Annotated in this window: 59 protein-coding genes (2 of these 59 cut by a window edge); 51 read left to right on the top strand and 8 right to left on the bottom strand. The window is 57.9% G+C overall.

Translation table 11 applies throughout. The annotated features are described in order from the left end of the window. The 33 genes from rplX to NT179_09930 form a co-directional block, all read left to right on the top strand. Positions 1–335, top strand: partial view of a 50S ribosomal protein L24 gene (gene rplX / locus NT179_10090; GenBank protein MCX5722362.1) — the 3' portion only. Its footprint begins 1 nt before the window's first position; 335 of the gene's 336 nt are visible here — the last part of the coding sequence; the start codon is cut by the window's left edge — 2 of its three bases fall inside, at positions 1–2; the stop codon is at positions 333–335. Positions 336–476: 141 nt separating this feature from the next. Further along, complete coding sequence (gene rplE, locus NT179_10085; protein ID MCX5722361.1) at positions 477–1010, top strand: 50S ribosomal protein L5; 534 nt, start codon at positions 477–479, stop codon at positions 1008–1010. A 21-nt stretch (positions 1011–1031) separates the two neighbouring features. Then, entirely contained in the window at positions 1032–1217 is a 186-nt protein-coding gene (locus tag NT179_10080; GenBank protein MCX5722360.1) for a type Z 30S ribosomal protein S14, read from the top strand. A gap of 73 nt (positions 1218–1290) precedes the next feature. Further along, complete coding sequence (gene rpsH / locus NT179_10075; GenBank protein ID MCX5722359.1) at positions 1291–1686, top strand: 30S ribosomal protein S8; 396 nt, start codon at positions 1291–1293, stop codon at positions 1684–1686. A gap of 56 nt (positions 1687–1742) precedes the next feature. Continuing rightward, positions 1743–2279 (top strand): 50S ribosomal protein L6, encoded by a 537-nt coding sequence (gene rplF / locus NT179_10070; GenBank protein MCX5722358.1) that lies wholly within the window; start codon positions 1743–1745, stop codon positions 2277–2279. Between the two features lie 8 nt (positions 2280–2287). Then, positions 2288–2653 carry a 50S ribosomal protein L18 gene (gene rplR / locus NT179_10065; GenBank protein ID MCX5722357.1) on the top strand — a complete coding sequence of 122 codons (366 nt, stop codon included), beginning with the start codon at positions 2288–2290 and terminating at the stop codon, positions 2651–2653. Positions 2654–2712: 59 nt separating this feature from the next. Beyond that, positions 2713–3222 carry a 30S ribosomal protein S5 gene (rpsE, locus tag NT179_10060; protein ID MCX5722356.1) on the top strand — a complete coding sequence of 170 codons (510 nt, stop codon included), beginning with the start codon at positions 2713–2715 and terminating at the stop codon, positions 3220–3222. Continuing rightward, the gene (rpmD, locus tag NT179_10055; GenBank protein ID MCX5722355.1) at positions 3222–3431 is read left to right on the top strand and encodes a 50S ribosomal protein L30; all 210 of its coding nucleotides are present in this window, start codon (positions 3222–3224) and stop codon (positions 3429–3431) included. Before rpsE ends, rpmD begins: the two co-directional genes overlap by 1 nt. Beyond that, positions 3428–3883 (top strand): 50S ribosomal protein L15, encoded by a 456-nt coding sequence (gene rplO, locus NT179_10050; protein ID MCX5722354.1) that lies wholly within the window; start codon positions 3428–3430, stop codon positions 3881–3883. The genes rpmD and rplO overlap by 4 nt, the downstream gene beginning before the upstream one ends. Then, the gene (secY, locus tag NT179_10045; GenBank protein MCX5722353.1) at positions 3876–5195 is read left to right on the top strand and encodes a preprotein translocase subunit SecY; all 1320 of its coding nucleotides are present in this window, start codon (positions 3876–3878) and stop codon (positions 5193–5195) included. Before rplO ends, secY begins: the two co-directional genes overlap by 8 nt. 8 nt (positions 5196–5203) lie before the next feature. Then, positions 5204–5860 carry an adenylate kinase gene (locus tag NT179_10040; protein ID MCX5722352.1) on the top strand — a complete coding sequence of 219 codons (657 nt, stop codon included), beginning with the start codon at positions 5204–5206 and terminating at the stop codon, positions 5858–5860. Further along, positions 5857–6606 carry a type I methionyl aminopeptidase gene (map, locus tag NT179_10035; protein ID MCX5722351.1) on the top strand — a complete coding sequence of 250 codons (750 nt, stop codon included), beginning with the start codon at positions 5857–5859 and terminating at the stop codon, positions 6604–6606. The genes NT179_10040 and map overlap by 4 nt, the downstream gene beginning before the upstream one ends. Before the next feature lie 36 nt (positions 6607–6642). Then, the gene (gene infA, locus NT179_10030; GenBank protein MCX5722350.1) at positions 6643–6861 is read left to right on the top strand and encodes a translation initiation factor IF-1; all 219 of its coding nucleotides are present in this window, start codon (positions 6643–6645) and stop codon (positions 6859–6861) included. A gap of 15 nt (positions 6862–6876) precedes the next feature. After that, positions 6877–6990 (top strand): 50S ribosomal protein L36, encoded by a 114-nt coding sequence (gene rpmJ, locus NT179_10025; protein ID MCX5722349.1) that lies wholly within the window; start codon positions 6877–6879, stop codon positions 6988–6990. Between the two features lie 133 nt (positions 6991–7123). Then, positions 7124–7504: a 30S ribosomal protein S13 gene (gene rpsM, locus NT179_10020; protein MCX5722348.1), complete on the top strand. Its 381-nt coding sequence runs from the start codon at positions 7124–7126 to the stop codon at positions 7502–7504. Between the two features lie 37 nt (positions 7505–7541). Beyond that, positions 7542–7925 (top strand): 30S ribosomal protein S11, encoded by a 384-nt coding sequence (rpsK, locus tag NT179_10015; GenBank protein MCX5722347.1) that lies wholly within the window; start codon positions 7542–7544, stop codon positions 7923–7925. An 80-nt stretch (positions 7926–8005) separates the two neighbouring features. Next, positions 8006–8632 carry a 30S ribosomal protein S4 gene (gene rpsD / locus NT179_10010; protein ID MCX5722346.1) on the top strand — a complete coding sequence of 209 codons (627 nt, stop codon included), beginning with the start codon at positions 8006–8008 and terminating at the stop codon, positions 8630–8632. Positions 8633–8732: 100 nt separating this feature from the next. Next, positions 8733–9722 carry a DNA-directed RNA polymerase subunit alpha gene (locus NT179_10005; protein ID MCX5722345.1) on the top strand — a complete coding sequence of 330 codons (990 nt, stop codon included), beginning with the start codon at positions 8733–8735 and terminating at the stop codon, positions 9720–9722. 18 nt (positions 9723–9740) lie between these two features. Beyond that, on the top strand, positions 9741–10163 hold the full coding sequence (rplQ, locus tag NT179_10000; GenBank protein MCX5722344.1) for a 50S ribosomal protein L17: 423 nt from the start codon (positions 9741–9743) through the stop codon (positions 10161–10163). A gap of 192 nt (positions 10164–10355) precedes the next feature. Further along, positions 10356–10928, top strand: coding sequence for an LPS export ABC transporter periplasmic protein LptC (gene lptC, locus NT179_09995; GenBank protein ID MCX5722343.1), 573 nt, complete (start codon positions 10356–10358; stop codon positions 10926–10928). Next, on the top strand, positions 10903–11484 hold the full coding sequence (locus tag NT179_09990; GenBank protein ID MCX5722342.1) for a hypothetical protein: 582 nt from the start codon (positions 10903–10905) through the stop codon (positions 11482–11484). The genes lptC and NT179_09990 overlap by 26 nt, the downstream gene beginning before the upstream one ends. A 41-nt stretch (positions 11485–11525) precedes the next feature. Continuing rightward, the gene (gene lptB, locus NT179_09985; protein ID MCX5722341.1) at positions 11526–12263 is read left to right on the top strand and encodes an LPS export ABC transporter ATP-binding protein; all 738 of its coding nucleotides are present in this window, start codon (positions 11526–11528) and stop codon (positions 12261–12263) included. A 19-nt stretch (positions 12264–12282) separates the two neighbouring features. After that, entirely contained in the window at positions 12283–13794 is a 1512-nt protein-coding gene (gene rpoN, locus NT179_09980) for an RNA polymerase factor sigma-54 (GenBank protein MCX5722340.1), read from the top strand. A 115-nt stretch (positions 13795–13909) separates the two neighbouring features. Then, complete coding sequence (raiA, locus tag NT179_09975) at positions 13910–14446, top strand: ribosome-associated translation inhibitor RaiA (GenBank protein MCX5722339.1); 537 nt, start codon at positions 13910–13912, stop codon at positions 14444–14446. Between the two features lie 13 nt (positions 14447–14459). After that, the gene (gene rapZ / locus NT179_09970) at positions 14460–15323 is read left to right on the top strand and encodes an RNase adapter RapZ (protein ID MCX5722338.1); all 864 of its coding nucleotides are present in this window, start codon (positions 14460–14462) and stop codon (positions 15321–15323) included. Between the two features lie 261 nt (positions 15324–15584). Next, a complete protein-coding gene (pilM, locus tag NT179_09965) occupies positions 15585–16703 on the top strand; it encodes a type IV pilus assembly protein PilM (protein MCX5722337.1) in 1119 nt (372 codons plus the stop codon). Further along, on the top strand, positions 16700–17251 hold the full coding sequence (locus tag NT179_09960; protein MCX5722336.1) for a PilN domain-containing protein: 552 nt from the start codon (positions 16700–16702) through the stop codon (positions 17249–17251). The genes pilM and NT179_09960 overlap by 4 nt, the downstream gene beginning before the upstream one ends. Positions 17252–17253: 2 nt before the next feature. Continuing rightward, positions 17254–17892, top strand: coding sequence for a type 4a pilus biogenesis protein PilO (pilO, locus tag NT179_09955; protein ID MCX5722335.1), 639 nt, complete (start codon positions 17254–17256; stop codon positions 17890–17892). 69 nt (positions 17893–17961) lie between these two features. Further along, a complete protein-coding gene (locus NT179_09950; GenBank protein ID MCX5722334.1) occupies positions 17962–18555 on the top strand; it encodes a pilus assembly protein PilP in 594 nt (197 codons plus the stop codon). Further along, positions 18552–20498, top strand: a complete 1947-nt coding sequence (gene pilQ, locus NT179_09945) for a type IV pilus secretin PilQ (protein MCX5722333.1) — start codon at positions 18552–18554, stop codon at positions 20496–20498. The genes NT179_09950 and pilQ overlap by 4 nt, the downstream gene beginning before the upstream one ends. Positions 20499–20786: 288 nt before the next feature. Further along, the gene (aroB, locus tag NT179_09940; GenBank protein ID MCX5722332.1) at positions 20787–21956 is read left to right on the top strand and encodes a 3-dehydroquinate synthase; all 1170 of its coding nucleotides are present in this window, start codon (positions 20787–20789) and stop codon (positions 21954–21956) included. Continuing rightward, on the top strand, positions 21953–23218 hold the full coding sequence (locus NT179_09935; GenBank protein ID MCX5722331.1) for a GAF domain-containing protein: 1266 nt from the start codon (positions 21953–21955) through the stop codon (positions 23216–23218). The genes aroB and NT179_09935 overlap by 4 nt, the downstream gene beginning before the upstream one ends. Before the next feature lie 7 nt (positions 23219–23225). Next, on the top strand, positions 23226–25004 hold the full coding sequence (locus tag NT179_09930; protein ID MCX5722330.1) for an NAD+ synthase: 1779 nt from the start codon (positions 23226–23228) through the stop codon (positions 25002–25004). A gap of 174 nt (positions 25005–25178) precedes the next feature. Here the strand turns inward: NT179_09930 and NT179_09925 are convergent, their stop codons facing one another. Next, a complete protein-coding gene (locus tag NT179_09925) occupies positions 25179–26117 on the bottom strand; it encodes a hypothetical protein (GenBank protein ID MCX5722329.1) in 939 nt (312 codons plus the stop codon). Positions 26118–26546: 429 nt separating this feature from the next. On the opposite strand from NT179_09925, the gene NT179_09920 reads away from it, so the two are divergent. The 15 genes from NT179_09920 to NT179_09850 all read left to right on the top strand — a co-directional run bounded on the left by NT179_09920 (position 26547) and on the right by NT179_09850 (position 42820). Further along, entirely contained in the window at positions 26547–27851 is a 1305-nt protein-coding gene (locus NT179_09920; GenBank protein ID MCX5722328.1) for an outer membrane beta-barrel protein, read from the top strand. 23 nt (positions 27852–27874) lie between these two features. Next, positions 27875–29263: an ammonium transporter gene (locus NT179_09915; GenBank protein MCX5722327.1), complete on the top strand. Its 1389-nt coding sequence runs from the start codon at positions 27875–27877 to the stop codon at positions 29261–29263. A 27-nt stretch (positions 29264–29290) separates the two neighbouring features. Beyond that, entirely contained in the window at positions 29291–30697 is a 1407-nt protein-coding gene (locus tag NT179_09910; protein MCX5722326.1) for an ammonium transporter, read from the top strand. 97 nt (positions 30698–30794) lie between these two features. Beyond that, positions 30795–31133, top strand: a complete 339-nt coding sequence (locus tag NT179_09905; protein ID MCX5722325.1) for a P-II family nitrogen regulator — start codon at positions 30795–30797, stop codon at positions 31131–31133. A gap of 2 nt (positions 31134–31135) precedes the next feature. Then, positions 31136–33820, top strand: coding sequence for a [protein-PII] uridylyltransferase (glnD, locus tag NT179_09900; protein ID MCX5722324.1), 2685 nt, complete (start codon positions 31136–31138; stop codon positions 33818–33820). A 46-nt stretch (positions 33821–33866) separates the two neighbouring features. After that, a complete protein-coding gene (gene glnA / locus NT179_09895; protein MCX5722323.1) occupies positions 33867–35276 on the top strand; it encodes a type I glutamate--ammonia ligase in 1410 nt (469 codons plus the stop codon). 383 nt (positions 35277–35659) lie between these two features. Then, the gene (locus NT179_09890) at positions 35660–36961 is read left to right on the top strand and encodes a CmpA/NrtA family ABC transporter substrate-binding protein (protein ID MCX5722322.1); all 1302 of its coding nucleotides are present in this window, start codon (positions 35660–35662) and stop codon (positions 36959–36961) included. A gap of 21 nt (positions 36962–36982) precedes the next feature. Then, a complete protein-coding gene (locus NT179_09885; GenBank protein ID MCX5722321.1) occupies positions 36983–37864 on the top strand; it encodes an ABC transporter permease subunit in 882 nt (293 codons plus the stop codon). A 3-nt stretch (positions 37865–37867) separates the two neighbouring features. Beyond that, positions 37868–38716, top strand: a complete 849-nt coding sequence (locus tag NT179_09880; protein MCX5722320.1) for an ABC transporter ATP-binding protein — start codon at positions 37868–37870, stop codon at positions 38714–38716. A gap of 42 nt (positions 38717–38758) precedes the next feature. Further along, positions 38759–39199, top strand: coding sequence for a cyanase (gene cynS, locus NT179_09875; protein ID MCX5722319.1), 441 nt, complete (start codon positions 38759–38761; stop codon positions 39197–39199). Positions 39200–39348: 149 nt separating this feature from the next. Further along, positions 39349–40176, top strand: coding sequence for a formate/nitrite transporter family protein (locus NT179_09870; GenBank protein MCX5722318.1), 828 nt, complete (start codon positions 39349–39351; stop codon positions 40174–40176). 30 nt (positions 40177–40206) lie between these two features. Then, positions 40207–40425, top strand: coding sequence for a hypothetical protein (locus NT179_09865; protein MCX5722317.1), 219 nt, complete (start codon positions 40207–40209; stop codon positions 40423–40425). Then, positions 40422–41981 carry a ferredoxin--nitrite reductase gene (locus NT179_09860; protein ID MCX5722316.1) on the top strand — a complete coding sequence of 520 codons (1560 nt, stop codon included), beginning with the start codon at positions 40422–40424 and terminating at the stop codon, positions 41979–41981. The genes NT179_09865 and NT179_09860 overlap by 4 nt, the downstream gene beginning before the upstream one ends. A 400-nt stretch (positions 41982–42381) precedes the next feature. Then, a complete protein-coding gene (locus tag NT179_09855) occupies positions 42382–42606 on the top strand; it encodes a type II toxin-antitoxin system HicB family antitoxin (GenBank protein ID MCX5722315.1) in 225 nt (74 codons plus the stop codon). Beyond that, positions 42599–42820, top strand: a complete 222-nt coding sequence (locus NT179_09850) for a type II toxin-antitoxin system HicA family toxin (GenBank protein MCX5722314.1) — start codon at positions 42599–42601, stop codon at positions 42818–42820. The genes NT179_09855 and NT179_09850 overlap by 8 nt, the downstream gene beginning before the upstream one ends. A gap of 86 nt (positions 42821–42906) precedes the next feature. Here the strand turns inward: NT179_09850 and rnhA are convergent, their stop codons facing one another. The 5 genes from rnhA to NT179_09825 form a co-directional block, all read right to left on the bottom strand. Beyond that, positions 42907–43398, bottom strand: coding sequence for a ribonuclease HI (gene rnhA, locus NT179_09845; protein MCX5722313.1), 492 nt, complete (start codon positions 43396–43398; stop codon positions 42907–42909). Between the two features lie 178 nt (positions 43399–43576). Continuing rightward, positions 43577–45127: a hypothetical protein gene (locus NT179_09840; protein ID MCX5722312.1), complete on the bottom strand. Its 1551-nt coding sequence runs from the start codon at positions 45125–45127 to the stop codon at positions 43577–43579. A gap of 65 nt (positions 45128–45192) precedes the next feature. Then, complete coding sequence (locus NT179_09835) at positions 45193–45393, bottom strand: hypothetical protein (protein ID MCX5722311.1); 201 nt, start codon at positions 45391–45393, stop codon at positions 45193–45195. Next, on the bottom strand, positions 45393–46514 hold the full coding sequence (locus NT179_09830) for a Fic family protein (GenBank protein MCX5722310.1): 1122 nt from the start codon (positions 46512–46514) through the stop codon (positions 45393–45395). Before NT179_09830 ends, NT179_09835 begins: the two co-directional genes overlap by 1 nt. A 101-nt stretch (positions 46515–46615) precedes the next feature. Continuing rightward, the gene (locus NT179_09825) at positions 46616–48904 is read right to left on the bottom strand and encodes a hypothetical protein (GenBank protein ID MCX5722309.1); all 2289 of its coding nucleotides are present in this window, start codon (positions 48902–48904) and stop codon (positions 46616–46618) included. A gap of 47 nt (positions 48905–48951) precedes the next feature. Here NT179_09825 and NT179_09820 point away from each other — a divergent pair, with 47 nt between their 5' ends. The 3 genes from NT179_09820 (at position 48952) to NT179_09810 (ending at position 54315) form a co-directional block, all read left to right on the top strand. After that, on the top strand, positions 48952–50661 hold the full coding sequence (locus NT179_09820) for a hypothetical protein (GenBank protein ID MCX5722308.1): 1710 nt from the start codon (positions 48952–48954) through the stop codon (positions 50659–50661). Between the two features lie 151 nt (positions 50662–50812). Next, positions 50813–52996, top strand: a complete 2184-nt coding sequence (locus NT179_09815; protein ID MCX5722307.1) for a CHASE2 domain-containing protein — start codon at positions 50813–50815, stop codon at positions 52994–52996. Between the two features lie 83 nt (positions 52997–53079). Continuing rightward, on the top strand, positions 53080–54315 hold the full coding sequence (locus NT179_09810; GenBank protein MCX5722306.1) for a FecR domain-containing protein: 1236 nt from the start codon (positions 53080–53082) through the stop codon (positions 54313–54315). 172 nt (positions 54316–54487) lie between these two features. Here NT179_09810 and NT179_09805 read toward each other — a convergent pair whose 3' ends face one another. Next, entirely contained in the window at positions 54488–56110 is a 1623-nt protein-coding gene (locus tag NT179_09805) for a tetratricopeptide repeat protein (protein ID MCX5722305.1), read from the bottom strand. A 94-nt stretch (positions 56111–56204) separates the two neighbouring features. Then, positions 56205–56288: the end of a GAF domain-containing protein gene (locus NT179_09800; protein ID MCX5722304.1), read on the bottom strand. It continues 477 nt past the right edge of the window; only the last 84 of its 561 coding nucleotides appear in the window; the start codon falls outside the window, past its right edge; the stop codon is at positions 56205–56207.

Raw genomic sequence — 56288 nt, 5'->3', positions numbered from 1 at the left:
TGAATAAGCAGGCATTAGCAAAAAGTCGAATTCGTAAGGGCGATACGGTGGTCGTGATCTCCGGGCGTGATCGCGGCAAGTCCGGGAAAGTGCTCTCGGTTGACCCGGCAGTGGGTAAGGTTGTGGTTGAAAAGCTGAATATGATCAAGCGCCACACCAAGCCGAATCAGAAAGTCAAGCAAGGTGGCATTCTCGAACGGGAAGCGCCGCTTGCGATCTCCAATGTGATGTATCTGTGTCCCGTGACGCAGAAGCCAACCCGCCTGGGCGTGCGAACGCTCGATGATGGCCGGCGGGTCCGGTTCAGCAAAAAATCGAACGACTCAGTCGAGTAGGAGTGAGGACGCCAGATGGCGAAGGTTGAATCAGGAAAAGGTAGCAAGACGTCTGAGAAGCGACCGCCCAAGAAGAAAGAGGCGTCATCGGTTCCGCAGGCGAAGGACGAGGGCAGCGAAGAGTCTAAGTTTAACCCTCGGATGCGCGAGACGTATCTGCAGAAGGTTGTGCCCGCGCTCATGAAAGAGTTCGGTTACAAGAACGTCATGCAGGTGCCGAAGGTCGAGCGGATTGTGCTGAACGTGGGAATGGGTGAAGCCATTCAAAACGTGAAGCTGCTCGAGAGCGCGGCGAACGAGTTGGGCTTGATCACGGGCCAGAAGGCGCTGATCACGAAGGCGAAGAAAGCCATCGCGACGTTCAAGCTGCGCCAAGGGATGCCGATCGGCACTAAGGTGACGCTCCGGAGCCGGCGCATGTGGGAGTTTCTTGATCGTCTCGTGACGTTGTCCTTGCCGCGCATCAGAGACTTCCGTGGCGTGTCGCCGAAGTCCTTCGATGGACGGGGCAATTATACGCTGGGCCTTAAAGAACAGCTTATCTTCCCTGAGATTCAGTACGATGAGGTCGCGTCGATCCATGGGATGGACATCACGATCGTCACGACTGCCAAGACGAACGACGAGGGCAGGGCGCTGTTGAAGCATTTAGGGATGCCATTCCGGACGACGTAACGTCAAACGAAGGAGCTGTAGGTGTCGAGATTAGCGCTGAGAAATAAATCGTCCGTCAAGGCGAAATTCCCGGTTCGGGACTATCACCGGTGTGGGCTCTGTGGGCGCGTGCGAGGGTTCTTGCGCCGGTTTCGTATGTGTAGAATTTGTTTTCGGTTACTGAGCCTGAAGGGTGAGATCCCTGGGGTTCGGAAGTCGAGTTGGTAGATTATCCGCCTTCCGTGTCACTGGGCTGTCATACACGTCTGGTTACGCGAAGCGTGTTGGTGAAAGGGTTAGCATGGTTACAGATCCGATTAGCGATCTCTTGGTGAGAATACAAAATGCGCTGCGGCGACGTCACGATGTTGTGAGCATTCCGGCATCCCGTCTGAAGCGCGAGCTGCTTCGCATCCTCCAGAACGAAGGCTATATTCAGGGCGTCCAGGCGGACCTTGCGGATGGGCATCCCGTGCTGAAAGTGCAGTTGCGGTATGTGTCCGAAGGAAAGCCTGTGCTCACGGGTGCGCTACGGGTGAGCAAGCCGGGTCGTCGTGTGTATGTCGGGATTAAGGATATTCCGCGAGTCAAGAACGGCATTGGCGTGGCGATCTTGTCGACCTCCAAAGGGTTGATGACGGATCAGGAGTCGCGCCGAGCCGGGTTAGGCGGAGAAGTGCTGTGTTCGGTCTGGTAAGAGTCCAAGCGAACCAGATTGTTATTGTGTCAGCTTGCTAGAGGAACGAGGAATCGATGTCACGCATAGGAAAGAAACCAATCCAGATTCCAGCAGGAGTGGATGTCAAGGTCGCCGGCCCGATCGTTTCCGTGAAGGGCCCGCTCGGGAAGCTCGATTGGTCCTTGTCTCCCGGCCTTGGAGTCGCGATTGCTGATGGAGTGCTTGTGGTCAATCGGCTGACCGAGGACCGTCACGTTCGTGCATTGCACGGATTAACTCGCGCAGAGCTCAGCAACATCGTGCAGGGTGTGACCAAGGGCTATGAGCGTAACTTGGAGCTCACCGGGGTCGGCTACAAAGTCGCCCTGCAGGGACGGACGATGAGCTTTAACGTGGGCTATATCAATCCGGTCCTGTACCCGGTCCCCGTCGGGATCGACGTGAAGGTGGATAAGCAGACGCTGATCAATGTGAAGGGAACCGATAAGCGATTGGTGGGGCAGGTCGCCGCAAACTTGCGCGCGATCAAGCCGCCTGACGTCTATAAGCAAAAGGGCGTTCGCTATGTCGGGGAAGTGTTGCGTAAGAAGGCTGGAAAGACAGGGAAGTAAGGTGATCCATGAATAGTGCAGATAAAGCAGAACAGTTAACACGCCGGAAGCAGCGGGTGCGGAAGCGGGTCGTAGGAACGGCCGAGCGTCCACGTCTCAACGTGTTTCGCAGCAGCTCTCACATCTATGCCCAGATCATTGACGATCTCAAGGGGGCGACGCTGGCAGCGGCGTCCTCCCTGGACAAGTCTCTGCGCACATCGGTGAAGTCCACGGGCAGCATCGAAGGTGCAAAGGCAGTTGGAAAATTATTGGCCGAGCGGGCCAAGGCCGCGAAGGTTCAGACCGTGGTGTTCGACCGTGGTGGTCGGATGTATCATGGGCGCGTGAAAGCGTTGGCCGAGGCATCGCGTGAAGGCGGTCTGCAGTTCTAGGTCGCACCTCGATTCCGTGACGGTAGTGGAGCGAGGGGAACAAAGAGGAGAGACGTTACGTGCGAGTTAATCCAGATGAATTAAGCCTGAAAGACAAAGTCGTCTTTATCAATCGCGTCGCGAAGGTCGTCAAGGGCGGAAAGCGGTTCAACTTCTGCGCGCTGGTTGTTGTCGGAGATGGACAGGGGTGGGTTGGCATCGGGAAAGGCAAGGCGGCTGAAGTGCCCGTCGCGATTGCGAAGGCGGTTGAGCAGGCGAAGAAGAACCTGGTCCATGTCGCCCTCACGTCTGGAACGATCGCGCACGAGGTTGACGGGCTGTTCGGCGCCGAGCATGTCCTCTTGAAGCCCGCGAAAAAGGGTACGGGTATTATTGCCGGTGGCGCTGTCCGTGCGGTCGTTGAGGTCGTGGGCGTGCATAACGTCATCGCCAAGACCCTGGGCCGTGGCAATCCATTCAATGTCGTGCGGGCGACGCTCAACGGCCTCTGTCAGCTCAGAAATGCCGAAGACGTGCTGAAGATGCGCCGGAGCGCAGTGGGCGACGCGCAGAACAGGGTGAGTGCCTAATGCCTACACCGAAGATTCCCAAGGTCACCAAAAAAGGGTTTGTGATTACGTTGCGGCGGAGCCCGATTGGGACGCCGCAAAAGCATCGCCTGGTGTTGAGTGGCCTCGGTTTGAGAAAGATTAGACAGACTGTTACTCGTCCCAATACTCCGCAAGTACGAGGGATGATTGACAAAGTTGGATATCTATTGGAAGTGCAGCCACAATGAACTTACATGAGCTCGGTCCTGCAAAAGGATCCAGAAAAAAGCGTAAGCGTATCGGCCGTGGACCTGGTTCAGGCCATGGTAAAACAGCGGGTAAGGGTCACAAGGGTCTGTTAGCCAGGTCCGGTGGTCGCAGCCGGCAGGCTGGTGGATTCGAGGGCGGCCAGATGTCGCTGATCCGTCGCGTGCCGAAGCATGGCTTTACGAACATATTCCGCAAGGAATACTCGATCGTCAACCTGAGCAGCTTGGGTGAGATGACGGTCTCTGGCACCATTACGCCGCAAGCGCTGGTCGATGCAGGCTTAGTCAAGCGCAAGACATTGCCGATCAAGATCCTCGGAAACGGAGATCTGACCAAGGCGATCGTGGTGCAGGCGCACAAATTCAGCAAGTCCGCAGAGGCAAAGATTCAAGCAGCTGGAGGGAGAGTCGAGGTCATCCCCGGTGTTTGAGAGGCTCCTGACCAGTTTTCAGAATATTTTCAAAATTCCTGAGCTGCGCACGCGCATCCTCTTCACCATGGGGATGCTGGTGGTGTATCGGATCGGGGCCCATATCCCTACGCCTGGAATCAACGGCGAGGCCCTCTCCGAGTTTCTCCAAAAGCAGGGCGGCGCGCTGCTCGGATTTTTAGATATTTTCTCGGGCGGATCACTCTCGCGGCTGACGATCTTAGCCTTGGGCATTATGCCCTACATCAGCGCGTCGATTATTCTTCAGCTTCTGACCGTGGTCGTTCCGCACCTCTCGAAGTTGGCCAAAGAGGGCGAGCGCGGCCGAAAAAAGATTATTCAATATACTCGGTTCGGGACGATCGGTATTGCGGTGATTCAGGGGTTCGGAATCGCCGTGGGTCTCGAACAGATGAATCAAGGCGCCTTCGTGATGAGCGCAGGGTGGGGCTTCCGTCTGATGACGGTCATCACCTTGACCGCCGGTACGGGCTTCTTGATGTGGCTGGGTGAGCAGATCACCGAGCGAGGTATCGGGAACGGAATTTCGTTGATTATTTTCGCGGGAATCGTCGCGCGCTTGCCCGCTGCCGTCGCCCAGACATTTGATTTGTACAAGGTCGGGCAGTTAAGCTTCGTCCTGCTGATGGCGCTTGCGCTCCTCATGGTCGTCGTCGTGGCGGCCATTGTCTTTCTGGAGAGCGGACGCAGGAAAGTGCCGGTGCAGTATGCGAAACGGGTCATTGGGCGACGTGTCTTCGGCGGGCAGAGTACCCATATCCCGTTGAAGATCAATACGGCTGGAGTGATTCCGCCGATTTTCGCGTCCTCGATTATTGCGTTCCCGGCGACGATCGCCGGTTTTTTTGAAACGCCGTGGGTGAAAGCCTTTGGTGCGCAGCTCGCGCCAGGCTCGCTGCTGTACACCTTGATGTATGTCGGCCTGATTCTGTTTTTCTGCTTTTTTTATACGGCCGTGGTCTTGAACCCGGTGGACATGGCCGACAACATGAAGAAGTACGGAGGATTTATCCCCGGGATTCGGCCTGGAGTCAGGACGTCCGACTATATTTACAAAGTGCTGACGCGCATTACGTTTGCCGGATCGATTTACCTCGCGATCGTTTGCGTGATCCCGGAGTTTTTGATCTATAAGCTGAATGTGCCATTCTATTTCGGCGGGACCTCGCTGCTGATCGTGATCGGGGTCGGTTTGGATACGGCTCAGCAGATTGAGTCGCATATGTTGATGCGGAATTACGAAGGATTTCTCGGCAAGGGCATGGCTCCCCTCCGTGGGCGGAACGGGTAGGAGGATCCATGCGCGTGGTATTTCTCGGCGCACCAGGCGTCGGCAAGGGCACCCAGGCTGAGCGGATTGCGGCGCAGTATCGGGTGGCGAAGATTTCAACCGGTGATCTTCTCCGCGAGGCGGTTCGTACGCGGACGCCGTTGGGACTCGAAGCGAAGAGCTACATGGATCAGGGGAAGCTGGTTCCTGATGCCGTGGTGATCGGGCTAGTGCGGGAGAAGTTAGCTGATCCCAGCTGCGCTGCCGGATTCGTTCTGGATGGATTTCCCAGGACCGTTCCGCAGGCGGAAGAGTTGGGGAAGGCGCTTGCGTCGAAAGCCATGGCCCTCGATCGGGTCGTGAACTTTCAGGTGTCACGGGAAGACGTGGTGCGGCGTTTGAGTGGGCGGAGGAGCTGCCCGAAGTGCCAAGCGACGTTCCATGTGGATTTTGCCAAGCCCAAGGCCGACGGGATTTGCGATCGTTGCGGCGAATCGCTCGTGCAGCGCAGCGACGACCAGCGCACGGCGATCGAGACGCGGTTGAAAGTGTACGACGAGCAAACGGCCCCGCTGGTGCGCTATTATGACGAGCGGCAGTTATTGTCGTCACTGGATGCGTCTGGCGCAGTGGATGTGGTCTTGCAGCATCTCTCCCAGGTGTTGGCGCCGTATCAGATGAGATGATCATTCTCAAGACGGTGGATGAGATTGCGGTGATGGCCCAGGCGTCACGGGTGGTCGCTGAGACGTTAGAAGTGCTGAAGAAAGCTGTTCAGCCCGGGATTACGACCGATGAGCTGGACCGTTTGGCGGAGCAAGAGATTCGGGCTCGTGGTGCGCGACCGGCCTTTAAGGGGTATCGCAGTTATCCCAAGACCCTGTGCGCATCGGTGAATGAGCAGGTCGTGCACGGAATTCCCTCCAAGCGAGTGCTGAAGGAGGGGGATATTATCGGGCTCGATCTTGGCGCGATCGTGGAGGGGTTTTACGGAGACTCGGCGGTCACGGTGGTGGTGGGGCAGGGGAGCGAACGCAATGCCCGCCTGGTTCGAGTGACCGAAGAGGCGATGTACCTCGGGATCAAGCAGGCGGTGGTGGGGCATCGGCTTTCAGATATTTCGCATGCGGTTCAGCAGCATGTGGAATCGGCTGGCTACTCGGTCGTGACAGAGTTCGTCGGTCACGGCATCGGTCGTCAGTTGCATGAAGAGCCGCAGGTGCCGAACTACGGGAAGCCTGGACAGGGCCCTCGGTTGCAGGCAGGGATGGTCCTGGCGATCGAACCGATGGTCAATGTGGGGAAGGCGGCCGTCAAGGTTCTTGAGGATCGGTGGACCGCCGTGACGGTCGACGGAAGTCTCTCGGCGCATTTTGAGCATACGATTGCGATTCAGCCGAGTGGGCCTCCGCGTATTTTGAGTCAGCTGTAAGTGATCGTGGGGTTGGGGCAGAAAGGATAGAGGTACGTGCCGAAAGAAGACGTCATTGAAATACAAGGCACGGTAAACGAAACGTTACCGAATGCGATGTTCCGAGTGTCGCTGGACAATGGCCATAAAATCCTTGCACACATTTCAGGAAAAATGCGCATGCATTTTATCCGTATTCTTCCTGGCGATAAGGTGACCGTTGAGCTCTCGCCGTACGATTTGACTCGCGGGCGCATCACCTATCGGTTTAAGTAGGAGCGCGAAACAGACATGAAAGTGAAATCATCCGTCAAGCCGATCTGTGCCAAATGTAAAGTGGTTCGCCGCAAGGGCGTGGTGCGAATTCTCTGTGAGAATCCACGTCACAAGCAGCGCCAAGGATAGAGGGCGGCCGGGGGTTATGTGGCCTCCGTGCTCGCCGAACGCGCGCGATGAAACGGCGCTCGTTCGATGCGCGCAATTGAGGCTCGCCAAGCCACGGCCTGTGAGAACGTAGAGGGAGAGGGTAGGAGGAACTATGGCTCGTATTTCTGGAGTGGACTTACCGAAGGACAAGCGGGCGGATATCGGCCTGACCTATGTCTATGGCATTGGGCGCGCAGCCGCACTCAAGATCCTGGGCAAGGCGGGGATCGATGGCGCCATTCGCGTCAAGGATTTAACCGAAGATCATATCGTCAAGATCAGAGAAATCATTCAGGAGAGCTATCAGGTCGAAGGCGACCTGAGAAAAACCTTCTCGATGAACATTAAGCGGTTGATTGATAGCGGCACCTACCGCGGTCTGCGCCATCGGAAAGGGTTGCCGGTTCGTGGCCAGCGGACCAAGACGAATGCGCGGACGAGAAAAGGCCGTCGCTCCGGGGTGGGAAGCAAACCGAAACCGCCTACACGTTAAACGTAGTGCGTGACCGTTACTTGAGTAGGGAGCCTGTATGAGCGTCAAAAAAGGGAAGAAAAAAGAGCGCCGGATCGTGCAAAGCGGGGTGGCCCATGTTCAGGCCTCCTTCAATAACACGATTGTCACCATCACCGACATGAGCGGCAACACGATCGTGTGGGCCAGCTCAGGGAACCAAGGGTTCAAGGGGTCGCGCAAGAGCACGCCCTTTGCGGCGCAGCGGGCGGGCGAGGCTGCCGCGCGCAAGGCGATGGAGAGCGGGATGCGCCAAGTGGATGTCTATGTGAATGGGCCGGGGTCCGGTCGTGAATCGGCGATTCGGTCTATCCAGGCCGCTGGCATGCGGATCAATATGATTCGTGATGTAACCCCGATTCCGCACAACGGATGCCGTCCTCCTAAGCGGCGGCGCGTCTAGGGGCGCACGTCGGAGCGTTGAATACACGAGAATTGTTGGGCGCACCCCTGTGGTGATGTCCGGTAACCGGAGGTAGAGCAGTGGCAAAGTATCGCGGTCCCGTCTGTCGGTTGTGTCGACGAGAGGGTGAAAAGTTATTTCTGAAAGGCTCGCGCTGTATGACGGCGAAGTGCGCCATCGAGCGGCGAAGCTATCCTCCTGGACAGCACGGACAAAAGCGCCCGAGAAACTCAGAATACAGCACTCAGCTCAGAGAGAAGCAGAAGCTGCGCAGAATCTACGGTTTGATGGAGTGCCAGTTCCGCGGCCTGTTCGAGCGCGCGGAAAGCCAATCCGGTATCACCGGCGAAGTGCTCTTGCGGTTGCTGGAATGCCGGTTGGACAATGTGGCCTACCGGTTAGGCTTTGGCGCCTCACGGAAAGAAGCCAGGCAGCTGGTGAGCCACGGGCATTTGACCATGAACGGCAGAAAGATTAATGTGCCGGGTGCACAGGTCAAAGCAGGCGATATCATCAGCATTCGTGAACGGAGCCGCAATTTGATCTCGATCCAGGCAGCCTTAGAGGCGGTGGATGGGCGAGGCATTCCTGAGTGGCTGGAGCTGGACAAGACGGCCTTCAAAGGTGTGGTCCGTGCCTTGCCGACGAAGGATCAGATTTCGTTGCCGGTGAATGAGCAGATGGTGGTGGAGTTGTATTCCAGGTAGTACGTGTGGATTTGGGCGCGGGGGTTGGTCTCTGTGGCGCGCGGGTGCCGTGCAGCGACTGTCTACTCGATGAGATGAAGGGGGAGTCATGATTAAAGCGATGAAGGACTTTCAGATCCCGATGCGGGTGGAAGTCGATAAGGATACCCAGACTCAAACGTTCGGCCGGTTTACGACGGAGGCCTATGAGCGTGGGTTCGGGACGACCGTCGGCAATGCCTTGCGACGTGTGTTGTTGTCGTCGCTGACCGGCGCAGCTGTGACCACCGTGAAGATCGAAGGGGTGCTGCACGAGTTCTCCACGATTCCGGGGATCACGGAGGATGTGACCTCTATTATTTTGAACGTCAAAGGGCTGCGACTCGCGGTCCATACCGATAAGCCGAAGACGCTCCGTCTGAAGAAGAAGGGCCCCGGCGAAGCCAAGGGGTCCGACATTATTCATGATGCAGACGTGACCATCCTGACGCCGAACCTCCATATCGCAACCTTGGACAAGGATTCTTTGTTCGATATGGAAATGACGGTGAAGCATGGGCGGGGCTATGTGCCCGCTGAGCGAAACAAGGAAGAGGGGCTGCCCATCGGTGTCATCGCCATAGATTCGGTGTTCTCACCGATCAAGCGCGTGAATTTCCATGTGGAAAATGCCCGTGTCGGACGGATGACCGACTATGATAAGTTGACCTTGGAAATCTGGACGGATGGCACTATCTCACCGCGGGATGCCTTGTCCACAGCCGCTGGCATTATGCGCGACCATGTGGATATCTTCATCAACGCCGACGAGCGAGTCGAGGGGCGCGCGGATCTGGGGAGCGATGAGGCGCAGCGTGAGGTCAATAAGCATCTGTTCCGCAGTGTGAATGAGTTGGAGTTATCAGTCCGCGCCGCGAATTGCTTGAAGAACGCGAACATCAAGACCATCGCCGACTTGGTGCAGAAGACCGAGGGCGAGATGTTGCGGACGAAGAATTTCGGCAAGAAGTCGCTGAACGAAATTAAAGAGATCCTGACGGAAATGGGCCTGGGGCTCGGCGTCAAGTTGGACGCGGTGCAATCCACGAGCGGTAATCCGAAGAGCGAGTAACGAAACAAGAGGCTACCCGTGCGTCACAGAAAAAATGGCAGACAGCTTGGACGAAAGACGAAGCACCGATGGGCCCTATTCCGGAGTCTTGTGACGTCCCTGCTCGAACATGAGCGGATCGAGACGACTGAGGCGAAGGCGAAGGAAATCCGTGGGTTCACGGATCGGATGATCACGCTCGGTAAAGAAGGGTCATTGCCGGCTCGGCGGCAGGCGCTTGCATTTATCCGGAGCAAGGACGTCGTTTCGAAACTATTCAGCGATGTTGCGGCCCGGTTCAAAGACCGTACCGGCGGCTATACGAGGACCGTCAAGACGCGCCGCCGCATTGGCGATGCGGCAAAGATGGTCGCGATCGAACTCGTGACTCGTCCTGATGCGGTGCCGGCGAAGAAATCAGTCTCTACAGAAGCAGTTCCTGCGAGTCCCACTGCCGACTAGGTCTCCTGTCGAGGAGATCTAGTCGCGCGTGCGACGTCGTCCTCTCGTTTCGACGATTCCATACAAGCCTTTTTTCTCTCTTGACCGAGTAGACTCTCCCGGATGTTCCGGGATGAGTTTACTTGGTTTTGGGCCCATGCTACTATCGTGCCAATCTCGTTTCTGCTACGTGAAAAAGGAATCACGCACATAGTGTGGCAACGCTTAGTCAGGCGCGGTTTGTTAGCGCTCAGTGTGGTGTTGGCCTGTTTCCTGGCTTATCTCCTCATGACTAATTCAACAGCCGTTCCTCCTCCAACTGCGACAGCGCCTGGTTCCATGGATAGTTCCGATGCCACGATTTCACAGTTTACCTTCACGCAAGCAAAGGGTGACGTGGTGCAATGGCAGGTGGAGGCGCACGAGGCTCGGCTCTTTGAGCAAGATAAAAAGACGATGCTGAAGGTCGTGGCGGTCACGTTGTTCGGTCGACAGGGGAAGGAATTGACGGTGACCGGCGATGACGGAGTCTTGAACACGGAGACCAAGGACTTTGTGCTGTCCAACAAATCGGAACCGCTGGTAGTGCATATTGAAAGTGGCTATGTGATTTACACAAACCATTTGGCGTGGACTGACAAGACACGAGAGATCCGCACGAAGGATCCGGTCCGTATCGTGGGGCATGGCTTAGAGGTGACGGGGCGCGGCTTGCTCGGGCATTTGGATACAGAGGAATTTGAAGTACTTGAGGATGTACATGTGGATTTGGCTCCTGCTTCTTAATTTGTGCCCGTTTGGTGTGGTCTCATTGAGCCAGTCGGCTGATGCGCCGCTGTCCAAAGGCGTGGCCGCGCCAGCGGCCAGTACGACCATTACCTCCAAGAAAATGACCGTGAAAAATCAGGATAACCAGGCCGTCTTCGAAGGGACGGTGGTGCTGATCCGTGGCGCGTTGATTGTCCATTCCGATCGGATGGTGGTCATGTTTCGCGGACAGGATGCGCCTGCCAGTGCTGACCAGAATGGGCGTGGGGCCGTCAAGGGCGCCGCGCCTTCGAAAGGACCTGATGCTATGCCGGCGGTGTCGAACCGTTCGATCAATCAAATCGTGGCGACCGGGCGCGTGAAGATCAAGAAAGAGTCCGGGAGCGCGACCTGTGAAAAGGCCATCTATTATCAGGATGGAGACAAGCTCGTGCTGACCGGTGACCCGGTGGCCTGGGACAAGGGCACGAGGGTCAGTGGCAAGCAAATCACGATGTTTCTCGCGGAAGACCGGAGTGTGGTGGAGGGAGACTCGCATGTGCGGCTTGAGTCTGAGGGGGAGGCGGCCAAGTGAGTGAGGCGGTGCAGGGGACTGTTGTGGCAACTGGCTCTCCGGTGAATATTGTCGAAGGTGCGGGTTTGTGCGCGACGGGGCTGGTGAAAAGCTTTCGTGCCCGCAAGGTCGTGAAAGGCGTCTCGATCGACGTCCGCGCCGGTGAAGTCGTGGGGTTGCTGGGCCCGAACGGGGCCGGGAAGACCACGATTTTCGACATGATTGTTGGTTTGTGCAAGCCAGACGAAGGGCAGATTTCGCTCGGCGACGAGGCGATCACGGATCTGCCGATGTACCGGCGTGCCCGCAAGGGTATCGGCTATCTTCCGCAAGAATCGTCGGTGTTTCGACGGTTGTCGGTGGAAGACAATATTCTGGCAATTCTTGAAACGCTGGACTACTCTCGGACAGAGCGGCGTGAACGGGCCGATGCCCTGCTCAAAGAGCTGGATCTCAGCCATATCAAAACGAGCATGGCCTATGCGCTGTCGGGCGGCGAACGTCGGCGATTGGAAATTACCAGGGCGCTCGCAACCAATCCGTCATTTATGTTGCTGGACGAGCCCTTTGCCGGGATCGACCCGATTGCCGTGGCGGATATCCAGCACATCATCATCCGCTTGAAGGAAAAGGGCATTGGCATTTTGATCACCGATCACAATGTCCAGGAAACGCTCTCCATCACGGATCGGGCGTATATCATCAACGAGGGGTTGATTCTCGAGGCCGGGTCTCCCGAATCGATCGTCAAGAGCGAGAGGGCTCGGGCCATTTATCTGGGGGATCGATTTAAGCTATGACGCGTGAAAGTATGTTCGCATGAAGCTCAGGCTCGATCTCAGGCTGAGCCAAAAGCTCATCATGACCCCGCAATTGCAGCAGGCGATCAAGCTGTTGCAATTGTCGCGGCTCGAGCTCCAGCAGAGCTTGACCCAGCATTTGATGGAAAATCCTCTCTTAGAGGAGCTTCCGACTGAGGCGGAGGACAGCGAGGCTGGCAGCGTCGAGGAAAAGGCTGAGGAAGAGGCGGCGTCCGCGAGCAGCGACTCGGCGGCGGCGGGGGAGTCGACTCTGGAAGAGCGTGACACGCCGGATGAGGCCTCGGCCGCTGGATGGGAAGAATATTTCGGGAGCGATCGCCGGATCGGCGGATCTGAGTCCTCCTCGTCCTCGCAGGACGAGTTTCCTTCCTATGAACAAACCATGGCAAAAGCGGCTTCCTTGGAGGACCATCTCCTCTGGCAGCTGTCGTTTTCCGGGTTGTCGGAACGTGAGAAGGCGATCGGGCGGTCGATCATCGGCAATCTTGACGATGACGGGTATCTGCGCATGTCTCTTGCGGAGATGGTCGCCGGGACCGATTTTACGGAAGTCGAAGCCGAATCGGTTCTCAAGGATGTGCAGAGTTTCGACCCGACCGGCGTGGCGGCCAGAGATCTTGCGGAATGTCTGCTTTTGCAAATCGGACATTTGGGGAAGAGCCCCATGGGATCACTAGGGGCCAGGCCTGGCGCCTTGAAGGGGTCGATCGTTGAAGCCATCGTGCAGCACCACCTCAAAGATCTTGAGAAGAAACAGTATGCGAGGATTGCCAAAGCCTTAGACGTTACGGTGGAAGAGGTGTTTCAGGCCACGAAGGTCATCGAAGTGCTTGAGCCCAAGCCGGGGCGGCCCTTTTCCAATACCCAGAATTATGTGATTGTGCCGGACGTGTTCGTCGTCAAAAACGAAGGCGAGTGGGTGGTGCTCCTGAACGATGACGGGCTCCCGCGCATGAGGATCAGCCCCTATTATAAGCAATTGATGGGGGCGGGCGAGAGCGGATCGGGAGAGACGAAAGCCTATCTGGATGAGAAATTGCGCGCCGCCCAATGGGTCATTCGCAGCATCGAACAGCGTAATAAGACGATCGTGAAGGTGGTGTCGAGCATCGTGAAGTTTCAGGAGCAATTCTTTGAAAAGGGCGTGCAACACCTCAAGCCGCTGGTCCTTAAGCAGGTGGCTGAGGATATCGGGATGCACGAATCGACCATCAGCCGCGTGACGGCGAACAAGTATATGTATTGTCCGCAGGGCATGCTGGAGCTGAAATTCTTTTTCAATGCGGGCCTGCAGCGAGCGGATCAGCCTTCCGACATGATGTCCTCTGTGACGGTTCGAGAGATGATCCGGATTATGGTGGCAGAGGAGGATCCTGCCCATCCCCTGAAAGATGAAGAGATTGCGGCGCGGTTGCTCACGAAGCAGGTGGTGATCGCGCGGCGGACGGTGGCCAAGTATCGGGCGGAAGAGCATATTCCATCGGCCACCCAACGGAAGCGGTTTTTTTAGGCCTGTCCCATTCATTCCGCGCGTTCCCGTCTGAGTTTGTCGTTCCCCTGCTGTAATGGTTGTCCGATGCGATGCGCATCGTCGAGGGTGAGTCGTACGGCCGATGGTTGTGAGCATGAAAGGATCAATGCCGATGAAGATTACAGGACGACATCTCGTGGTGACGCCGGCGCTCAAGGCGCATGTGGAGAAACGGTTTGAACGGCTGGCGCGGTATGACGTGAAGCTGAGCCATCTGGAAGTCATTTTGAGTGTGAGCAAGCTACAACATACGGCGGAGGTCGTCTGCACGGTGCAGGGACGCCGGATTCAGGCGAAAGCGACGACGCCGGAAATGTATGCAACGATCGATCAGCTGGTGACCAGGCTGGCCGCGCAGATCCGTAAGTACAAGGAGCGCCAGGCCGATCACAAGGCGCCGGTCAAGAAATTAGCGCGCAAGGCTGTGCGCCCCTCTGCGCCTCAGGAAGAGATCGAACCGGAGCTGGAGGTCGTTCGTCCCGCGAGAACGGTGTTGACGCTTGAAGAAGCGAAGCGCCGGCTGGATCCTCTGCCTGGTTCGTTGCTGGTGTTTACGCTGCGCGCATCGGGGAAGTTGCAGATCCTTCAGCGTATCGGTCGTGATCGCATGGTGCTGATCGATCCGTCGTAAAGGGTAGGTTCGCATGGCCGGACTCAAGCTAGTCGTGATCAGCGGTCTTTCCGGTTCAGGGAAGTCGCACGCCCTCAAATGTTTCGAGGATGTCGGATACTTCTGTATCGACAATTTGCCGCCGGCGCTGCTGCCGACGTTCGTCGAATTGTGTCATCAGCAGGGGGGCGAGATTAAGAATGTCGCGCTCGGCATCGATGTCCGTGAGCGCGTATTTTTTTCTGATCTCGTGGGAATCCTTGAGCAGGTCAAAGCCCTGGGCCATTCGGTCGAGTTGATGTTTTTCGAGGCGCGCGAAGAGGTGCTGGTTCGGCGTTTCTCGGAGTCCAGGCGGCCTCATCCGTTGCTGCCGCATCTCCCCATGCTGGAAGGGGTGCGCTTCGAGAAGGAACATCTTGCCGATCTGCGCCGCCACGCCGACCGCATTATTGATACCTCTGATTTGACGGTGCATGAACTGCGAGAGCTATTGGCCAAGCGGTTTGGGCAGGAGGGGACGCCTCGCCGGTTGACGATCTCGCTGGTCACGTTTGGCTTCAAATTCGGCGTGCCGGTCGATATCGACCTTCTGTTCGATGTCCGGTTTTTGCAGAATCCATTCTTCGTGCCAGACCTCAAGCCATTGACCGGGGAAGATCCCCGAGTACGGAGTTATGTGCTGACCGATCCTGACGCGGTCGCCTTTATCGGGCAACTTGAGGGCCTCTTTAAATTCCTCGTGCCCCTCTTCGAGCGAGAGCGCCGCAGCTACGTGAATGTCGGGATTGGTTGCACCGGCGGCCGCCATCGGTCGGTGGCGATTGCCGGACGGCTTCAAGAAAGCTTCGCGGTAATCGGCTATCAAACAACCGTCACCCATCGCGACATCAATAAGTAGTAACCCTCGTATCGCACCATCACGATTTCTCCGCCAAACGCTCTAGCGCAGCCTCTCCGTTTGTCTAATGCAGTAAAGTCCATTTTCTTGACAGGTGGGGCATCTGGACTATACTTGACCTGTGTATGAGAAGAATCCCCAATATGTAAGCTCTGTTCGCACGTTACGGGTAGAGGCTGCCTGCGGCAGGCGGTCCCTTACCCCTTCGCGTAATGCAGTGATGTGTTTTTCAGGGGCAGCCCTGGTCATGCAGAGGCACCAATGTTGAGTCCCTTTACGTCGTTCAAAGGTTTGGCCGAAACCGACCTCTTTTCGATGCTCACCCCGAAGCGTCAGCTTGTCGGGCTGGACATCGGGTCGAGCGGGATTAAGCTCGTGCAGTTGAAGGAAAGCCGAGGGCGGTACATCCTTCAGAAGTTTGGATTTAAACCGCTTGAGCCGGAAGTCATCGTGGATGGCACGGTGATGGACGAAGGGCGGGTGGTGTCGGCGATCAAGGAATTGTTTGAGGAGACGAACGTTAAGGTGAAACAAGTCGCGGTGTCGATCTCCGGCCATGCCGTCATCATCAAGAAAATCAGCCTTCCGCTGATGCCGGATGAGGAATTGGAAGGGCAGGTGAGGCTTGCCGCCGAGCAGTACATTCCCTTCGACATTAATGAGGTGAACATCGACTTCAGTGTGTTGCACGCTTCCGAGGCCGAGGGCGATGTCCCTGGCGAGATGTCGATCATTCTCGTGGCGGCGAAGAAGGACAAGATCAACGAGCTGACGGAGCTGGTCAAGGGGGCGGGCCTGTTTCCGCTCGTGATGGACGTGGATGCCTTCGCGATTGAAAACATGCATGCGATCAACTACCCCGTCTCGCAGGACGAGACCACGGCGCTCGTCAACATCGGGGCCAGCGTGATGAATGTCAATATTGTTCGAGGCGGCATCTCGTTGTTTACGCGCGATATTCCCATCGGAGGGAATCGCTATACGGAAGCCATTCAGCGCGAAACAGGCCTGTCGTATGAAGAGGCGGAGGAAGCCAAGAAAAACGAGCACGCGGCAGAGACGAGTCAGGTCGCGGTGGCGACGGTTATCGATAGTGTGAATGACGAGGTCGCATCGGAGATTGCGCGGACCATCGATTATTTCAAGACCACCACCTTGGATGCGGACGTGCAGCATGTGCTGTTGTGCGGCGGCGGCGCTCAGGTCAAGGGGCTCGTTTCGCAGCTGAGAGATCGCATGTCAGCGGTCGTCGAGGTGGCGAATCCGTTCGGAGAAATCGACATCTCGGGGAGCGAATTTGATCAGGAAGCCTTGGCTGCGTTGGCTCCGCTGGCTGCCGTGGGGGTTGGGTTAGCCCTGAGATCGGTAGGGGATCGATGATTCGTATTAACTTATTGCCAGGGCCGAAGGGGCATCGGGCGAAGCCCCAGTATGATGTCAGGGCCCAGGCGCTGCTGGGGGTGGGGTTGCTGCTCATCACGCTGGCAGGCTGCTGGTGGTATGCGGCATCGCTCGATGAGGAAATCGAAGCGCGGCAGACGGAAAAGCTCGACAAGGAGAAGCAGGTTGCGCAGTTGAAGGAACAAGTGAAGCGGGTATCCGACTTCGAAAGCCGGAAGAAAGTCCTGGAAGACAAAAATCGCATTATCGACCAGTTGGAAAAATCGCGCGTCGGTCCCGTGAAGGTGCTCGACCATGTCAGTCAGAGCCTGGAGCCGCTCAAAGTGTGGCTGGTGAGAATCGCGGTCACCGGGAGCGACATCGATCTTGAGGGGCGCGCGGCGACCAATGACGATGTGGTGGAGTTCGTGAACAACTTGCGCAAGACCGACTACTTTACCGATATCAACCTTCATGAAAGTCGCGCGGCGGTGGAAAGCCAACTGAATATCTATCAGTTCAAACTGGGCTTCCGCCTCAAAGGTTAAGAATGATGAATTTGCCTGTTATCAACCTTGATGTCTTGCGGTCCATCCCCTTGCTGCAGAAGATCGGACTGCTGCTGATGGTGCTCGGGGGGATCCTCGCGGGATTTTACTACTACGTGGCCGAGCCGAAATCTTCGGAGATCGCAGGGCTGCAAGGGACGATTGGCACGCTCGAGAGCGAGATCCAGCTGTTGACCATTAAAGTCAAACATCTTGACGAACTCGTTGCCGCCAATACGCAGCTGGAGATTGAGCTTGCGAAGAAGAAAGAACGGTTGCCGCCCGAAGAGGAGGCGGTCATGTTGCTCAAACAGGTATCGGACTTTGGGCTCCGCCTTGGTCTCGACATTAAGCTCTGGAAGCCGAGCGCCAAGAGCGAGGATCCTTCGAAGCTCTTCGTGCGCATGCCGGTGAACGTCGAGGTCTCCGGTGGCTACCATACCGCCGCCTTGTTTTTTGACCGGATCAATGCGTTGCCTCGGATTGTGACCGTGTCCGGCCTCAAGATGGGGTCCCCCAAGTTTGAGAAGGGCCGGATTGTCACGCAGACCGTATTCGACCTTGTTGCCTATGCGGCCCCCCAGGAGGCCAAGCTGGCGGTGGTGGATCCGGCGACGCCGGCGATTCCGCAGAAGAAATAGTGCGCAGAGTGTTCAGTAGCTGAGAGGCCATGAGCGATGAATGCTATTCGTAAACATCGGAGGTTGACCGTGAGGACGGCAACGGTAATTCTTATCGGATCGGTCTGTCTGCTTGATGCAGTCGGGCTTGTTTGCGCCGAGGGAGGGATGGGTGTTCGTGCCAGGCAGATGACCCCCCTGCGGCAGGATTCGTTGAAAATGCCCTCTCTCGCTGAGGTGTTGAGGCCGATGTCGGCTCCACCCGTTGCCGAGGCAGCCGTTGATGAGAAGCCGCAACCGGTTGCGCCGAATTTGAGCGTGGAGCCAGTGGGCACCCATTCGTATGATCCCTCTGGCCGGCGCGATCCGTTTGAGCCGGTTCTGCAACAGTTGAGTCTCGGGCCGATTGACCCCACATTGCCCCCGCTCCAACGGGTTGGGCTCACGGAGATGAACTTGATCGCGGTGGTCTGGGGTGCCTATGGCTATGCGGCGATGGTCCAGACGCCGGACGGGAATGGCTATACGGTGCGTCGAGGCACGCGTATCGGCCCCAATAATGGCGTCGTGAGTGATGTGACTGAAAAAGGCATTGTTGTGCAAGAACGGTTCACCGATGTGTATGGGAGCAAGCAGGAGCGGGAATACGTCAAGCTCCTTCATCCGAAAGAGAGTGCAGAATGACACCTAAGCTGACACAGACAACGATATTGGTTCGCCTCCTTTCGATGGCGGGAGCGCTCAGCCTCCCGATGGCTATGACTTCGACGGAGGCAGCTGATTTGCCTATTGCCGATTCAGGCCTCTCCTCACGAGTCGAGGAGGCGTTGGCGAAGACCCTGACTCGCATCGATGTGCAACGCGGGATTGACGATGTCCGTGTGGTCATCTCGGGGGATGGCACGCTGTCCCATCGGGTGAGGCGCTTGGATGAACGACGTCTGGTGATCGATCTTCCCCATGTGGTGTCCACCCTCAGCCAATCGATCATGCCGGTGAATCACCAGATGCTGCAGCGAGTGCGCATGGGATCTCACCCGGACAAAATGCGCGTGGTCTTGGATCTGATCGGTCAGGTCAGCTACTCGTTTGAACCGCAAGGGCCGGATCTCATTGTCACGCTTCGAGGCGATGCAGGGATCGATGCGCTTGCGGATGCGGAGTATTCCCGCAAGGTTGCGGCCGAAACGATCACGCTGGAGCGGCCGGTACGGAAACCGATTAAAGTGAGCGCGAGTCCTTTGGCAGCACAGCCTGCCGTGGCTGCGGTGCATCGGTCTTCGACGAAATTTTACGTGCGGCCGGTACAGCTGATTTCTGACACGGATTCCAGCGAGAAGAATACGCCGAAGGAAGATTTGGTCGTTGGAGAAACCCGGTATATCGGTCGGCGTATTTCGCTGGACTTTCAACAGGCCGAGATCGGCAATGTGCTGCGCCTGATTGCAGAGGTGAGCGGATTCAATATGGTGGTCGGCGAAGGGATCAAGAGCAAGGTCACGATGAAGCTTGTGAGCGTCCCCTGGGATCAGGCGCTCGACATGATCTTGAAGATGAACGGATTGGGCAAGATCCGGCAGGGCAATATCATCTGGATCGATTCGCTGGCGAACTTGGCGAAGCAGCAGAACGAAGAAGCGCAGGCGAAGGATGCGAAGGCTAAGGCGGAAGAGCTCGTGGATCGGGTCTTCTATGTGAGGAACCTGCAGGCGTCGGAACTCATGACGGCGCTGCGTCAGTATTTGAGCCCGCGAGGGCTCATGCAAGTCAGTCAGGGGTCGAATGCGTTGATTGTTCGGGATACGGAAAGTAAGATGAGCGTGATGAAGCAGCTGGTCGACGGGCTGGATCTGGAAGTGCCGCAAGTCCAGATCGAAGCCAGGATTGTCCAGGCAGATACGAACTATTCCCGTTCGCTCGGCGTGCAGTGGGGGATGCAGAATGTGAATCCGTTGGGAGCTCCCCAAGGCGTGGCGAATTTCAGGACTGGCACTGACGGAACATTCGGTCACCAAACGAGTAACTATCTGGTGAATCTTCCCGCGGCGGTCGCTGGGTTAGCGTCAACTCCTGGCGTTGGGTTTACATTTGGGAGGACTGACGGAGGTGGTGCGCTGTTGGATGTGCGGTTGTCGGCAGGCGAGATGCTCGGTCTGAGCAAAGTCATTGCTGCGCCAAAAGTGACAACGTTGGATAAGCGGGAGGCCAAAATCTCACAGGGAGAATCGATTCCCTTCCAGACGACCTCACTCCAGGGGACTCAGACCACCTTTGTGGATGCAAATCTGGAATTGAATGTGACCCCTCAGATTACCTCTCGTGACCCCAAAGAAGTCGGTAAACAGATCATGCTGAAAGTTCGCGCAACCAGAAACGCGGTGGGGTCCAGGAGCAATCCGGCAGGTCCGAGTATCGATCGCCGCGAAGCCAATACGCAGGTCATCATCCGCGATGGCGAGACCATGGTGATCGGCGGGGTCTTTATCGACACGCAAAGTAACAGCTCGGGCGGTATTCCCTATCTCTCACGCGTGCCTGTTCTGGGATGGCTCTTCAAAAACAAGACCGAGTCTGTGGCGAAGCAGGAGCTTCTCATTTTCTTGACGCCCAGTATCGTGAAGAGTTAGCAGCCGACCTTTGGCCCTGCACTGATGTCGGTGCGCAACAGTGACAGGGCTGCTTCCTCAGCGGCTCCATCCCCTAAGCGATCCCCCACAGGCTCCTGCCAGACCAAGGCAGAGGAATCTTCTAGTTTCTGCACCGTTGTGATACCATTCTGCCGATTTTAGCCTTCGCAATTCCTCATCACATCAGGCGAAGTGTGTCGTGAGCCCAGGCTCTCCTGTTCAAAAAGAATGGGGGAAGCAATCGGTTTATCGTGGGGTAGGAGGGATCGTCGTGTGAGCAGGGCTGCTGTGGCGGAACAGATTATACCGGTGACGTTGGGGGAGCGGAGTTACGACATTGTGCTCCATCCCGGGCTCCTTGCCACTGTGGGCGATCGGCTCCGCACCTTGACCACCTCTCCGAAGATCGGGGTGGTGACGGACCGGCATGTGGCCAGCCATTATCTTCAGGGCACCCTCCGCTCGCTTCGTAAGGCTGGCTACGATCCCACTCCGATTATCTTGCCGCCTGGAGAGCGCACCAAGACGCTCGGCACCATTGCCAAGGTTCTCGATGTCTTGGCCCAGCACAAGTTCGAACGTCAGTCCCTCTTACTAGCCCTCGGTGGCGGAGTTATTGGCGATATCACCGGCTTTGCCGCCGCGATCTATCAACGAGGCATCCCGTTTGTGCAGGTGCCGACCACGCTGGTCGCGCAAGTCGATTCCAGCGTCGGAGGCAAGACCGGTGTGGACCATCGATTGGGCAAGAACCTGATCGGGGCCTTTTATCAGCCTCGCGCCGTCCTGATCGATCCCCTCACGTTACGCACCCTGCCGCGCCGCGAATGGATCGCCGGTCTGGCTGAAGTAATCAAGTACGGCATTATCGCCGACGAAGAGTTTTTCGTCTTTTTGGAGCAGGAGATGCCAGCGCTCTTGAAGTTGGCGGACGAGCCAGTCAGCCATGTGATTAAGCGATCCTGTGAGATCAAGGCGGAGGTCGTTGCCGGGGACGAGCGGGAAGCGGATCGCCGCCGCATTCTCAACTACGGCCACACGATCGGCCATGCCTTGGAGTCTCTTGGAGGCTATCGCGGGTTGATCCATGGTGAAGCGGTGGGGATCGGCTTGGTGCAAGAAGCGGATCTGGCCTGTCATATGGGGCTCTGCACTCGTGAGGTGGTCGAGCGGATTAGAAGTCTGGTGCAGCGTGCCGGCTTGTCCGAACAGGTCTCCCGAACAGCCTTTGGCCCCATCTGGAAGGCGATGCAGCATGACAAGAAGGTGGTCGGGGGACAAGTCATCGGGGTTTGGCCTGTGCGCATTGGTGAGGTGACGATTCAGCCGATTGAGCAACAGATCTGCGCCGAATGGTTTCAGGTCACACATGGCCGCGGAAGAAAATCTTCGAGTGACAGCCGGCACGGCAAGGCTCCTGTCCGTCGCAAGGTTCGTGCGAAAAGGCAAGCCATATGACGACCAAACGCACACCCTCCGTGGCTCATCTCCAGCAGGCGTTGCGCGAAAAAACACGCGAAGTCGATGTGCTCCATCGGATCACGGAATCGATCAGCAACCAGCTGGATCTTGAAGCCGTCCTCCGGCATATCGTCGAAGTGGTCGTCGAAGTCACTAAGGCGGATGCCTGTCTTCTCTATCTCTTGTCGGATGGCCAGGACGAACTCATCCTGCGAGCCTCCAAGAATCCCCATCCGAAATTAATCGGCCGCATCACGATCGGGTTGGGCGAGGGCATCACCGGGTGGGTAGCCCAGGAACGGACCCGCGTTGTGATTCCGAGCAATGCGAGCGACGACCCGCGCTTCAAGTTTTTTCACAACCTTCCGGAAGACCGCCATCAAGCCTTTGTCTCCGTGCCGATCATGGCCAAGAAGGAAGTGGTTGGCGTGATCAATGTGCAGCACAAGCGTCCCAAGCGCTATCGGCCCGACGAGATCGCGCTGTTGTCCACTATTGCCAATCAGGTCGGTGGCGCGATTGAGAATGCGCGGCTCTACGATCAAATGAAACGCAAGGCCCTGCAGGTGGAAACCCTGTCGCTGGTGTCGGAAACGGTGGCCTCCAATCGTTTGATCGAAGATGTGCTGCAACTCCTGGTCACGATGACCGCGCAAATGATGAATTCCAAGATCTGCTCGATCATGTTGCTGGATCAGGTGAGTGGAGAGTTGCGGATCGAGGCGACGCAAAGCCTCAGCGAGCAATACCGCCGGAAGCCGAACCTCAAGGTCGGGCAGAGTATCAGCGGGCGCGCCGTGCAAGATCGCAGGCCGATCATTGTGGCCGACGTGACTAAAGAGCAGGACTATATGTTCCCGGATTTGGCCAAGAAGGAAGGGCTCTGTTCGATGGTCTCTGTCCCGATGATGGTGCGGGAAAAGGCTGTGGGGGTGATCAATAGCTATACGGCCGTGCCTCACGTGTTTACCAGCGAAGAGGTCAAGCTACTCCAGGCCATCGCGAATCAGGCGGCCATCGCCATCGAGCATACGACCCTGATCGAGAAGTCCTTCGAGATGCAGGAAGCGCTGGCGGTTCGGAAGCTCATGGAGCGGGCCAAGGGTTATCTCATGCGTGCGAAGAAGCTGACCGAAGAAGAGGCCTTCAAGCTCATTCAACGCCAAAGTATGGATCTTCGGAAATCGATGCGCGAGATCGCCGAGGCGATTCTCCTCGCGGGCGATATCGAAGAACGGGCCGATCGAGTCAGGCACTAAGGGGGCTATGCGTACGTTTCGTATCGCCATGGTGCAGATGAATCCGACGGTCGGAGATCTCGACGGAAACGTCCGCCGGATCACGGCCTGGCTGCGCGAGGCGAAGAAGGCAAAGGTCGACTTAGTCGCATTCCCCGAACTGGCGATCACCGGCTATCCGCCCGAAGACCTCTTGTTGAAGCCTCGTTTTATCGCGGACAATCGCCGCGCGCTTCAGGAAATCGTTCGGCACTGCCGGGGCCTTGCCGCGGTGGTGGGCTACGTCAGCCAGAGCGATGGCATCGATCCGAAGCCGGCCCGTTCGTCGGTGGTGCCGGCCGGTTCGCACGAACTCTACAATGCGGCGGCGTTCATCGCCGATCAAAAACTCATCACGACCTATTGCAAGTGGTATCTGCCGAACTACGGGGTGTTCGACGAGAGCCGCTATTTTCATCCAGGCCGGCGGTTGCCGCTCATCCGCCTGCGTGGCACGTTGATCGGGGTCAATATTTGCGAGGACGTCTGGGTGCCGGAAGGCCCGACGCGGTTTCAGGCAGCGGCTGGCGCCGAAGTCATCGTCAACATCAATGCCTCGCCCTTTCATCTGGGCAAGAGCCGGGTGCGCGAACAGATGTTGGCGACCCGCGCGAGGGAAAACGGGGTGGTGTTGACCTACACCAACGTGGTCGGCGGGCAGGACGAGCTGGTCTTCGACGGGAACAGTGTGATCCTCGATCATCAGGGTGAGGTCATCGCGCGAGGGAAAGCCTTCGAGGAGGATCTTATCGTGGCTGACCTCAATATGGAGGCGGTCGCGCGGGCGAGGCGTACGCAGGGCCAGAAGAAGCTCCTTCCTCGACGGGTTGCCTCCACGGTGGAAATTTGCGCGGCGTCGCTTCCGGCCGTTCCCAAAGTTCGCGCGCGGGCGGTTCCTGATCTGGTAGCGGCCCTGGACCCACTGGAGGAAGTGTATCGGGCCCTCACGCTTGGCGTGCGAGACTACGTGAGGAAAAATGGATTTACACGGGTCATGATCGGGTTGAGCGGTGGAGTGGACTCGGCCTTGACTGCCGTGCTGGCCGTCGATGCGCTGGGAGCCGAGAATGTGTGGGGTCTGTTCATGCCGTCGCCCTACACATCGCAAGACAGTTACGAGGATGTGGCTGAATTGGGAAAACGGCTTGCGATTTCCGTGCGCACGATTCCCATCACGACGCTGTTTGATACCTATCGGCAATCGCTTGCGGAGACGTTTGAGGGCCGCGCGCCAGATACGACGGAAGAGAATCTCCAGGCCCGCATCCGGGGCAACTTGCTGATGGCCTTCTCCAATAAGTTCGGCCACCTGGTGCTCACCACAGGCAATAAGAGCGAGATGAGCGTGGGCTACGCCACTCTGTATGGGGATATGGCAGGCGGCTTTGCCGCAATCAAGGACGTCCCGAAGACGATGGTCTATGATCTGGCGAAGCTGCGCAATCGTCGTGGCGTAACCCCGGCAATCCCCAAACGGACGCTCGATCGGCCGCCGACCGCCGAGCTGAGGCCCAATCAAAAGGATGAAGACTCGTTGCCTCCCTATGAGATCTTAGATCCCATTCTCCAGGCCTATGTGGAAGAAGACCGGTCGCTCGAAGAGATCGTTGAAGCGGGGTACGACCGCACGACGGTGGCCCGCGTGATTGCGTTAGTGGATGGCAGCGAGTACAAGCGCCGGCAGGCGCCGATCGGCATCAAGATCACACAGCGGGCTTTGGGCAAGGATCGGCGGATGCCGATCACGAACGGCTATCGTAATTTTTAGCAGGATGCTGAAAAAGCCCGTCAGCTTCGTTCTCGCATCGTTCAGGCCATCAACGTGCCCTACGGGCACGCCTCGGCCCTTCACTCGTTGCGGCCTTACTGAATGGGCCTTTTGAGCATCCTGCGGGATGAATTTCAGGTAGTAGCACAAATATCTGAATAGCAGAGGGGATGGTTACGGGGCGATCTGCCGGGGCTTTAACGGTGCGGGTTTTCGCTTCTGGCTATCGAGTTGTTTGCGAACTGATTGCAGTTCCTTCCTGACGGTTTCCAACTCCAAGTCTTTTTTGACCACGAGATCTTTCAACGTGCGAATCTCCATTTCGCGCTGAGCCAGGGGCTCTGCGGTGCGGGATGGAGTATTGGGTGGCGTGACTCCCGCGAGAGGCTCGCGAGGTTGTGCGGCCCGTTCCACCTGAGGCGCAGGTTGCTCAGTGGTTGTTGCTGCTACTGGCGCGGTCTGTTGCAGCAGCTGATAGTCGATGACGAGAAACCGGTCGGTCGAGCTTCCGCCTGTCGACCGGTTGAAAGTATCGGACCGTTGGGCAAGGCTTGGAGTGAACGACAGGGTGCGATTTGACAGGTTGGACGAGTCTGGCAGCTTCCGGTGGGCAAGCCCGTCCGTGTTCGCTTGGGTCGGCGCATGTCGATATTGAGCGAGCGTCACATACAGCGAGAGGCCATAAGCGTAGAGAGAGCCTGTCGTGGTTTCGATGACTGCATGTTCCAAGCGGCCAGTGTTTTGGCGAGGGCTCGTGACCTGGAATGATACGGCCTCTCCCGTTGAGGCGGTTGTGAGGGCTTTGGTAATCCTGGGAGTGAGGAATTGGACTTCTTCGGGCGAAAAGACCGGCAAGGCGGAGGCCGATCCACCCAACATCTCTTGGAGGGTCCGTTGGCGTTCCTGGACCTGCATGCCGCTCAAGACACGGGCGATGAGGGCTGGCTCCAGGCTGATCGGGTGACTGGCCTGAATCGATTGATCTGGCATCCGGTGCAGCGTCACCGTTCCGCGCGGGTCTTCGAAGAGGACTCTGTCGCTCTGGTCGACCATCGTACAGGCGGCGCAGAGAAGACAGAGGAGGACCAGGGAAAACGCAGACTTGCGTGGCAACTCTATCGGCGAGGATGGCGATGGAAGGAGCATAGTATGAGTGAATCTAGCACAGACGATAGGTCCTGGCCAGGCCGGAGTATATGACAGGCAAAGACGTTGACAGATTTTCCCGCTACATGATACAAGGTGGCCCATCGGACAGGGGAACAACGGCGTTTCCCACCGGCCTCAAGATAGTACGGCATGGACAATGGCGTCCTCCAGCCCCAGCGGGCTAGAGGGCGTTTTTTTTTGACTACACTCGAGCAGGCTGAATCGCGTGGAAAAGCTGAGAATCGAGATGGATCGGTTGGCTGGTGGAATCGATCTGGACGTGAGGGGAGAGAGATTGCGCACAAGGGCGTGCGTGGCGACGACGTCGTCGAGGTGAGAGCGGCAAGGGGCATGAGCAACGGAATCACCAATCGGACGAGGGAGGATGTCACTATGTCAGTACGCAGTCTCATCTGTATAGGATTGTGGGCGCTGTTGTCGCTGCTCGGCGGCAACGCAGTATTTGCCCAAGGGCCAGCGGCGCCGCCGGCCCCGGCGCCGACCGTGCAGGAGCGGCTGGATTCCTTAGAGAAGAAAGTGGATGCGCCGTCCATCTGGAAGACCTTGGGATTCAAGGCCTCCGGGTTTCTGGATGTAGCCTATACCCACAATTTCAATAATCCCAATACCAATCTCAATCAACTGCATATCTTCGACACCGATGCGAATTCCTTTTCGACCCACATGGTGCAAATCATGCTTGAACGGCCTGCTGATGGAGCGGGGAGCGGCATGGACCGGCTCGGGTTCCGTACCAGGCTGAACTTCGGGTTGGATGCCAGGGTGACGAGGGCGCGTACCAATTTCGCGCCAGGCACCAGCAACAACGAGCTCGACTTTCAAGAGGTCTACGGCGAATACATCGCCCCGGTTGGCAATGGCCTGAAGATTCAAGCAGGGAAGATCAATACGTTGATCGGCTATGAGGTGATCAACAGTTTCGAGAACCCGAACTTTTCCCGCAGTTTCATGTTCGGCTTGGGTCAGGCCTTCACGACCACCGGCGTCCGGCTCAGCTATACGTTCAATCCGCTTGTGACTGCCTCGATCGGCGTGATCAACGGGTGGGATAACGTGACGGATAACAACAAGAGCAAATCCTTTGAGTGGCTCCTGGCTCTGACACCGCATGAGAAGTTCGGTATGAGTTTCTACGGGTCCTACGGCGCAGAGCAATCCAACAGCCAAGGGACGGCACCTGCCTCCACCGGCGCCGATCCGACGGCCAAGCGGACGGTGGTGGGGACGATCATGACCGTCAAGGCCACCGACCAGGACACGATCGTTCTGGAGCCCTACTACGGGAATGAAGGGAACGCGAGCACGGTCAACCGATCACGAAATGCTCGATGGAATGGGCTGGCCGGCTACCTGACCCATGATTTCACCGATCAATGGAGCGCCAGATTCCGCGGGGAAATCTTCGAGGATGCGGGAGGGGCTCGGACCTGTAGTGGAACATTCGGGTTTGCCGGAGGCACCAATACCTGTGCGGGGGCGACCGCGACGGTCGCGGCCCCGCCGACGGCTCAAACACTCTGGGAGAATACCTTTACGCTTCAATACAAGCCATTTCCTTCTCTGATCACGCGGACCGAGTTCCGGTACGATAAATCAGACAAGAACGTGTTTCTCTATGGCAATCGACCGGTGAACAATCAAGAAACCCTGTCATTCCAAATCATCTACCTCTTCTAAGCAGGGGAGGAAAGGAGCTCATCATGAACCGATTTACACGTATCATGACCGCGATGCTTCCCGTCCTGGCCTGCGCTATCCTGATCGGGGCGACGGGTCTCTATGCGCAAGACGCGGGGGCTCCGGCTCCGGCAGCGACGGCGCCTCTTGGCCAAGAGGCGGCCCCGGCGGTCGTACCAGCCCAGACGAAGATCGATACGGGCGACACGACCTGGCTATTGGTCTCGACGGCATTGGTGCTGGCGATGACGGCGCCAGGTCTGGCCTTGTTTTATGCCGGCATGGTTCGCTCGAAGAATGCTTTGGGCACGATCATGCAGAGCTTTATCATTCTCTGCCTGATCAGTCTCCAGTGGGTCTTGTGGGGCTACAGTCTGGCCTTCGGGCCGGATAAGGCCCATCTGATTGGCGGGCTTGAATGGATCGGGCTGAACGGCGTCGGGTTGGAGCCCAACGCTGATTATGCCGCGACCGTGCCCCATCAAGCCTTCATGATCTTTCAAATGATGTTCGCGGTGATTACGCCGGCCCTCATGACCGGCGCCTTTGCCGAACGGATGAAGTTCGGCAGTTTTCTGGTCTTCACTTTGTTGTGGGCGACGTTCATCTACGATCCGCTCGCCCATTGGGTGTGGGCGGTCGGGGGCTGGGTTCGAAACATGGGAGCGCTGGACTTCGCCGGCGGGACGGTCGTCCACATCAGTTCCGGCGCTGCGGCCCTGGCCTGTGCCATCGTGCTGAGGAAGCGATTGGGCTACGGCAAGGAACATATGGCTCCGCATAATTTGCCTATGACCGTGCTGGGCGCCTCCCTGCTTTGGTTCGGCTGGTTCGGGTTCAACGCAGGTAGCGCGGTCGCTTCCGGAGCGTTGGCGACCAGCGCCTTTGTTGTGACCAATACGGCGGCAGCCACTGCAGCGCTGGCCTGGATGGTTGCGGAGTGGATGTATCGAGGCAAACCGACCGTGCTGGGCGCGGCCAGCGGCGCGGTGGCTGGGCTGGTGGCGATTACGCCTGCTTCGGGATTCGTCGGTCCGATGGCGTCGATCGTGATCGGTCTGGGGGCGGGAGTCCTCTGCTATGGAGCGGTGTTGTGGAAGTCCAGGCTGGGCTACGATGACGCCCTCGATGTGGTGGGGATTCATGGAGTCGGAGGCATCTGGGGCGCGCTGGCGACCGGGTTGTTTGCCTCGAAGGCGATCAATGCAGCCGGCGCCGACGGGCTGTTCTACGGGAATCCGGCACAGTTGGGCATTCAAGCGATGGCCGTGCTGATCTCGGTGGTGTTTTCGTTCGTGGGAACCTTCGTGATTCTGAAACTGGTGGATGGATTGATGGGGCTGCGTGTGAGTGAAGAGGAAGAGCGAATGGGCTTGGACCTCAGTCAACATGAGGAACGGTCCTATTCGTAAGCAGGGGTGACCGAGGAGAAGGAGGGGATGGTGATTGACCAGGAACGAGACTGTAGTCGCAAGCGAACGCACCAACGGACGCTCCTGTCCGCAGGCCTGAGCATCGCGGCCTTGCTGGTGGGAGTCATGGCGGCCTTTACTGGGCCAGTCGTGGCTCAGGACACAGCGGTCGCACCGGTTGAAGCGGTCGCCGCTGCCGCAGCCCCTGTGCTGAAGATCGATACGGGGGATACGGCATGGGTTCTTATGTCCACGGCGATGGTCTTGCTTATGACGATGCCAGGCTTGGCGCTCTTCTACGGGGGTCTTGTTCGAAGCAAGAACATCCTGGGGACGATCATGCAGAGTCTCGTCATTCTGTGTCTGGTCAGTCTGATCTGGATTCTTGTCGGGTACAGCCTGGCGTTCGGCCCCGATAAGGGGGGCTTCATCGGAGGCCTTGAGTGGGTTGGGCTTAGCGGGGTGGGCAGCGAGCCGCATCCCGTCTATGGCCCGACGATTCCCCATCAAGTGTTCATGTTATTCCAGCTCATGTTCGCCGCGATTACGCCGGCTCTGATCACCGGGGCGTTTGCGGAGCGGATGAAGTTTTCTGCGCTGCTGCTGTTTGCGGCCTTGTGGTCCCTGTTGATTTATTCTCCGGTGGCCCATTGGATCTGGGGCGGTGGATGGCTGGGGAAGATGGGCGCGCTGGATTTTGCCGGCGGCGCGGTGGTGCATATCAGTTCCGGGGTGAGCGCCCTGGTCTGCGCCATCGTGATGGGAAAGCGCAAGGGCCATGGAGCCGATTACATGGCTCCTCATAACCTGCCCTTTACGCTGTTGGGAACCGGCCTCCTCTGGTTCGGCTGGTTCGGGTTCAACGCGGGCAGTGCGTTGGGGGCGAATGGGCTGGCCGGGAGCACCTTCCTGGCGACCCATGCGGCGGCGGTCACTGGCGCCCTGGTGTGGATGGGGGTGGAGTGGGCCCATCGCGGAAGGCCCACCGTGCTCGGTCTGGCCAGCGGCGCGGTGGCCGGCCTGGCGACTGTGACGCCGGCTTCCGGCTATATCGGACCGTTTTCAGCGATCGTAATTGGCGTTTTTGCAGGGTTTCTGTGCTATTTCGCCGTTGTTTGGAAGGGGAGGATGGGCTATGATGACTCGCTTGACGTCGTGGGAATCCACGGTGTGGGCGGAGTCTTCGGCATCCTCGCGACAGGGCTATTCGCCTCCAAGGCGATCAATGCCGCCGGGGCTGACGGGCTCTTTTTCGGGAATGCCGGACAGTTGGGCATTCAGGCCGTCATGGTTTGCGCGGTGGCGCTGTTTTCCGTGATCGGCACCTGGATTATTTTGAAGGTGGTGAATATAACGGTGGGGTTGCGGGTCTCTCCGGAAGACGAATCAACCGGGCTGGACCTCAGCCAGCATAATGAGCGGGCCTATTCATAAACGGACCATGACACTATCGACCACGCGATCATGCCGGCGACCCCAGCGACGATGTACAGTCGTTGCTTTCGGGTCAGCCAGGTAAGGAGGCAGCAACATGAAGATGATTGAAGCCATCGTCAAGCCGTTCAAGTTGGATGAAGTGAAAGATGCCCTGCTGGAAATGGGTGTGCAGGGGATGACGGTCTCGGAGGTCAAAGGGTTCGGTCGCCAGAAGGGGCATAAGGAAACCTACCGGGGCCAGGAATACACGATCGAGTTTGTGCCGAAAGTCAAAATCGAAGTGGCCGTCACAGATGCACAGGTGTCGCGCGTGATCGAGACGATCACGCGGGCTGCCAAGACTGGCAGCATCGGGGATGGCAAGATTTTCGTGCGTGACCTGACTGAAGCGGTTCGTATCAGGACCGGTGAAACCGGAGAGATTGCGCTGTAGCCATGGGCGTCACGCACGATTCATCCAGTACGTCAGCGCCGACCGTCGATCCGTCGACGGTCGGCCTGTTCCTCGCTGAGCAGCGACGCATCATTGCGCAGCGGGTGATGGCTGGCTCCAGCGGCGCAGAGACGATGGCGGCGATGACGGAGCTGGTGGATGGGCTGATCGTGGGGCGCTATCGGAATGCCGTGCGGGAGGGGGGCGATGTGGCGGCCTCAGCCGGTCTCCACCAATGCTGTCTCGTGGCCCTGGGCGGGTACGGACGCCGCGAACTGGCCCCCTATTCGGACATCGATCTGATGGTGCTCTATCGTCCTGAGGCCAAAATGCAGGTCGAATCGCTCGTGCGAGCAGTCCTGCATCCCTTGTGGGACTGTGGATTTCAGGTCGGACATAGCGTGCGGACGATCAACGATTGTATGGAGCTGGCCGAGAGCGATGCGACAGTCAAGACCTCGATGATGGAGTCCCGGTTTCTCGCGGGAAGCCCTGAGCTGTTCGAGCAGTTTCATAGCCGGTATCTCCGGAAAATCGTAGCCAAGGGCACGGATACCTACTTGGATCAAAAGCTGGAAGAGCGCCGGCGCGAATATCTCAAGTTCGGCGAGACGGTCTATTTGCTGGAGCCGAACGTCAAGAAAAGCAAAGGCGGTCTGCGTGATTTGCACCTGCTCCAATGGGCCGGCATGGCCCGCTATCAGGCCCCGACGATTCGTGAGCTGTCCGATCGCGGCATCCTCTCACGGGCCGATTCGATGGCCCTGACAGAGGCGCGGGATTTCCTCTGGCGAGTCCGGGCGCTCCTCCATGTGCATGCAGGCACGGCGCAGGAGATTTTGTCGTTCGACGAGCAGATCTGGCTGGCACAACATTTTGGGTTCCAGGACCGGCCTCATTTACTGGCCGTCGAGCAGTTCATGCAACAGTATTACCTGCACACGATGGGGTTGCATGAGCGTTGTATGCGATTTGTCGAACGATGCCGGAGTGTGCCGTTCTGGCAACGGATCACGCGGTTTTTTCCGGCGCCCCGCGTCGATGGCTACTTTGTCGTACGGGGCGGAATCCTGACGGTGGCGGACGACCATCGCGCGAGGGTGCTGGAAAGTCCGGCGCTGCTCCTTCGCCTGTTCGACTTGGCGCGTTCGCAGCAGCTGACCATCGCGCCGCCCCTACTCGAAGATATTCACCGGCATGTCGATACGGTCTCGGCTGAGGCCTATCGGACGCCGGAGGTCAATCGGACGTTTTTGGCGATCCTCGCGGGGCCCGGCACAGCCAAGACCCTGGAGGCCATGCATCGGGCCTCAGTGCTCGAAAAGCTGGTGCCCGCCATGGGCACGGTCCGTGGCCTGATGCAATTCAATCAGTACCATAAGTACACGGTCGACGAGCATAGTCTGCTCGCGGTGGCGCGGGCGGAAGACCTGGCCCAGGACCAGGGGGCGATGGGGGAGATCTATCGCAGCATCAAGCGGAAGGACCTCCTGCACCTGTCCGTGCTGCTCCACGACTTGGGAAAGGGCCAGGAAGAAGATCATAGCGATGTGGGGCGGCGTTTAGCTGAGGATGTCGCGGACCGGCTCGGGCTTGATGAGCAGGATCTGCGGACCCTGTCGTTCCTCGTGCATCGGCATTTGCTGATGGCCCATACGGCTTTTCGGCGGGACCCGAACGACGTGAAGGTGGTGCTGCCCTTTGCCCGCGAAGTCGGGACGCCGGAAGTCTTGAATAAGCTGTTGGTGCTCACGGCTGCCGATATCGCGGCGGTCGGGCCCGGAGTCTTGACCAAGTGGAAGGAATCGCTCCTGGTCGAGCTCTATCAGCGCACGATGGCCGAGGTGTCGGGGGAGCGGAATGGAGTCATGGCTCCGGAGCGAGTCCGCCAGATTGCCGAAGAGGTCAGCAACCATCCGTTGCTGGCCGGGCAGGGAAGTGGGACTCTGGCCTGGGTCGAGAGCCAGTTGGGGCAATTCCCCGAACGCTATGCCTATGGCACGTCGCCGGCCCGTATTGCGGCGCATTTGGCGGCTGTGCGACGATTGCATGTCGGCGAGGTGCTGGTGGAGGCGGAGTTCAATAGTGAGCTGGGAACCTGCGAATATAGCGTCGTGACCCATAACGACGTGACGCCAGGCATTTTCTCGAAGATCGCCGGGGTCATGGCCGGCAGCGGGGTGCAGATTCTCGATGCGCAGATTCTCACCAGAGTCGATGGAATCGTGGTCGATACGTTTCAGGTGATGGATCCGGACTATCAGGGCGCCCCTCCGGCCGAGCGGTTGCGGACGGTGGGCGACCGGATTGCGTCGGTCCTCAAGGGTTGGGAGCATGTCGATGATGTGTTGCGCCGGGGCGCGCGGCTGAAGCTGACGAGATCCTTGCCGAAAGCCCGTGAAGCGACGGAGGTGCGGATCGACAATGAAACGTCGGACGCCTATACGATCCTCGACGTGTTTGCCGACGACCGGCAGGGTCTGTTGTATGTGATCACGAACACGATTTTTCAGCTTGGGTTATCCATCCATGCCGCCCGCATTTCCACGAGGCTGGATCAGGTGGCGGACGTGTTTTATGTCGCGGATCATCGGGGCAAGAAGCTCGACGATCACGGACAATTGGAGCGGGTACGAACGGGAGTTGAAACGGCCATCGAGAATTTTCTCGAGGCGAAAGCGGCCTAGCAGAGGCGGCAGGGTCTCATGCGGGTGATTTGAAAGGAGGAGTGGGATGAACGTACGTGAGGTGTTGGAGTATGTGAAGAAGCATAAGGTCCAGATCGTGGACTTGAAGTTCGTCGATCTCATCGGGACGTGGCAGCATTTCAGCATCCCGACGAGCGAATTGACGGAAGACCTCTTCAAGGACGGGTCCGGATTGGACGGCTCCTCCATTCGTGGCTGGAAGGCCATCAATAACAGCGACATGTTGGTCGTGCCGGATCCGGCGACGGCCTGTCTCGATCCCTTCTGTGCGGTCCCGACGCTGAGCCTCATCGGCAACGTCGTCGATCCGATTACGCGCGAGACCTACGATCGCGATCCGCGCTATGTGGCGCAGAAGGCGGAGAAATACCTCAAGAGCACGAAGATCGGCGACACGTCCTATTGGGGCCCGGAAGCCGAGTTCTTCATTTTCGATCAAGCCCGCTACGATCAGAACGGCCACAGCGGCTACTACTTCATCGACTCCGAAGAAGGCGTCTGGAATATGGGGCAGGAAGGCCACAACCTGGGCGGCAAGATCCGTCAGAAGGAAGGCTATTTCCCGGTCGCCCCGACCGATACGCAACAGGATATCCGCAGCGAAATGATTCTGGAGATGGAGAAGGCCGGCATCCAGATCGAGAAGCATCACCATGAAGTCGCCACGGCCGGTCAGGCGGAAATCGACATCCGCTTCGATTCGCTGGTCCGCACCGCCGACAAGATGATGATGTACAAGTACATCGTCAAGAACGTCGCCCGCCGCCATGGCAAGACCGCGACCTTCATGCCGAAGCCGATCTTCGGAGACAACGGGTCAGGCATGCACAGTCACCAGAGCATCTGGAAGGATGGCAAGCCCCTGTTCGCCGGGAAGGAATATGCGGGCGTGTCGCAGATGTGTCTACATTACATCGGCGGCATTCTGAAGCATGCGCCGGCGTTGGCCGCTTTTACCAACCCGACCACGAATTCCTACAAGCGTCTGACGCCAGGGTTCGAAGCGCCGGTGTTGTTGGCCTATTCCAGCCGGAACCGGTCGGCTGGCATCCGGATCCCCATGTATTCACCGAGCCCCAAGGCGAAGCGGATCGAGGTGCGGTTTCCTGACCCGGCCGCGAATCCTTATCTCGCCTTTTCCGCCATGCTCATGGCGGGGTTGGACGGCATCCAGAACAAGATCAATCCGGGCGAACCGGCCGAGCAGGATCTGTACGATCTCGAAGCCAAGGAAGCGTCGAAGATCCGCACGATGCCAGGCAGCCTGGATGAAGCCTTGAACAACCTGGAGAAGGACCATGAGTTCCTCCTCAAGGGCGGGGTCTTCAGCAAGGACTTGATCAATGCCTGGATCGGGTACAAGCGCACCAAGGAAGTGGATACCATGCGGTTGCGTCCGCACCCGTATGAGTTCTACCTGTACTACGATGTCTAGAGGATTCGCGGCCTATTTGTAGAATGGGTTGACGAAGGAGGGGAGGCATGGTACATGTCTCCTATGAGCTGAGTCGAGGCAATGGCGCCTCGGTGAAGTTCTCGACATAAGGCACACGGACAACGGCGTCCGTCATTCTGGAAAGAGTGGCGGACGCCGTTCTGTTTGGTGACCCATTCCGAGACGAGGAAGTCTTGGATCGAGGTGGCTCTGCCACCTCCGAGTAGGACAATGGCGTCCTCATTCTGGCAACGGAGTGAGGACGTTTTTTTATTGTACGCAGGTCAGTCGGTTGGACTCAGGCAGGCCGGTAGAGAAAAGGGCACAGCAACATCATAAAGGAGGCGGTCATGAGCCAAGGAGATGGGGCGCACAATCGGGAGATGCCAGCGGACTCCGCAGTCGGTGTCGTGAAAGCCAAATCCTCCGACGAGCATTTTGAACGCACCGTCGAGCGAGCCGTATCGGCGGCGGTGATCCAAGCCGCCGACCCCTCGCGCCGGCTGTTCCTGGCAGCCATGGGCACGGCTGCGCTAACGGCCCTGATCGCTGAATTACTCCCGCTAAAACACATCGCCGCATTTGCAGCCGATCCGGTCGGGAAGCCGGAGAAGACGGACCTCAGCATCGGCTTTATTCCCATCACCTGCGCCACGCCGATCATCATGGCGGAACCGCTGGGGTTCTATAGCAAACATGGCCTGAATGCCAGGGTCAAACGGGCGGCCGGCTGGGCCATGGTGCGCGATTGGGCGATTAACAAAGAAGTCGATGCGGCCCATATGTTGTCGCCGATGCCATTAGCGATCACGCTGGGCGCCGGTTCCGTCCCGGTGCCGTTTTACATGCCGGCGGTGGAGAATATTAACGGCCAAGCGATCACGCTGCACAATAAACACAAGGGCGTGAAAACCGCCGCCGATATGAAGGGATTTCGTTTCTGCGTGCCGTTTGATTACTCGATGCATAACTATCTCCTGCGCTATTTTCTCGCAGAGGGCGGCGTGCATCCCGACAAAGACGTGCAAATCCGCGTGGTGCCACCACCGGAGATGGTGGCCAATCTGAAGGCGGGCAATGTCGATGGCTATCTGGCCCCCGATCCCTTCAATCAACGGGCTGTGTACGAAAACGCGGGGTTCATCTTCAAGCTCTCCAAGGAGATCTGGGATCGGCATCCCTGTTGCGGCTTCGCGATCTCCAAGGAATTCGCCACGCAGTATCCGAATACGTTCCTGGCGCTCTTCCGGTCCATCGTGGATGCGACCCACTACGCATCCAACCCGGCCCATAGGAAAGAGATTGCCGAGGCGATTGCGCCGACGAATTACTTGAATCAGCCGGTGACGGTTTTGGAGCAAGTGTTGACGGGAACCTATGCGGACGGATTGGGCGCGATCAAAAAGGACCCGAGCCGTATCGATTTCGATCCCTATCCCTGGCACTCGATGGCGATTTGGATCATGACCCAAATGAAACGGTGGGGCCACTTGAAGGGCGAGGTCAATTACAAAGCCGTGGCAGAGCAAGTCTATCGAGCAGCCGACTGCGACCGGATCGCCAAGGAGCTTGGATATCCGACGCATCAGGGGACGATGGCCAAGCATACGATCATGGGCCGGGAGTTCGACGCGAGCCAACCGGACGCCTACGTCCGTAGTTTCAGTATCCACAGTATGGCGTAATGGTTGAAGAGGTAGAGCACGATGAAAACAATTGATAACGGCAATCCGTGGCTGATCAGGGGGTTTATCCTCCTGGTCTTCCTCGGCGGGTGGCATTTGCTCACGCTACGGTCGTCCTTCGATGCGAAGGGCAAGACGGACGAGCAACTGCAGATGATGGAGTTCAACGGAGACATCGTCCGAACGGGCGAAGGAGGCTACGCCTGGAACCCTGAGAAGATGAAGGGGGTGCCGGGTCCCCTCGCGGTGGTGGAGAAGGCGAGAACTGAATTGGGTGAGGCGTTCGTCATCAAGGGAACCAACGACCACGGCATCGCCTACCTGGTCTTGTACACGGTCTCGAGATTTGCCGCGGGGTTCCTCGCAGCGTCGGTCGTGGCGATCCTCTTCGGCATCCTGCTGGGGCTGAACCGCGTGCTCTTCCGAGCCGTCAACCCCTTCATTCAAATCTTGAAGCCGATCTCGCCGTTGGCCTGGATGCCCTTGCTCCTGTACACAGTCAAGGATCCCAAGTGGACAGCCATCCTGGTCGTATTCATGGCAGCCGTCTGGCCGACCCTGGCGACGACGGCGTTCGGCGTGAGTTCACTCAAAAAGGAATATCTCCACGTCGCGGCTATTCTGCAGCTTTCCTGGTTCAAGCGGCTCTATCGGGTGATTTTACCTGGGGCGGCCCCGACGATCGTGAACGGTCTGAGAATCTCGTTCGGGAGCGCATTGGTCGCCGTGGTGCCGGCAGAGATGTTGTTGGGGGAGTTAGGCGTCGGGTACCTGAGTTGGATCGAATGGAACAATCTCGACATCGCCGGGGTCATCTTCGCCATCCTGGTGGTCGGGGTCGTGGGCGTTATTCTGGATTCAGGGTTCAACAAACTTGCCGGTCTCGTGACCTATCAGGAGTAACCCATGTCATTTCTTGTCGTCGACCATGTGAGCAAGTTTTTTCCCGGTCATGCTGGAAGCGGAGAGGTCTGTATCTTCAAAGACGTGACCTTGAAAGTCGATAAGGGCGAGTTCGTCACCGTGATCGGCCATTCGGGATGCGGCAAGAGCACCCTGCTCAACATCATCGCCGGGTTGGAAACCCTGTCGGAAGGGGGAGTGATCTTGAATGGGCGTGAGGTGTCAGGGCCCGGATTGGACCGGATGGTGGTCTTCCAGAATTTTGCTCTCATGCCCTGGATGACGGTGTTCGAGAACATCGCTCTGGCTGTCCGGTCAGCCTACCAGGATTGGGGGCACGAAGAGGTGGTCGCGCATGTGCACAAGTACATTGCGTTAGTCGGCCTCAAGGGGGCTGAGGATAAGCGGCCTATCGCCCTATCGGGGGGCATGAAGCAGCGAGTCGGTCTCGCCAGGGCCTTTTCAATCGAGCCCAAGGTGTTGTTGCTGGATGAGCCCTTTGCCCAGATCGATGCGCTCACCAGAGGAGTCATTCAAGAGGAGTTGGTCCAGATGTGGAATGCCACGCGCAACACGGTATTCATGGTCACGCACGATGTGGACGAGGCCATTCTCTTGTCCGACCGCATCATGCTCATGACGAACGGGCCTTCATCGCGCGTCGCGGAAATTGTGGATGTGACGATCCCTCGCCCCAGGTCGAGAGATACGGTCATCGAACATCCCCACTACTACAAGATCAGGAACCATGTGATTCATTTTCTCGTCCGTCATGCCGCGCACGGAGTGGCGAGTGAGAGGGGTGTGCAGGGGGAGTCGCCAGCAGCTGAGCCGCTCGTCGTGAGGTTCTGAAATAGCAATGGTCGGCAGGTATCAACAAAGGAGGAGCATGTGATGGAAGCGAAGAAGCCGAAGGACGCGATTAAAGCCAAGCGGTTGGAGAAGAAGGTGACGATCGCGGAGGTGGCCAAAGTGGTCGGGCGAAATCCCACGTTCGTCGCCGCGGTGTTGCAGGGAACCCACAAGCTGCCGGCTGAGGACGCGAAGAAAGTTGGCGATCTGTTGGGGCTGGATGCAGAGCTCACCGCGTCGCTGAGCAAATTCCCGGTTCGCACCGATTTCCCGAATGCGACCGATCCGTTCAAGTATCGCTTGATGGAGATCATCGGGGTGTATGGAGACTCGATGCGCGAGCAGGCGAACGAAATGTTCGGCGATGGCATCATGAGCGCAATCGACTTTACGCTCGACATGGAAAAGGTGACCGGCAGCCAGGGCGAAGCCCGCTGCAAAATTACGCTGAACGGGAAGTGGCTGGAGTACAAGACCTTCTAGTTCCAGTCGGGGTCTGGTTCGGGAACAACGGCGTTCTCGCCGCGTAAGAACAGAGAGCGATGTAACGCGGACAACGGCGTCCGTCTCCTATTCGGGAAGACGGGCGCCGTTGTGTTTTTGGGATTCTAGCGATGACAAAGGAGGAGTCGATGTATACGACGGATCACGAGCGGATTGCATCGTTGGCGGCGAAGAAACATCGGTTTCTGAAGGTTTCGCTGTCACGCTACCTCATTCTCTCGGCTTTGGCTGGCGTCTATGTGGGATTCGGCATCGCGTTGATTTTCAGTGTCGGCGGGCCGTTGGCCACGGCTGGATCGCCGGTACTGAAGCTGGTGATGGGCGTGTCGTTCGGGATCGCCCTCACCCTGGTGATCTTCGCCGGATCGGAATTGTTTACCGGCAACAACATGACCGGAGTCATCGGCGGGCTGTCGCGCAGCCTCACCTGGACCCAAGTGGTGCGGCTCAACGTCTGGTCCTGGTTCGGCAATCTCGTCGGCTCGCTGGCGCTGGCCTGGCTGGTCGTCCAATCGGGCGTCCTGTCCAAGGGACCGCAGGCCGAGCTGATTGGAAACGTGGCGGCCATGAAGATGTCGCTGCCGGCGTGGGAGCTGTTTCTCCGGGGTCTTCTGTGCAACTGGCTCGTCTGCCTGGCTGTCTGGACTTCCGGGCGGACGACGAACGATGCGGCCAAGATCATGCTGATCTTCTGGTGCCTGTTCGCCTTTATCGGCACTGGATTCGAGCATAGTGTCGCCAACCAATCGCTCCTTGGCATGGCGCTGTTTCTCCCCCACGTGCCCGCTGTTAGCTGGACAGGCTACTGGTACAACCAGTTTTATGTCGTAGTGGGAAACATCGTGGGTGGCGGGCTGTTCGTCGGTGGTCTGTACTGGCTGGCGAGCCCCTATACCGTTAATCAGGCAGAGGCAAGAGAACTGCCGCGTGCCATTCCGGCACGGGAGGCCTGCTGATCACCGGAGTCGAACAGGAGGGAGGGAGCCATGGGGACCATGATTGATCATGCTGTGATGTCGAACGAGGATCGTGTGGTACAACGGCTGCGTGAGTGCGGCGCGAGTTCGCTCGAAGACTTGACCCGGTTGCCTGGCTTGGATTGGGTTACGGTCTTTTCAATCATCGATCGCCTCAATCGCGCCGGCTTCGTGGTGCTCAAGAGAAACAGGGTCGACTATCGAGTGGCATTGGAGAAAGGAACATGAACAAAATCGAGGCCCTCAAAACGGTTCGCGACGGGTTGGCGGTGAAAGACATGATCGCTCACTATGCCAAAACGGGATGGGAATCGATCCCTGAGGACGATGTCCAGCGCCTGAAGTGGTATGGCCTCTTTCTGAGGAATCCCACGCCGGGATTTTTCATGATCCGGGTGCGGATACCGGGCGGCAAGACCGGCTCGTATCAATTGAAGGCGCTGGCTGCCATCGCCGGGACCTATGGCAACGGCGTTCTGGACCTCACGACGAGGCAACAAATACAGCTCCGGCAGATCAAGATTGACGACGTGCCGGCTGTCTTTGCCAAGATGGAGGAGGTGGGGCTGACCTCTCTCCAGACCGGCATGGACAACGTGCGAAACGTCATGACCTGTCCTGTCGCCGGGCTGAGTCCTGACGAAGTGTCGGATGCGACGCCACTCGTGCGGGCCATCAACGATGAGATCCTGGGCAATGCTGCCTATTCGAACCTGCCGCGAAAATTCAACGTGGCGGTCACAGGCTGTCCGGACAACTGCATCCATATGGAAACCCAGGACCTGGCCCTTGTGCCGGCCACTCACGACGATGGTCACGGCAAGAGAGTTGGGTACAACCTGTTGGCAGGAGGCAAGCTCGGGTCTGGCGGCTATCGGATCGCCACACCGCTGGATATCTTTGTGACCGAGGGGGACGTCTTGGCCGTGAGTCGCGCAATCATTGAAATATTCCGGGAGCATGGATCGAGAGAGAATCGGACCCAAGCGAGGCTGGCCTTCTTGCTGGAGGAATGGGGCGAAAGCCGGTTCCGGGAAGAAGTGGAAACGCGAATAGGAAAGAAACTGTCGCCGGCCGGTCTCGATGCGCGAAAAACAGTTGAGAAGAGTCATATCGGCATCTATCGGCAAAGACAACCGGGCATGAACTATGTGGGGCTCAAGGTCTTGGTAGGCCGTATCACACACGATGACCTGGCCAAGATTGCAGCCTTAGCAGAGAAGTATGGAACAGGGGAGGTCAGGATTTCCCCGGCGCAGGCCCTGATCATCACGAACGTGTCAGATCGGAAGATCGGCGATCTGGATCGGGAGCCGCTGGTGAAGCAATTCGCCTATAACCCCTCGCCGGTCTACAAGGGGCTGGTGAGTTGCGTCGGCAGCGACTACTGCAACCTGGCGGTCATCGAAACGAAGAGCCGGGCGGTGGAGACGGCGAAGGCGCTGGAGGCTCGGTTGGGTAGCACACTCAAGCCGATCACCATGCATTGGTCCGGCTGCCCCGCTGCCTGCGGGAATCACCTCGTGGCGGATATTGGGCTCTTGGGCAAGAAGGCCAAGGTGGATGGCAAGGTGGTCGATGCCGTCGATATCTATGTGGGAGGCCGCTCAGGGCCAGATCCGAAGCTGGCGGTCAAGATCATGGAGGATGTGCCCTGCGACAGGCTGCCGATGGTGCTGGAAGGGCTCGTGCCTTATCACGCGAGAGAGAAGATGCATCGGGTGAGGGGAGGGGCCAAGAAGCCTGCGGCTAGCAATCAGGTGCCGAACGCCACGGTGGCCTAGTTGGTGAGCGCAAGGGCGTGAGGAGATTTCTTTGCTCCCGGAGCGCGCACCTCAGAAGGGCCTCGCTCGACGGCCGCAGTCAAAAGCTCCTCACGTCCTTGCTTGGCGGGCAGTAGGATGGAGGAGAGTCCACGGCGGACACGCGCAGCCTTCAGCGTCGTTTGTCTATCGTGAAGCGTGAAGCGTCCGAATTCGAAACGAGATACGCTTCACGAGGTCCGTTTCACGAGATTGAGGAGGACGTGCGCAGTAAAGGGCAGCCTTGGCCACTCCCTTGAATAGAGGTGTAGGGAGGTAGCCGGGGCAAGTTGGTCTTCCACCCGATGCTAGGCAACACCACAAAATTCAACTATAATGAACCCACGTTTAACCGTAGGGCCAAGGAAGGCACAGGATAATCATGGCAACGACAAGCTATACGGCGATTGTTGAGAAGGAGGGGACGGGTTACGTCTCTCTCTGTCCTGAGCTTGATGTGTCCAGCCAGGGCGACACGGTCGAGTCAGCCACGGCCAATCTCAAAGAGGCCGTCGAGTTATTTCTCGAGTGTGCCGATCCTGCAGAAGTCGAACGTCGGCTTCATACGCAGGTGTTCGTCACCCGATTCGAAGCGGCACATGGGTAGGCTCCGCGTCCTCTCCGGACGGGATGTCTGCCGCATTCTCGAGCAACATGGATTTCAAGTCGTTCGGCAGCGTGGAAGCCACATTGTCATGCAACGGCGAAGCGATTTTGGGACGGCGACAGTGCCCGTTCCAGACCATTCAGAGATTAGGATCGGAACCCTCCAGTCGATCATTCGCCAAAGTGGCGTCGCACGCACAGCATTCGAAGCCTAGAAGTCCCAACCGTCAGCATATGTTCTTTCGTCCCATCACCAGCACTCTGCCAACCGGGACGGTTAGCACTTCATCACGCCGAGCAATCAGAAAAGACTGCCGGTCCAGTTGTTTTCTTCTTTGACGGTGCCGCCGATGGCCTTGCCTGATTGGCGCGCCTGTTCCAGGCCAGCGCGGGCCAGGGCATCTGCCCGTTCGTTGTCCGGGTGGCCCGCATGGCCCTTGACCCATCGCCATTCGATGGTATGGCCGGCAGCTAAGACATCCAGGCGCCGCCACAAATCTGCATTCTTGACTGGCTCTTTGCTCGCCGTTTTCCAGCCGCGCAGCTTCCAGTTGTGGATCCATTCGCTGATGCCCTTTTGCACATACTGCGAATCGGTGTAGACCTGCGCTTCCACCGGCTCCGTGAGCGACTGCAGGGCCTCAATCACGGCCAGCAGCTCCATGCGATTGTTCGTGGTAGCAGGCTCGCCACCGCAGAGCTCCGTTTCGATCTGGCTGATGCGCAGCAAAGCGCCCCATCCGCCAGGCCCAGGATTACCGCTACAGGCGCCATCCGTATAGATTTCAATCATGAGTTCGCTGTCTCCGTCGATTTCCCAAGGCCCTGTCGATGTTTGATCGCCTGGACAACATATACGCCGTGCATGAAGGGCCTGTCACTTTTAAAAAGGCTTCCGAATCGAAAGTGGCCGTAAGCGAAAAGTGCCTGTCCCCATTTCTTGGCTCCATTTTCTTCCCCCACGCCGTTTGTTATTCAGATTGCCATTCGCGAATTGCTTTGGCACCAATAGCATTGAATTCATCTTCGAAAAGGAATTGGGTGCAGCTAGAGTATTGTTGACATTTTTCACGCAGGTATGCTGATAGCGTCCAGTCCCTTGTTTCCAGTTGGATCTTACTCCCCATAACTGTCGAAATTCCTGCATGGTCCATGACTTGGACTGCTTGCTCAAACTCATTCATCGAACAGACTGTGAAGGGCATCTCGTTTAGAAAGTCGAGAGGAACGCGCTCTTTATCCATTCGTTTGCGGACTTCCTCATCGAGGTGCTTGAAGACCGTAGGCCCCATCAAGAACCAATCTTCTAGCGTTACAACCATGGGATAAATTTTGCGACCAGGATCGAATGCATGGTTTGGATAGCGCCCTTCGCGATAGTCTTTGATGGCCTTATAGACCTGCACAATCATGGCTGCCATCTTGTCCAATTCGGATGCAAGGGAATCGTGATGTCCGAGCTGAATCTTCGCTTCATGAGTCATGCGTTTCGTCTTGCACTCAATAAAGAGGACGGCGTTCTTTTGCTCCAGTCTCCAGTCCACCGTCTGTTTCTTGAACTTGCCCACCGAATACTCCTCTTCAGGGTATATGCGAGTTCTGTCGGTTTTCGTTCCCTTTTCAAGCACCTGGCCTGTGTACCACTGGAAGGCCTTGCCAAAGGCATTCTCAAAGCCTGTACTTTTGTAAATCTCATAGTAGACGCCGCTCGTAAAACGCCAGAAAAGCAACGTTGGTGCGGGGCAGACGAGGCAATCACGCTTTTCATATTTCATCCTGATTATTGGATATGCCCGTAGAGATGTGTATGCGTAAAAAAATCTGTCGTTCATTTCTTGCTCTTGTTTCAAAAGAGACCTGAGGTTGGAAATGTCCTTTGAGAAGTGGAGTAAGAAGTTTTCGATTCCATCATGCGAAACGCCAGGAATATGGATTTGGGGAGGATAGCGCAAGGCAAATTTATCTATGAAGCTTCCCAAGAGACTTAGGCCGTGAAGAAATAGGTCTTCAGGTTGGAGACCTATGGAGGAGTGAACGATAGGGGCTAGGGCAGGATGTCCATATATCATTCGATATCGGGTAATTATCGGACTTGTAGGTCGAAACTCCTGCCAAGGGAATTGACGGTGAGCCATTCTGTGAATCTCTTGCAGCAATAATTCCGGGGTGTTAATCCGCTTGGCAATTAATCCTTCTAAATGATTAAGAAGGCTCATCGCCCGTGACAGGAATTTCCAATGCCGAATAGATTCAGATGGCCTGTCGGAATCTTTAGCGTGTAGGATAAGTTCGCGGCACAATGCTTCTAGGTGAAACTCGGATATCCAGCTACGTTTCTGTGCCAGAGATGCGTTTAAATAGTCTCTATGGACTTCACATCCCCTGGAAATATCCTGGTTGAATTGCAGATGCGACATGTAGGTGTTGAGTACGGCGAGAGAATCTGCGAGGTCAAGTTTGCGAAGGGCATTGCGGAGCGGTTTGTATGCTTCGAAAACTGTTGAATCCTGTCCCCTGTCCATAGTTAATTAGCCAATGCTACGAATGTGATATGTGACAGGCTACTTTTCTATAATTAATCTGACAATTACAACGTCCAAAACGTCTTCTCGAAAAACTCCCTCGTCTTCCCTATATGTTCCTCGATATCGCTCTGCAAATGTCTCGCTCCTGCCTGCCAGTCGTCGGTCGTGTAGCCGACGCGGCGGGCGAGGAAGATGAACTCGTCTGAGTCGGGCGGCGAGAGGCCGAGGTCTTTGGCATTGCCCCGCACCATGCATTGCCCCATCAGCGCGTGCTCGATTCTTTGAGCATATTCAGCCAGTATCGGGTGTGTTTCAGTTCGCCGGTTTTGCGGAACGCACCCTTCTCTACAAGATCCTGCAAGTCTCTGGTGGCGGTGGATCTGGAGGTGTTGGTGATTTTGAGGTAGTTGTCCGCACTGAGCCCGCCTTTGAATCCCTCCAGTCCTTCCCGAAACATACGTGCGAGCACCTTTTCCTGCCGTTCATTGAGCTGCCCCCGCAGGCGGTCGTACAGCTTGGTTTTGGCAATGAGAAAATCAATGAGTCGCTGGGTGTGCCGCTGGGCTTCCAGAATGGTTCGAGTGAAATAGATCAGCCAGTCGGTAATGTCCAATGACTTGTTATTGTCCTCCAGGGCCGTGTAATAGGCCTTCCGGTGCTGGCAGATCGTATGGGATAGCGCGATGAGCGTCGGCTGGCCCAAGTTCTGGGACAAGGCCTTTTCCGACAGTGCTCGCCCTATCCGCCCATTGCCGTCTTCAAAAGGATGGATCGACTCGAAGTATAGGTGCGCGATGCCGGCGCGCGTGAGTGCGGGCATCGGCTGCCGCCCCTCCGGTGCCGTGTGGTTGAACCAGGCGAAAAACCGGCTCATCTCCATCGGGACTCTGTGCGATGGTGGCGCCTCGAAATGAACCTTGGGAGTTCCAATGGGGCCTGAAACCACCTGCATCGGGTCCCCTCTGGTTCGGTAGGCGCCGACAGTGGTCAGGTCTTTCCGCCCACGCATCAGCATGCCATGCCAACCGAACAACTGGTTTTCAGAGAGAGCAGTGCTGGAGTGACGATAGAGGTCGGTCATCATGGCGGCAATGCCTTGTTCGGCGGGAGGGATTTTTCTGTTGTCCGCATCCAATCCGAAATTCCGTCGAATCGACGATTGCACGGAGTCGCGGTTGAGTATCTCCCCCTCGATCTCCGAGGTGGTGATGGCCTCGTTGCTGATGAGGTCGATGGTGAGCCGTGTTCGGTCTTCCTCTGCGAGATGCTTTATGGCGCCATGAAGCATTCCTGCTTCATGGATGAAGCGGGTTTCGTTCGGCGCAAAAGCCTCCTTCTCAAAAACGAAGTTCGGCCAGTTCTCTTGTTGCCAATTCCAGGTCATGAGTGATACGGCCCTCTTGTATACCTCATGATAGCCCATTCCTGTGAGTTATAGAAGGTTTTCCTATAGCTCAAGAGGAAAACCCGAGTCGGTTAGGCTGTTTACAGCATTCCGAACGTCCGTTCGAAGAAGGCTTGGGTCAGCTTCATGTGCTGCTCAATATCTGACTGTAAATGTCTCGCTCCTGCCTGCCAGTCGTCGGTGGTGTAGCCGACGCGGCGGGCTAGAAAGATGAACTCTTCTGAGTCAGGCGGAGGAAGCACCAGATCCTTGGCGTTGCCCCGTACCATACGCAATCCGTCGATCAACGTTCTCGTGAAGACGTAGGCTTTCCGGAGGCTCTCCCCATCGGCGCGATTGACCAGTCCTGCTTCCACCAGGGCTGCGAGGGCCTGCAGGGTGTTCGGGGTGCGGAGACTTGGGCGTTTGTGGCCATGTATCACTTGGAGATACTGCACTGCATATTCGATGTCGATGACTCCGCCCTGGCTGTACTTCACGTTGATCTTGCCTGGCGCGACCAGTTGTCGGAGTTGTTGCTTCCGGAGGTCCAGTGCCGTGGGGATGTCCCAGGGGGCTCCGCCATAGACGAAAGAATCCCGGTATGCCTCCAGTCGATGGCCCAATGCAGCATCGCCTGCGATATGCCGCAGCTTGATCAAGGCCTGCCGCTCGTAGGGGGCGGCGAGTCCGGTCGGACTGTAGTAGCGGCAGACCTCCTCGAAGGCATTGGCCAGGGAGCCCTTGCCTCCATGAGGGCGCAATCGCACATCGAGGTGAAAGATGCCTTCCTGTTTGGTTTCGATCCAGCCCAGGAGTTCCTGTGCCAGCCGTTCAAAGAATTCGCTGTTTTCAATACCCTTTCTCCCGTTGGTCTTGCCCGATCCCCCGTAGACGAAGAGCACCTCGATGTCCGAGGCGTAGCCGAGCTCGCGCCCTCCGAGTTTTCCCAGGCCGAGGACGGCAAAGGGGCAGGGTTTCTTGTTGGCCAGCCTGGGGCTTCCATAGGCCTTCTCCAGCTTGGCTCGACAGTCTGCGACGCTCCGTTCCATGATGACTTCTGCCAGTTCCGTGAGGGCGAGCGAAAAGTCTGGAAGATTGCTGGAGGGTTCGACGATATGTTTCATGTCGATCCGGAAGAGCTCCCGATCCTTAAACCGGTTCAGGGCTTCCTTGCGCGCCTCGTCCGTTTTGGCGCGAGCGATCAGCCGGTTGAGTTCTTTCCTGAGGGTTGGCTGCGGCTTGATGAGGGGCGCATCGCGGTATTCCGTGAGCAAGGGGAGCAGGTTGCCATGTTGGCGGCGGAGAAAGTCTTCCCATAAATAGTCGCTGGCGCCGAGCAGTCGCGCGAGCAAGGGGAAGGTTTTCTTGTCGCTGATGAAGTCGAGCGCCTCCTGTTTGCCCTTCTTGCCTGTGTCGGCGACGATGAGATCCAGAAATTGGTCGAAGGATTCGAGGGCCTTGCCAGGATCGGGAGCCCAGGTGAGCGCATGGGTGAATTGTTTGATGAGGACGGCGGTCAGGCGCAGTTGCTGCTGATCGGCTGGGTCGAGCAGTTTCTGCCCATAGCGGTTCCTGACATGAAAGCGATCGTGGAGCTTGGTTCCGTCGCTTTCGAACTGGGCCTTGGCGATATAGATGTTCCTCATGGCCAGGGCATTGGCGAAGGCATAGAGGAAAGCCGGGGTATCCTCCGATCGGATGTCCATGACCGTATCGGTCGGCGATTGACTGTTGTCGAAGGTGATCTGGACTGTATGGAGCAGGCCGGTGAAGGCACTTCGCTGCCGGCCTAACCGTTCGACGAGCCTGCGATTGACATATTGGCGGGCCTCGTCGAACTGCCCTACCTCCAGCAGCTGCATCATGTGGGTCAGGGCCTCTGTGAGGGCCTGCTGTTCCGGCGCAGCAAATCGTTCGCCACTCACCGGATACACGAGGAAGACATCCACGATCTTCTTGCGGCTCAGGCTGGGGCGGCTCTTGGACCGTTTCGCTGGCCCGGCTGTGGCCAGCCTGGTTGGATGGGCTGCCGCGTCGGCAAACGTATAAATGCGCCCCTCTTCGATGTTCAGGCCGAAGGCAGAGAGCAGGCCGCAGATCGTGGCGAACTCGGAGAAGTAGTCGTAGGCGACGATGCTCAACTCGATATGCTGATCCCGCCCAGGGCGCACCGACAGTTCACAGGGATGGTCCTGTGTCAGTCGGCTGGTCAGCTGGATGTGGTGTGCAATGGTTTTGGCGGGGAACCGTTCGAAGTATTCGGCGTCCATCCGTGACACGAAGTCCCGGAGGACCTCCTCCTCGACCGTGGGACAGAGGGGGGCCAAGGTCGCGATCAGGGATTCTCTCGTGTCCGGCTTGTCCGCCATGCGTCGAGTATAGCCCAAGCCTGCTTCATTGTGTGAGTGCGGGGGGGCCGCTATAATGCCCGCCTATGGCAGATCGTCTCAACAAGCCGGTGAAGCGTGCGGCTCTGCCTGATCCCACTCCTATTATCTTGGCTTCCGGGCTGGACCAAGGCCAGGTTGAATCGATCCTGCGATCCTACGGGCTCAGTCGCATTCAGGACGCCGATGCGAATCTGCAGTCGATGGCCGGCGATCCGCACCAGCGGCGACAGTTAGCGGAGATCCTGCCTCTGTTGCTTGAGGCAGTCGGGAAGACCGCCGATCCCGATCAGGCCTTGAACCATTGGGAACGGTGGCTCGCCAGCGGAGTCAGCCGGTCGGCCATTCTGGAATATCTGCGCAGCTCTCCCCGCATGTTGGATCTGGTCTGTTCAATCTTCGGGAACAGCGACTCCCTCGCCTTTACCCTCGTCCGCGATCCTCTGCTGATCTACTGGCTGGCCGAACAGCATGTCTTGTCCAGCGCGCCAACGAGGGTCGGGATGGAGCGGGCGGTCCGGCAACAGGTCGGGCTGGTGACCGCCACGGAACTCAAGTTGGACGGGCTCAGGCGGTTCCGCCGTCGTGAGATGCTGCGTATCGGGGTGCGGGATCTGCTTCGTCTGGCGGATGTGGTGGAAACCACTGCCTCCCTCTCGGACCTGGCGTCGATCCTGATCGACGAGGCCTGTCGCATCGTGGATACAGACTTGCGGGCTCAGTACGGCATTCCCATGCACAAGAACCGGCAGGGGCGGTGGGTGGAGACCGGCTTTACCGTCATCGGGATGGGGAAGCTGGGTGGCCATGAGTTGAATTACAGTTCCGATGTGGACCTGCTCTATGTCTGCGAATCCCATGAGGGGGAGACCAGGCCTGTGAAGTCCGGACGGGCGAAGGCGAAGGGGCCTGTGCCGCGCGGGATTTCCAATGAAGAATATTTTGAACGGCTCGCGCGGGAGTTGACGAAGGTGCTGACCGAGCAGACCCATGAGGGGTATGTCTATCGAGTGGACCTCCGCTTGCGGGCGGAAGGTTCTGTGGGGCAGCTGACTCGTACGCTCGATGCTTATGCCAAATACTATCGGACCAGAGGGCAGGTGTGGGAACGACTGGCCCTCTTGAAGGCCTGGCCTGTGGCTGGCTCCATGAAGGTCGGAAAGACCTTCATCAAGAAGGTGCGGCCCTTTGTCCTGTTTCCCTCGTCGAAAGGGTCTGATCTCGAAGAGGGGCTTGCGGTCGTGCAGGAGGTCCGGTCGGTCAAGGAACAGATCGATGCGAAGATGGCGGAGCGAGGACAGGAGCGGCGCAATGTGAAGCTGGGGGTCGGGGGGATCAGGGAGATCGAGTTTTTCGTCCAGACGATTCAAGTGTTGGGAGGCCAGCGCATTCCTGCGCTTCTCGACCGCAGTACGCTGGGCGCGCTCACGCGATTCGTTCCGCTCAAGCTGATTTCCGGTAAGGAGCGGGATGCGCTGACGGCGGCCTATGTGTTTCTGCGCGATCTGGAACATAAGCTGCAGATGGTGCACGACTTACAGACCCACGCGTTGCCGGACGAGGAAGACGAGCTTGAACGTTGCGCGATTCGTATGGGCTATGACGGAGCCGATCGGCCGACGGCGCTGAAACAGTTTCAAGCCGACCATGTGGCCCATCGGACCCTTGTGCATGACATCTTCCGCTCCTTCTTCGACAGTCCCAAGACCTCGCTTCACTTCAAGGCGACCCTGCGCGCCATGAAGGCGGCGGGCTAGCGGGCTAGCAAGTCCGCGCGGACATCAGCCCGGACCGCATACGTAGTACGTAGTAACCTCAATGGGGTGCTGGCCAGGCGAGATCTGAGCGTGTAGACTCAGCGCCATTGAGCGTGATTTCGCTCGTTCGGCCATTTGGCATATGGGCATCATGGCGTTATTCAAGCAACTCCCTCCTATCGTCGGACAGGCCATGCGAGGCCTGCTGGTCGGCTGCGTTGTGCTCCTCTGTGCGTTTCTGGGCCTGCTCGAGCCTGGTGAACGGTGGAGCTTGAACGAACTATTTGCCCTGCGAGGCGCAAGCCTTCCCCATACATCGGTCCTGATCGTGTCCATCGCGGAAGATTCGTTCGATGAGCTGAACCTCGCCTGGCCCTGGCCTCGCGCTCTGCACGGGGAACTGCTCGATCGAATCAGCCAAGGCCATCCCGCTGTTGTGGGATTCGACATCCTGTTTCCAGAGCCCTCTGCCAGAGGGCCGGAAGACGATAGAGCCCTGGCCGAAGCAGTCGAGCGAGCCGGCCCTGTGGTTCTGGCTGCTGCGCTGACCACCGTCCAGGATGGCCGGTACCTCAAAGAAGACCTGAATGCGCCGACCTCCGCGATCCGGCAGCAGGCTGCGGGGTTCGGCTTCGTCAACCTTGTCCTCGACAACGATGCCGCCGTCCGTTCGGCTGAGGCCAGCCGAATGTTTCAGGGGCAGGAGATTCCCGGCTTTGCCTTGGCTGTGGCCCAGGCGGCTTTCTCACAGGGAATCACGAACGTACCCTCGGCCACCGTTCCATTCTTGATCAACTATCGCGGCGGACCGAAGACCTTTCAGACCATTCCCTATTATCAGGTGCTCAACGGCGAAGTTTCACCGGAAGTCTTCACGGGGAAGATCGTGTTGATCGGCGCGACCAGTCCCGTCTTGCACGATGTGTATCCGACTCCTGTTTTTCCCAGCGGAGAGATGGCAGGAGTGGAGATCCAAGCCAATGTGCTGGACAACCTCTTGGCTGGCGATCCTCTGACAAGGGCTCCTCGCGCGCTTGCCGTGCTCTGCGCGCTGCTCGCCGGTGTGACAGCGGTCTGGCTGACGAACCGGCTGCGGCCGCTGGCTGGGCTGGGGGCGAATATCGGAATCGGATTGGCCCATGGCGGCGTGGTGGTGGCCGTATTCCTGTGGGACTACCGTGTGATGGAGTTGCTGCCTGTGCCTTTGGCGCTCCTCGCTGGGTACGGGGCCACGGTGATTGAAAATTTCGTGAAGGAACAACAGCAGCGCGCCCTGCTGATGCAGTTGTTTTCGAAACATGTGTCTCCGGAAATCGCGGAGACCATTTGGCGGCAGCGCGAAGACTTTCTGGAGGGGGGGCGTCTGCGCTCACAGAAGGCGACCGCCACGGTCCTGTTTTCCGATCTGAAAGACTTTACGCCGGTTGCTGAACAGCTGGACGCTCAGGCGTTGATGGGGTGGCTCAACGACTATATGGACCTCATGGCGCAAGTGGTCATGAAGCATGGCGGCGTGGTGGATGACTATTACGGGGATGCGATCAAGGCGAATTTCGGCGTGCCCTTTGCGCAAGCCTCTGCCGAAGGGATCACGCGAGATGCGGCGAGCGCGGTCGAGTGCGCCTTGGCCATGGGAACGGAGCTGCGGCGATTGAACGGGGTCTGGTCCTCGCAAGGCCTTCCGTCGGTCGGGATGCGCATCGGTATTTACACCGGCGACGTGGTGGCAGGTTGTGTCGGGAGCGCCCAGCGGCTGAAATTTACGACGGTGGGCCATACCGTCAATACGGCGTCTCATCTGGAGAGCTTCGAGAAGGAATTGGGCCAGGATGATCTGGCACACAATCCCTGCCGCATTCTGATCGGCGAGTCCACGGCCGAGTTGCTTGGCGGGAAGTTCTGGATGGACCGAGTCGGGACGTTGAGCCTGAAGGGGAAATCGAGCAGCGTGATGGTGTATCGTGTGTTCGGCGCCATCGAGGATCGGCCTTCGGCGGTGCAGGCGGCCAATCAACGCAAGTTTCTGCGAGTGCCTCTCAATGGCGAGGCCTATGTGTCGAACGGGTTTCAGGCCCATGTGAAGGTGCGAGATCTCAGCATCGGAGGCCTGGCCGTGTCGCAGCTGGCGCAATCGCTTGCTGTCGGAAAGTCGGCGCAGCTCAGGCTGGGACTTCCCGGTGAACAATTGCCGGTTCGCGCGAGTGGGACCGTCGTCTGGGCCACGTCCGATCGCGCGGGATTCTCCTTCCAGGAGATGAGCGATGCCGATCGTCTGGTGCTGCAGAATTTCCTCGATGGGCAGAGGGAAAAACTCGAACAGGTCGGTGTCGAGTGAGTCTGTCCATGCACTATCGTAGAGGATTCGCGGCACATTGCCGCTGGCACGTTTGGGTTACAGGGGTGACGCAGGAAGGGCCTATGCAGATTATCGTCGCATTGTTCGTGTTGGCGATCTTTTGCCCGGCGTTGACGCTCGCCCAAGTTGCGTCGCCCCCGCAACCGGCTGGAGTGGTGACGAACCTGGCCGGAGTCGCTTCAGTGGTTCGGCTGGCGGCTGCCGAACCGTCCCGCCTTCAGTTTAAGGACCCGGTGTATGCCGGGGATATGATCAGCACCGCCGCGGACTCGATCGTCCGGGTGTTATTGGGTGGCAAGGCGCTGATCACGATTCGCGAGTTCTCGAACTTCACCATCACCGAAGAGCCGAATCGATCCACCGTGAACCTCGCGAGCGGAAGCGTGACGCTGGCCGTGGCGCGTCAGCGCATGAAGCCGGGCGAGCAGGTGGATGTTCGGACGCCGAATGCGATCGCGGCTGTTCGAGGCACGGTTCTGCTGGTGGAGGTGGAGTCTCCTGTTGCTGCTGCGGGCGGGTCCGGCGGTGAGCAATCGGTCAGCACGTTCTCCGTGCTGAAAGGGTCGGTCGAAGTGTCCTGCGCCGCCGCGGGCTGCTCGGGGAGTAAAATCGTTCATGCCTTCGAGGCAGTGCGGGTCTCCGGGCTGCAGATGGGGGCGGTAGAACCGATTTCACAGACAAAGGCCGCCAGCCTCGCCGGCAGATTCCATGTGCCCCTGCAACCGATGGATTCGTCGGATGACAACAACAGAAAGAAAACGGCGAAACGAGAGATGTCGAAGGCGATGGCGCTTGCGAAGGTGCTCGCTCCCAATAGCGTGGGCGCACAGGCGACTGAGGGAGAGGCTAAGCAATCATCCACGGCGAAGGCTGACGGGAATGCGGCGGCTGCGCCAGGCCAAATTGGTTCGCATGGAGATGCCGCTCTCGCGAACGCATCTTTCAGCGTAAGTACGCAGGCGGCTGAGGGAGAGGCGAAACAACCATCCTCGGCGGCCGCTGGTGGGAATGCGGCTGCTGCGCCAGGCCAAACTGGTTCGCATGGAGATGCCGCTCTTGTGAGCGCGTCCTCGCCGCTCGTGAGTTCATCCGGCAGTACGATTGCCGCAAGTGCCACAGCCCTTGTTCCTACTTCTGTCCGGCAGCAGAGTCAGTCGCAAACACTGTTGCCAGGGTCCGGAGCAGGACCGGCTCCGTTGCTCACAGAGGCCGCCACAGAAAGGGGCAGCAGTGGATCAGGAAATTCAAACTCAAGCTTCTCTCAGCGCGCTCAGGAGAGGCGGCACTCCCGTCGCTGACGTCGGTAGGGTGTTCATCCTTCCCATGGCCTGAAGCCGGATTCCTGTCGATCAACAATCCCGCCAGTAAGTCATCACGCTACTCCTATTCCCTACGGCAGCCTATCCGTCCTTGTCAGTCTGAGTCCCTCTATCCCGATCCATGCAACTAGAGTCTCATCTCTTCGTCCGGCTAGAATCCCCAAGCCAGACTGAGGGTATTGACGAGACGGTTGTAGTTGAACATGAAGGGGAGGTTGGCGCGGCTGAAGGTGGCTTGGACATCATAGGTGAGGACGACGTTGCGCGGGAGGGGCTGTTCGATGCGGAAGACATGGTTTTGTTCGTAGACCTCTTGCCTGACCGTGCCTGGGTCGTCTGGTGGGAAGATGGAGTTGGGGTTCTGGTATTTCCGATAGTGGAAGTCGAAATCGTACTTCAGTCGCATCTCCCACCAGGGTAGCGTGTATTGCGCGCCGAGGAGCAGCCGGTGTCCGTGATAGGACCAGTGGAGGCCCTTGGCATCCTCAATGTCGTGCTGATAGCCGAGACGGATGATGTGCCGATCGTTGTTGAACCGGAAAGCGTGGGTGACGCCGACCATCCAGTTTTTAGCGTCGCGGTTCTCGTCCGGATTCGTGCCGCCTCCGATGAGGAACAGATCGGAAAAGTCCTTTACTTGCAGCCGGCCTAACAGGCTGGTGAGATGGCGGTCGTTCTCGACCAGCGTGGCGACGAGGCTGCCGGAATGCCGGTTCATGAAGCGGCTGCCGCTCAAGGTTGTATAGTCGTAGGTGTATTGTCCGGCCAGTTGAAACGGCATCGAGCCTACGGTGCCGGACCGCGTCAGCCCGGCTCCGCCTAATATGTTCTCGATGTTGAAGAACGGCAGGTCGTTGTTGAAGGTCTTAAAGTAGGATGCGGTGACCGTCGATTCCCACCCTGCAGCCCGGAACCAGGCATAGTCGCCTCGAGCCGACAGCAGTTCGCCTCGTGAATGGCTTTTCCTGTTTCGCAGATCGGCAAGCAGGGCATCGTTGAGAGAGTTGGGATCGACGGCCTGGCCTCCCTGTGGATTGACCGAGACGTTGGTGTCGTAGTAGGCCCCCATGCGCAGTTCGCCGTGGAGCCGCCGGTCCCGGGCCTGCGCGGTGACGATGGTATCGCGTAACCGGTCGGCTGTGCCGGTCAGCGGAGAGACGGTTCGTATGCGGCTGGCCTCTTCCAACGAACTGATGGCTTGTTCCGGGAGGCCGGTGATCGCCAGTGCCAGCCCCGAATAAAACTTTGCGAGTTGCTGGAGTTCAGGATCGGTGATCCTGCCGAACCGAAAGGCCGTGACGGCGTCGGCATACTCCTTCTGCCGGTAGCGGAGAAAGCCGAGGTAGTAGGCGAGGTTCTCCGTCTCAGGTTGCGCGGCGAAGACGTCTTCGAAGAGCGGTTTGGCCTGGTCGTATTGTTCGAGCCGGAAATGTGCCAGCCCAAGCTGGTAGGTGATGGCTGCATCACTCGGGGCCAGCTGTTTGGCGTGATTCAAGGCGGCAATGGCCTGGGCATATTGCTCCTGGCTGGTGAGGACGATGCCCATCTGGTAGAGCGCTTCGATGTGATCCGGGTTGATGGCCAATGCTTCGCGGAGCAGGGCCAGCGCGGCATCGTACTTTTTGTCTTCATAGTCGAGAATGGCTTGGGCCACGTAGACGTCCGCTTCCGAACTTTGCGCGAAGGCCGAGGGAATAGCCTGTAGCAAACTGATTCCAATAAGGAAGAAGAGGACGGCGGCTGCCTTCTTCATGTCCTTTTGTCGGTGGGCCATTTTGGGGGATGCTCCGGTTCGATGTTCGTTGGTGCAGGCGTGCAGGGGGGCGAGGGGGTCTGACTGTTAGGCCCACGTCCGCGAACTTGGCCGCTTAATTCAAGCTCATATGTTCAAGGGCCACAGCGGTGAGCGTGGAAATAATGGTGAGGACAGCGAGATCGTCGTGATTCAGGCA

It is taken from the genome of Nitrospirota bacterium, assembly GCA_026387665.1.
Lineage (GTDB): Bacteria > Nitrospirota > Nitrospiria > Nitrospirales > Nitrospiraceae > Palsa-1315.
Note: the sequence above shows the minus strand (reverse complement) of the source record. Positions and strands in the feature narration are given on the sequence as shown.

Excerpts from the sequence above, each read along its gene's own strand:
- rplF (MCX5722358.1), top strand. The coding sequence starts at position 1,743 with ATGTCACGCATAGGAAAGAAACCAATCCAGATTCCAGCAGGAGTGGAT.
- NT179_09885 (MCX5722321.1), top strand. The coding sequence starts at position 36,983 with ATGAAAACAATTGATAACGGCAATCCGTGGCTGATCAGGGGGTTTATC.
- NT179_09960 (MCX5722336.1), top strand. The coding sequence starts at position 16,700 with ATGATTCGTATTAACTTATTGCCAGGGCCGAAGGGGCATCGGGCGAAG.
- rplR (MCX5722357.1), top strand. The coding sequence starts at position 2,288 with ATGAATAGTGCAGATAAAGCAGAACAGTTAACACGCCGGAAGCAGCGG.
- rpsK (MCX5722347.1), top strand. The coding sequence starts at position 7,542 with ATGAGCGTCAAAAAAGGGAAGAAAAAAGAGCGCCGGATCGTGCAAAGC.
- NT179_09935 (MCX5722331.1), top strand. The coding sequence starts at position 21,953 with ATGACGACCAAACGCACACCCTCCGTGGCTCATCTCCAGCAGGCGTTG.
- pilM (MCX5722337.1), top strand. The coding sequence starts at position 15,585 with ATGTTGAGTCCCTTTACGTCGTTCAAAGGTTTGGCCGAAACCGACCTC.
- NT179_09930 (MCX5722330.1), top strand. The coding sequence starts at position 23,226 with ATGCGTACGTTTCGTATCGCCATGGTGCAGATGAATCCGACGGTCGGA.
- pilO (MCX5722335.1), top strand. The coding sequence starts at position 17,254 with ATGATGAATTTGCCTGTTATCAACCTTGATGTCTTGCGGTCCATCCCC.
- cynS (MCX5722319.1), top strand. The coding sequence starts at position 38,759 with ATGGAAGCGAAGAAGCCGAAGGACGCGATTAAAGCCAAGCGGTTGGAG.
- NT179_09860 (MCX5722316.1), top strand. The coding sequence starts at position 40,422 with ATGAACAAAATCGAGGCCCTCAAAACGGTTCGCGACGGGTTGGCGGTG.
- NT179_09855 (MCX5722315.1), top strand. The coding sequence starts at position 42,382 with ATGGCAACGACAAGCTATACGGCGATTGTTGAGAAGGAGGGGACGGGT.
- NT179_09905 (MCX5722325.1), top strand. The coding sequence starts at position 30,795 with ATGAAGATGATTGAAGCCATCGTCAAGCCGTTCAAGTTGGATGAAGTG.
- rpsM (MCX5722348.1), top strand. The coding sequence starts at position 7,124 with ATGGCTCGTATTTCTGGAGTGGACTTACCGAAGGACAAGCGGGCGGAT.
- NT179_09870 (MCX5722318.1), top strand. The coding sequence starts at position 39,349 with ATGTATACGACGGATCACGAGCGGATTGCATCGTTGGCGGCGAAGAAA.
- NT179_09815 (MCX5722307.1), top strand. The coding sequence starts at position 50,813 with ATGGCGTTATTCAAGCAACTCCCTCCTATCGTCGGACAGGCCATGCGA.
- rpmJ (MCX5722349.1), top strand. The coding sequence starts at position 6,877 with ATGAAAGTGAAATCATCCGTCAAGCCGATCTGTGCCAAATGTAAAGTG.
- NT179_09835 (MCX5722311.1), bottom strand. The coding sequence starts at position 45,393 with ATGGGGCAATGCATGGTGCGGGGCAATGCCAAAGACCTCGGCCTCTCG.
- NT179_09880 (MCX5722320.1), top strand. The coding sequence starts at position 37,868 with ATGTCATTTCTTGTCGTCGACCATGTGAGCAAGTTTTTTCCCGGTCAT.
- rnhA (MCX5722313.1), bottom strand. The coding sequence starts at position 43,398 with ATGATTGAAATCTATACGGATGGCGCCTGTAGCGGTAATCCTGGGCCT.
- NT179_09840 (MCX5722312.1), bottom strand. The coding sequence starts at position 45,127 with ATGGACAGGGGACAGGATTCAACAGTTTTCGAAGCATACAAACCGCTC.
- NT179_10005 (MCX5722345.1), top strand. The coding sequence starts at position 8,733 with ATGAAGGACTTTCAGATCCCGATGCGGGTGGAAGTCGATAAGGATACC.
- NT179_09850 (MCX5722314.1), top strand. The coding sequence starts at position 42,599 with ATGGGTAGGCTCCGCGTCCTCTCCGGACGGGATGTCTGCCGCATTCTC.
- NT179_10040 (MCX5722352.1), top strand. The coding sequence starts at position 5,204 with ATGCGCGTGGTATTTCTCGGCGCACCAGGCGTCGGCAAGGGCACCCAG.
- glnD (MCX5722324.1), top strand. The coding sequence starts at position 31,136 with ATGGGCGTCACGCACGATTCATCCAGTACGTCAGCGCCGACCGTCGAT.
- rplO (MCX5722354.1), top strand. The coding sequence starts at position 3,428 with ATGAACTTACATGAGCTCGGTCCTGCAAAAGGATCCAGAAAAAAGCGT.
- NT179_09865 (MCX5722317.1), top strand. The coding sequence starts at position 40,207 with ATGGGGACCATGATTGATCATGCTGTGATGTCGAACGAGGATCGTGTG.
- rapZ (MCX5722338.1), top strand. The coding sequence starts at position 14,460 with ATGGCCGGACTCAAGCTAGTCGTGATCAGCGGTCTTTCCGGTTCAGGG.
- NT179_09910 (MCX5722326.1), top strand. The coding sequence starts at position 29,291 with ATGGTGATTGACCAGGAACGAGACTGTAGTCGCAAGCGAACGCACCAA.
- NT179_09810 (MCX5722306.1), top strand. The coding sequence starts at position 53,080 with ATGCAGATTATCGTCGCATTGTTCGTGTTGGCGATCTTTTGCCCGGCG.
- raiA (MCX5722339.1), top strand. The coding sequence starts at position 13,910 with ATGAAAGGATCAATGCCGATGAAGATTACAGGACGACATCTCGTGGTG.
- NT179_09890 (MCX5722322.1), top strand. The coding sequence starts at position 35,660 with ATGCCAGCGGACTCCGCAGTCGGTGTCGTGAAAGCCAAATCCTCCGAC.
- rpsH (MCX5722359.1), top strand. The coding sequence starts at position 1,291 with ATGGTTACAGATCCGATTAGCGATCTCTTGGTGAGAATACAAAATGCG.
- NT179_09920 (MCX5722328.1), top strand. The coding sequence starts at position 26,547 with ATGTCAGTACGCAGTCTCATCTGTATAGGATTGTGGGCGCTGTTGTCG.
- NT179_09990 (MCX5722342.1), top strand. The coding sequence starts at position 10,903 with ATGTGGATTTGGCTCCTGCTTCTTAATTTGTGCCCGTTTGGTGTGGTC.
- NT179_09830 (MCX5722310.1), bottom strand. The coding sequence starts at position 46,514 with ATGACCTGGAATTGGCAACAAGAGAACTGGCCGAACTTCGTTTTTGAG.
- rplE (MCX5722361.1), top strand. The coding sequence starts at position 477 with ATGCGCGAGACGTATCTGCAGAAGGTTGTGCCCGCGCTCATGAAAGAG.
- NT179_09805 (MCX5722305.1), bottom strand. The coding sequence starts at position 56,110 with ATGGCCCACCGACAAAAGGACATGAAGAAGGCAGCCGCCGTCCTCTTC.
- glnA (MCX5722323.1), top strand. The coding sequence starts at position 33,867 with ATGAACGTACGTGAGGTGTTGGAGTATGTGAAGAAGCATAAGGTCCAG.
- rpmD (MCX5722355.1), top strand. The coding sequence starts at position 3,222 with ATGCCTACACCGAAGATTCCCAAGGTCACCAAAAAAGGGTTTGTGATT.
- NT179_09915 (MCX5722327.1), top strand. The coding sequence starts at position 27,875 with ATGAACCGATTTACACGTATCATGACCGCGATGCTTCCCGTCCTGGCC.
- rpoN (MCX5722340.1), top strand. The coding sequence starts at position 12,283 with ATGAAGCTCAGGCTCGATCTCAGGCTGAGCCAAAAGCTCATCATGACC.
- NT179_09820 (MCX5722308.1), top strand. The coding sequence starts at position 48,952 with ATGGCAGATCGTCTCAACAAGCCGGTGAAGCGTGCGGCTCTGCCTGAT.
- map (MCX5722351.1), top strand. The coding sequence starts at position 5,857 with ATGATCATTCTCAAGACGGTGGATGAGATTGCGGTGATGGCCCAGGCG.
- pilQ (MCX5722333.1), top strand. The coding sequence starts at position 18,552 with ATGACACCTAAGCTGACACAGACAACGATATTGGTTCGCCTCCTTTCG.